The sequence below is a fragment of the Waterburya agarophytonicola KI4 genome (genome assembly GCF_020640915.1).
GTDB lineage: Bacteria > Cyanobacteriota > Cyanobacteriia > Cyanobacteriales > Xenococcaceae > Waterburya > Waterburya agarophytonicola.
This window is the reverse complement of the sequence record NZ_JADWDC010000027.1, coordinates 1-57,130: the sequence shown is the minus strand read 5'-3', so window position 1 is coordinate 57,130 and position 57,130 is coordinate 1. Positions and strand designations below refer to the sequence as shown.

The 57,130-nt window shown below is 38.1% G+C and carries 60 protein-coding genes; 29 read left to right on the top strand and 31 right to left on the bottom strand.

Annotated features, from left to right (window positions below; genetic code table 11):
* Positions 1–160 precede the first annotated feature (160 nt).
* From I4641_RS12180 to I4641_RS12140, 9 genes are all read right to left on the bottom strand, one after another.
* On the bottom strand, positions 161–1,072 hold the full coding sequence (locus I4641_RS12180) for a HEAT repeat domain-containing protein (RefSeq protein ID WP_229640801.1): 912 nt from the start codon (positions 1,070–1,072) through the stop codon (positions 161–163).
* 114 nt (positions 1,073–1,186) lie between these two features.
* A complete protein-coding gene (locus I4641_RS12175; RefSeq protein WP_229640800.1) occupies positions 1,187–1,792 on the bottom strand; it encodes a HEAT repeat domain-containing protein in 606 nt (201 codons plus the stop codon).
* Positions 1,793–1,935: 143 nt separating this feature from the next.
* A complete protein-coding gene (gene cpeA, locus I4641_RS12170) occupies positions 1,936–2,430 on the bottom strand; it encodes a C-phycoerythrin subunit alpha (RefSeq protein WP_229640799.1) in 495 nt (164 codons plus the stop codon).
* A gap of 98 nt (positions 2,431–2,528) precedes the next feature.
* Positions 2,529–3,083 (bottom strand): phycoerythrin subunit beta, encoded by a 555-nt coding sequence (cpeB, locus tag I4641_RS12165; protein WP_229640798.1) that lies wholly within the window; start codon positions 3,081–3,083, stop codon positions 2,529–2,531.
* 306 nt (positions 3,084–3,389) lie between these two features.
* On the bottom strand, positions 3,390–4,346 hold the full coding sequence (locus tag I4641_RS12160) for a FecR domain-containing protein (RefSeq protein ID WP_229640797.1): 957 nt from the start codon (positions 4,344–4,346) through the stop codon (positions 3,390–3,392).
* 68 nt (positions 4,347–4,414) lie between these two features.
* Positions 4,415–4,789, bottom strand: coding sequence for a 4a-hydroxytetrahydrobiopterin dehydratase (locus I4641_RS12155; protein WP_229640796.1), 375 nt, complete (start codon positions 4,787–4,789; stop codon positions 4,415–4,417).
* A 15-nt stretch (positions 4,790–4,804) separates the two neighbouring features.
* Positions 4,805–5,731, bottom strand: coding sequence for an acetyl-CoA carboxylase, carboxyltransferase subunit beta (gene accD / locus I4641_RS12150; RefSeq protein ID WP_229640795.1), 927 nt, complete (start codon positions 5,729–5,731; stop codon positions 4,805–4,807).
* A gap of 35 nt (positions 5,732–5,766) precedes the next feature.
* Positions 5,767–5,985: a hypothetical protein gene (locus I4641_RS12145; RefSeq protein ID WP_229640794.1), complete on the bottom strand. Its 219-nt coding sequence runs from the start codon at positions 5,983–5,985 to the stop codon at positions 5,767–5,769.
* A 105-nt stretch (positions 5,986–6,090) separates the two neighbouring features.
* On the bottom strand, positions 6,091–6,693 hold the full coding sequence (locus I4641_RS12140; RefSeq protein WP_229640793.1) for an SIR2 family protein: 603 nt from the start codon (positions 6,691–6,693) through the stop codon (positions 6,091–6,093).
* 363 nt (positions 6,694–7,056) lie between these two features.
* Between I4641_RS12140 and I4641_RS12135 the strand changes: the two genes are divergently transcribed.
* Positions 7,057–7,365 (top strand): hypothetical protein, encoded by a 309-nt coding sequence (locus I4641_RS12135; RefSeq protein WP_229640792.1) that lies wholly within the window; start codon positions 7,057–7,059, stop codon positions 7,363–7,365.
* A 112-nt stretch (positions 7,366–7,477) separates the two neighbouring features.
* Positions 7,478–9,340 (top strand): precorrin-3B C(17)-methyltransferase, encoded by a 1,863-nt coding sequence (cobJ, locus tag I4641_RS12130; RefSeq protein ID WP_229640791.1) that lies wholly within the window; start codon positions 7,478–7,480, stop codon positions 9,338–9,340.
* A 4-nt stretch (positions 9,341–9,344) separates the two neighbouring features.
* Here cobJ and I4641_RS12125 read toward each other — a convergent pair whose 3' ends face one another.
* Positions 9,345–9,533 (bottom strand): hypothetical protein, encoded by a 189-nt coding sequence (locus I4641_RS12125; RefSeq protein WP_229640790.1) that lies wholly within the window; start codon positions 9,531–9,533, stop codon positions 9,345–9,347.
* 292 nt (positions 9,534–9,825) lie between these two features.
* Here I4641_RS12125 and I4641_RS12120 point away from each other — a divergent pair, with 292 nt between their 5' ends.
* The 8 genes from I4641_RS12120 (at position 9,826) to I4641_RS12085 (ending at position 13,569) form a co-directional block, all read left to right on the top strand.
* On the top strand, positions 9,826–10,362 hold the full coding sequence (locus I4641_RS12120; RefSeq protein ID WP_229640789.1) for a Crp/Fnr family transcriptional regulator: 537 nt from the start codon (positions 9,826–9,828) through the stop codon (positions 10,360–10,362).
* 133 nt (positions 10,363–10,495) lie between these two features.
* Positions 10,496–10,879 carry a rubredoxin gene (locus I4641_RS12115; protein WP_229640788.1) on the top strand — a complete coding sequence of 128 codons (384 nt, stop codon included), beginning with the start codon at positions 10,496–10,498 and terminating at the stop codon, positions 10,877–10,879.
* A 123-nt stretch (positions 10,880–11,002) separates the two neighbouring features.
* Positions 11,003–12,061, top strand: a complete 1,059-nt coding sequence (locus I4641_RS12110; protein ID WP_229640787.1) for a photosynthesis system II assembly factor Ycf48 — start codon at positions 11,003–11,005, stop codon at positions 12,059–12,061.
* 93 nt (positions 12,062–12,154) lie between these two features.
* Positions 12,155–12,400, top strand: a complete 246-nt coding sequence (gene psbE / locus I4641_RS12105) for a cytochrome b559 subunit alpha (RefSeq protein ID WP_229640786.1) — start codon at positions 12,155–12,157, stop codon at positions 12,398–12,400.
* A 30-nt stretch (positions 12,401–12,430) separates the two neighbouring features.
* Positions 12,431–12,565, top strand: a complete 135-nt coding sequence (psbF, locus tag I4641_RS12100; RefSeq protein WP_106240219.1) for a cytochrome b559 subunit beta — start codon at positions 12,431–12,433, stop codon at positions 12,563–12,565.
* A gap of 16 nt (positions 12,566–12,581) precedes the next feature.
* Positions 12,582–12,701, top strand: a complete 120-nt coding sequence (psbL, locus tag I4641_RS12095) for a photosystem II reaction center protein PsbL (protein ID WP_229640785.1) — start codon at positions 12,582–12,584, stop codon at positions 12,699–12,701.
* Between the two features lie 52 nt (positions 12,702–12,753).
* Positions 12,754–12,873, top strand: coding sequence for a photosystem II reaction center protein J (locus I4641_RS12090; protein WP_229640784.1), 120 nt, complete (start codon positions 12,754–12,756; stop codon positions 12,871–12,873).
* A 174-nt stretch (positions 12,874–13,047) separates the two neighbouring features.
* Positions 13,048–13,569 (top strand): sll1618 family protein, encoded by a 522-nt coding sequence (locus I4641_RS12085; protein WP_229640783.1) that lies wholly within the window; start codon positions 13,048–13,050, stop codon positions 13,567–13,569.
* Between the two features lie 58 nt (positions 13,570–13,627).
* Here I4641_RS12085 and I4641_RS12080 read toward each other — a convergent pair whose 3' ends face one another.
* From I4641_RS12080 to I4641_RS12050, 7 genes are all read right to left on the bottom strand, one after another.
* Positions 13,628–14,341 (bottom strand): response regulator, encoded by a 714-nt coding sequence (locus I4641_RS12080; RefSeq protein ID WP_229640782.1) that lies wholly within the window; start codon positions 14,339–14,341, stop codon positions 13,628–13,630.
* Between the two features lie 203 nt (positions 14,342–14,544).
* A complete protein-coding gene (locus I4641_RS12075; protein ID WP_229640781.1) occupies positions 14,545–15,390 on the bottom strand; it encodes a class I SAM-dependent methyltransferase in 846 nt (281 codons plus the stop codon).
* A gap of 332 nt (positions 15,391–15,722) precedes the next feature.
* A complete protein-coding gene (gene pth / locus I4641_RS12070) occupies positions 15,723–16,337 on the bottom strand; it encodes an aminoacyl-tRNA hydrolase (RefSeq protein WP_229640780.1) in 615 nt (204 codons plus the stop codon).
* A gap of 46 nt (positions 16,338–16,383) precedes the next feature.
* A complete protein-coding gene (locus tag I4641_RS12065) occupies positions 16,384–16,605 on the bottom strand; it encodes a DUF2811 domain-containing protein (protein ID WP_229640779.1) in 222 nt (73 codons plus the stop codon).
* 659 nt (positions 16,606–17,264) lie between these two features.
* On the bottom strand, positions 17,265–17,807 hold the full coding sequence (rsmD, locus tag I4641_RS12060; RefSeq protein WP_229640778.1) for a 16S rRNA (guanine(966)-N(2))-methyltransferase RsmD: 543 nt from the start codon (positions 17,805–17,807) through the stop codon (positions 17,265–17,267).
* 34 nt (positions 17,808–17,841) lie between these two features.
* Positions 17,842–19,074, bottom strand: coding sequence for a DHH family phosphoesterase (locus tag I4641_RS12055; protein WP_229640777.1), 1,233 nt, complete (start codon positions 19,072–19,074; stop codon positions 17,842–17,844).
* A gap of 116 nt (positions 19,075–19,190) precedes the next feature.
* Positions 19,191–19,688: an HNH endonuclease gene (locus I4641_RS12050; RefSeq protein ID WP_229640776.1), complete on the bottom strand. Its 498-nt coding sequence runs from the start codon at positions 19,686–19,688 to the stop codon at positions 19,191–19,193.
* A gap of 198 nt (positions 19,689–19,886) precedes the next feature.
* On the opposite strand from I4641_RS12050, the gene alr reads away from it, so the two are divergent.
* A complete protein-coding gene (gene alr / locus I4641_RS12045) occupies positions 19,887–21,071 on the top strand; it encodes an alanine racemase (protein ID WP_263858216.1) in 1,185 nt (394 codons plus the stop codon).
* On the opposite strand, the gene I4641_RS12040 is transcribed toward alr, so the two are convergent.
* The gene (locus tag I4641_RS12040) at positions 21,068–23,275 is read right to left on the bottom strand and encodes a two-component system response regulator (protein ID WP_229640775.1); all 2,208 of its coding nucleotides are present in this window, start codon (positions 23,273–23,275) and stop codon (positions 21,068–21,070) included. The genes alr and I4641_RS12040 overlap by 4 nt on opposite strands.
* The gene (locus I4641_RS12035; protein ID WP_229640774.1) at positions 23,275–25,710 is read right to left on the bottom strand and encodes an ATP-binding protein; all 2,436 of its coding nucleotides are present in this window, start codon (positions 25,708–25,710) and stop codon (positions 23,275–23,277) included. The genes I4641_RS12040 and I4641_RS12035 overlap by 1 nt, the downstream gene beginning before the upstream one ends.
* A gap of 401 nt (positions 25,711–26,111) precedes the next feature.
* Between I4641_RS12035 and I4641_RS12030 the strand changes: the two genes are divergently transcribed.
* Together I4641_RS12030 and I4641_RS12025 are read left to right on the top strand one after the other, a co-directional pair.
* The gene (locus tag I4641_RS12030; protein ID WP_369426777.1) at positions 26,112–26,963 is read left to right on the top strand and encodes a M48 family metallopeptidase; all 852 of its coding nucleotides are present in this window, start codon (positions 26,112–26,114) and stop codon (positions 26,961–26,963) included.
* Positions 26,964–27,016: 53 nt separating this feature from the next.
* The gene (locus I4641_RS12025; protein ID WP_229640772.1) at positions 27,017–27,655 is read left to right on the top strand and encodes a bifunctional 4-hydroxy-2-oxoglutarate aldolase/2-dehydro-3-deoxy-phosphogluconate aldolase; all 639 of its coding nucleotides are present in this window, start codon (positions 27,017–27,019) and stop codon (positions 27,653–27,655) included.
* Between the two features lie 54 nt (positions 27,656–27,709).
* Here I4641_RS12025 and psb30 read toward each other — a convergent pair whose 3' ends face one another.
* Positions 27,710–27,850, bottom strand: a complete 141-nt coding sequence (gene psb30, locus I4641_RS12020) for a photosystem II reaction center protein Ycf12/Psb30 (protein ID WP_229640771.1) — start codon at positions 27,848–27,850, stop codon at positions 27,710–27,712.
* 234 nt (positions 27,851–28,084) lie between these two features.
* On the bottom strand, positions 28,085–28,813 hold the full coding sequence (locus I4641_RS12015) for an ABC transporter ATP-binding protein (protein ID WP_229640770.1): 729 nt from the start codon (positions 28,811–28,813) through the stop codon (positions 28,085–28,087).
* Positions 28,814–29,196: 383 nt separating this feature from the next.
* On the opposite strand from I4641_RS12015, the gene I4641_RS12010 reads away from it, so the two are divergent.
* A complete protein-coding gene (locus tag I4641_RS12010; RefSeq protein WP_229640769.1) occupies positions 29,197–29,748 on the top strand; it encodes a COP23 domain-containing protein in 552 nt (183 codons plus the stop codon).
* Between the two features lie 72 nt (positions 29,749–29,820).
* On the opposite strand, the gene I4641_RS12005 is transcribed toward I4641_RS12010, so the two are convergent.
* Together I4641_RS12005 and I4641_RS12000 are read right to left on the bottom strand one after the other, a co-directional pair.
* On the bottom strand, positions 29,821–31,389 hold the full coding sequence (locus I4641_RS12005; RefSeq protein WP_229640768.1) for a serine/threonine-protein kinase: 1,569 nt from the start codon (positions 31,387–31,389) through the stop codon (positions 29,821–29,823).
* A gap of 220 nt (positions 31,390–31,609) precedes the next feature.
* The gene (locus tag I4641_RS12000) at positions 31,610–33,034 is read right to left on the bottom strand and encodes an NADP-dependent isocitrate dehydrogenase (RefSeq protein WP_229640767.1); all 1,425 of its coding nucleotides are present in this window, start codon (positions 33,032–33,034) and stop codon (positions 31,610–31,612) included.
* Positions 33,035–33,270: 236 nt separating this feature from the next.
* Between I4641_RS12000 and I4641_RS11995 the strand changes: the two genes are divergently transcribed.
* The 5 genes from I4641_RS11995 to crtO all read left to right on the top strand — a co-directional run bounded on the left by I4641_RS11995 (position 33,271) and on the right by crtO (position 40,028).
* The gene (locus tag I4641_RS11995; protein ID WP_229640766.1) at positions 33,271–33,984 is read left to right on the top strand and encodes a response regulator; all 714 of its coding nucleotides are present in this window, start codon (positions 33,271–33,273) and stop codon (positions 33,982–33,984) included.
* 211 nt (positions 33,985–34,195) lie between these two features.
* A complete protein-coding gene (locus tag I4641_RS11990; protein ID WP_229640765.1) occupies positions 34,196–34,885 on the top strand; it encodes a GUN4 domain-containing protein in 690 nt (229 codons plus the stop codon).
* A gap of 355 nt (positions 34,886–35,240) precedes the next feature.
* The gene (locus I4641_RS11985) at positions 35,241–36,779 is read left to right on the top strand and encodes a GAF domain-containing sensor histidine kinase (RefSeq protein ID WP_229640764.1); all 1,539 of its coding nucleotides are present in this window, start codon (positions 35,241–35,243) and stop codon (positions 36,777–36,779) included.
* 75 nt (positions 36,780–36,854) lie between these two features.
* A complete protein-coding gene (locus I4641_RS11980) occupies positions 36,855–38,240 on the top strand; it encodes an IctB family putative bicarbonate transporter (RefSeq protein ID WP_369426775.1) in 1,386 nt (461 codons plus the stop codon).
* Between the two features lie 108 nt (positions 38,241–38,348).
* On the top strand, positions 38,349–40,028 hold the full coding sequence (gene crtO / locus I4641_RS11975) for a beta-carotene ketolase CrtO (protein WP_229640762.1): 1,680 nt from the start codon (positions 38,349–38,351) through the stop codon (positions 40,026–40,028).
* A 12-nt stretch (positions 40,029–40,040) separates the two neighbouring features.
* Here the strand turns inward: crtO and I4641_RS11970 are convergent, their stop codons facing one another.
* Positions 40,041–40,673, bottom strand: a complete 633-nt coding sequence (locus I4641_RS11970) for a M23 family metallopeptidase (RefSeq protein WP_229640761.1) — start codon at positions 40,671–40,673, stop codon at positions 40,041–40,043.
* 335 nt (positions 40,674–41,008) lie between these two features.
* Here I4641_RS11970 and I4641_RS11965 point away from each other — a divergent pair, with 335 nt between their 5' ends.
* Entirely contained in the window at positions 41,009–41,401 is a 393-nt protein-coding gene (locus I4641_RS11965; protein WP_229640760.1) for a hypothetical protein, read from the top strand.
* A gap of 56 nt (positions 41,402–41,457) precedes the next feature.
* On the opposite strand, the gene ndk is transcribed toward I4641_RS11965, so the two are convergent.
* Positions 41,458–41,907: a nucleoside-diphosphate kinase gene (gene ndk, locus I4641_RS11960; protein WP_229640759.1), complete on the bottom strand. Its 450-nt coding sequence runs from the start codon at positions 41,905–41,907 to the stop codon at positions 41,458–41,460.
* Between the two features lie 169 nt (positions 41,908–42,076).
* Entirely contained in the window at positions 42,077–43,090 is a 1,014-nt protein-coding gene (locus I4641_RS11955; protein WP_369426774.1) for a type I glyceraldehyde-3-phosphate dehydrogenase, read from the bottom strand.
* Between the two features lie 420 nt (positions 43,091–43,510).
* On the opposite strand from I4641_RS11955, the gene murC reads away from it, so the two are divergent.
* The 4 genes from murC (at position 43,511) to I4641_RS11935 (ending at position 46,660) form a co-directional block, all read left to right on the top strand.
* Positions 43,511–45,061, top strand: coding sequence for a UDP-N-acetylmuramate--L-alanine ligase (murC, locus tag I4641_RS11950; RefSeq protein ID WP_229640758.1), 1,551 nt, complete (start codon positions 43,511–43,513; stop codon positions 45,059–45,061).
* Between the two features lie 10 nt (positions 45,062–45,071).
* Positions 45,072–45,950, top strand: coding sequence for a UDP-N-acetylmuramate dehydrogenase (gene murB / locus I4641_RS11945; protein WP_229640757.1), 879 nt, complete (start codon positions 45,072–45,074; stop codon positions 45,948–45,950).
* A 70-nt stretch (positions 45,951–46,020) separates the two neighbouring features.
* The gene (locus I4641_RS11940) at positions 46,021–46,359 is read left to right on the top strand and encodes a YbaB/EbfC family nucleoid-associated protein (protein ID WP_229640756.1); all 339 of its coding nucleotides are present in this window, start codon (positions 46,021–46,023) and stop codon (positions 46,357–46,359) included.
* A gap of 91 nt (positions 46,360–46,450) precedes the next feature.
* The gene (locus tag I4641_RS11935; protein WP_229640755.1) at positions 46,451–46,660 is read left to right on the top strand and encodes a hypothetical protein; all 210 of its coding nucleotides are present in this window, start codon (positions 46,451–46,453) and stop codon (positions 46,658–46,660) included.
* Between the two features lie 74 nt (positions 46,661–46,734).
* Here I4641_RS11935 and I4641_RS11930 read toward each other — a convergent pair whose 3' ends face one another.
* Both I4641_RS11930 and I4641_RS11925 read right to left on the bottom strand, forming a co-directional pair.
* Complete coding sequence (locus I4641_RS11930) at positions 46,735–49,530, bottom strand: calcium-binding protein (RefSeq protein WP_229640754.1); 2,796 nt, start codon at positions 49,528–49,530, stop codon at positions 46,735–46,737.
* 264 nt (positions 49,531–49,794) lie between these two features.
* Entirely contained in the window at positions 49,795–50,277 is a 483-nt protein-coding gene (locus I4641_RS11925; protein WP_229640753.1) for a glutathione peroxidase, read from the bottom strand.
* Positions 50,278–50,307: 30 nt separating this feature from the next.
* Here I4641_RS11925 and I4641_RS11920 point away from each other — a divergent pair, with 30 nt between their 5' ends.
* Positions 50,308–51,117, top strand: a complete 810-nt coding sequence (locus I4641_RS11920) for a glucosamine-6-phosphate deaminase (RefSeq protein ID WP_229640752.1) — start codon at positions 50,308–50,310, stop codon at positions 51,115–51,117.
* On the opposite strand, the gene cdf31 is transcribed toward I4641_RS11920, so the two are convergent.
* Positions 51,086–52,021 (bottom strand): CDF family zinc efflux transporter Cdf31, encoded by a 936-nt coding sequence (cdf31, locus tag I4641_RS11915; protein ID WP_229640751.1) that lies wholly within the window; start codon positions 52,019–52,021, stop codon positions 51,086–51,088. The genes I4641_RS11920 and cdf31 overlap by 32 nt on opposite strands.
* Before the next feature lie 233 nt (positions 52,022–52,254).
* On the opposite strand from cdf31, the gene I4641_RS11910 reads away from it, so the two are divergent.
* On the top strand, positions 52,255–52,596 hold the full coding sequence (locus I4641_RS11910) for a hypothetical protein (RefSeq protein WP_229640750.1): 342 nt from the start codon (positions 52,255–52,257) through the stop codon (positions 52,594–52,596).
* A 30-nt stretch (positions 52,597–52,626) separates the two neighbouring features.
* Here the strand turns inward: I4641_RS11910 and I4641_RS11905 are convergent, their stop codons facing one another.
* Positions 52,627–53,496: a Tab2/Atab2 family RNA-binding protein gene (locus tag I4641_RS11905; RefSeq protein ID WP_229640749.1), complete on the bottom strand. Its 870-nt coding sequence runs from the start codon at positions 53,494–53,496 to the stop codon at positions 52,627–52,629.
* A 216-nt stretch (positions 53,497–53,712) separates the two neighbouring features.
* On the opposite strand from I4641_RS11905, the gene I4641_RS11900 reads away from it, so the two are divergent.
* Positions 53,713–54,261, top strand: coding sequence for a chorismate--pyruvate lyase family protein (locus I4641_RS11900; protein WP_229640748.1), 549 nt, complete (start codon positions 53,713–53,715; stop codon positions 54,259–54,261).
* A gap of 40 nt (positions 54,262–54,301) precedes the next feature.
* Positions 54,302–55,582 (top strand): 4-hydroxybenzoate 3-monooxygenase, encoded by a 1,281-nt coding sequence (locus I4641_RS11895; protein ID WP_229640747.1) that lies wholly within the window; start codon positions 54,302–54,304, stop codon positions 55,580–55,582.
* Positions 55,583–55,681: 99 nt separating this feature from the next.
* Here the strand turns inward: I4641_RS11895 and I4641_RS11890 are convergent, their stop codons facing one another.
* Positions 55,682–56,455 (bottom strand): hypothetical protein, encoded by a 774-nt coding sequence (locus tag I4641_RS11890; RefSeq protein WP_229640746.1) that lies wholly within the window; start codon positions 56,453–56,455, stop codon positions 55,682–55,684.
* A gap of 146 nt (positions 56,456–56,601) precedes the next feature.
* On the opposite strand from I4641_RS11890, the gene I4641_RS11885 reads away from it, so the two are divergent.
* On the top strand, positions 56,602–57,130 hold a 529-nt coding region (locus I4641_RS11885; RefSeq protein ID WP_229640745.1), incomplete at its 3' end, for a helix-turn-helix domain-containing protein.

The following is a 57,130-nucleotide window of genomic DNA, read 5'->3' as shown; positions in this document are numbered from 1 at the left end:
TATTGGTTTTGGGTATCTATAATTTTGGTTTTTTCACTTTTAGGCGATCGCCACCTTTTAAAAGATGTTTGAAATAAGGCTACAATCACCTATTTTCGTTGTCAAAATATAGTGATTTTGTACGATGCGTAAGTCCTATATTATTAGAATGTCTCAGCTTTTACCAATCATCTGTTTCGGATTGTCTTTCTAACATTGAAATAGCCAAGATAATAGCTTTCTTGATCTCTTCATCAGCTTCTCGATCTAAAGCTGCTTTTAATGGTTCAATAGAAACGCGATCGCAAATTTTCATTAAGGATAAAGCTGCGGATTTACGAGTTTCTCCCACTTCATGATTGAGTAAATCTGTTAATTTAGGAATTGCTCCCTTGTACTTTAAATTACCTAATACTGCTGCTGCCTCACTCCGAACATTAGCTGAGGAATCTTGTAGGGATTCTAGTAATAAATTCATTGCTTTAGTATCATCCCGATTTTCTTCGGCTACTTTAGAAATTGCACCTACTACTGCTGCACGTACTTCAGGAGAATCAGAATCATAGGCAGTATATAATCTATCTTTTGCCTTTGCACCAATAAACGCTAATGCCCAAGCTGCATGACCTTTATGGCTTTCTGAAGAATTTGATGATGCTAATATTTCTAATAAAGACGAAACTGATGCTTCTCCCGTACGAGCTAATGCTCCAATTGAAGAACCTTGAACTACCGTATCTTCATCATTAAGTAGAGCATAAACTAAATGAGGAACTGCTTGGGGATCTCCAATCAGTGTCAAAGTCTTGGCAGCAGCACGCCTAACAACTACATTAGCATGATGTAATAAAGCATCAATTAGAGGCTCAACGGCAGGTTTGCCTATTTTTCCTAAGGCTTCGGCAAATCCTAAGCGCACCATTCCCCTTGTATCTCCTAAACCTTCAACCATTTGCAAAATAAGTTGTTGATCTTCTTTGTCGAAAGTCCCTTGGCTAATTTGATGATTAACTCTAGCTAATAGTTCGTCTGTTTCTACGTGAGAAAGTAATGTAGTCTCACCATTTTTAGCAGTTTTGGGTATATCTATCATTTAATTCTTTACGGTTAAATTAGCCTGTTGTTCGAGAAGTTGTTGAAGCTTTGAGTCAATTTTAATAAGATTTACCTAAATTTTAAATCTAAAATTTGACTGTCAAGGAAATTATTAACTATTGAATTTAATTACCATCTCTAAACGAGATAAAGCACTAACCGCCGACTCTTGAAGATATGGATCGACTGATTCATCTTGACTAAGCTCAGTTAACACTTTCAATCCCCTAGGATCGCCCATTGAACCTAAAGCATTAATAATTGTTACTCCTACTGCTGGGTTATCAGAAGTCTTGAGAGTGTTGACTAATAAATCGAAGACAGGCGAGCCTATTTCACCCAAAGTCATCACCGCAGGAATATACACTACAGGATTAGGATCGTTTAACGCTTGTTTCAATCCTTGTATGCCTTCCTCTGGCATCGGCATATCAGGATGGTTGACTACAATCTGAGCTAAAGCTTTGGCACAACTAGAACGCACTGTCGGATTATCGCTATTGAGCAAGGAATCAACTACGTAGGGGACAACATCTGCACCAATTACCCCTAATGTTTTGACGGCAGTTCTTCTATAGGTCACATCTTCTTCGTCAAGAATACCCATCAGACGAGGAATAGTGTTTTCATCCCTGGCTTCGGCTAATTCCCACATCGCTTTTCCCCGCAAATTAGGATTGGGATGTTTCAGTTTTTCAAAGATAGCGTCTATAGTCATATAAAGAAAAGAATAAAAAACAACGAGGGCTTTAAGACTGACACTCAAACTAATTAAAAGTCAAAGCAACAGACCTAAAGCCCCCATTCACCAAACAGAAAAACTATCTACTTGGTTATAAAGCTGGATTAACAGCTTTTCTTTTATGAAAGAGAGTTGATTACATAGTCTAGAAGAGCGTTATACTCAACCAAAGCTTGAGCAGACATATCGCGAGGAGCGCAACCACGGTTACGAGCAAAGCTTAGAGCCTCAACGTAAGGAGCAGTAGGCAAGTTTAGAGCGCGATACACTTCACGTTGTCCAGCAATACCCCATTCGTCCAAAGGACCAGTACCACCAACAACCAGGCAGTAGTTAACTAGGCGCATGTAGTGCTTGATGTCGCGAAGACACTTGCTTTTGAAAGTGTCATTGGAGTTAGCTTGACCAGCATCATTTAAGTAGGAATACTTTTTGATGCAAGCATCGTAAGCTTCTTGAGCAACATTATCGATGTTGCTAGCTAGTTTCTCAGCAGCTTCCATACGAGCAGCAGCACGTTGAAGACTACCTTGAACTGACTCTAGGTCAGAAGTAGAAGGAAAGCGTCCTGCAGCGTCAGCAGCAGTAACAACTGTAGTTACAACAGATTTCATAGTTTTGGATATCTCCTGAATTGCTTATTCTAAAAAAGCGAGAATATATTCACTTTTCGCCAATTGTTTGGGATTATTGGCTAAATCACAAGGGGTTTTTAGCTAAGAGCAGAAATTACACGATCAAAGTAGCTTGCTGCTTCAGAAGTTATAGCAGAGCAATCTCCATCGATCATTTCGTTTTTCTTATATCTAGAGCCACCAGCAGCTTCGCTGTTGTTACCGTTGATGTGAGCTAAAGAAGAAGCTTTCATAATACCAACTGCACGACCAGTGGACTGAAGAGGTACACCAAGAGCAGTGTAAGTTTCTTTCAAGCCGTTCAAGCAACGATCTTCTAGAACAGAAGCGTCACCAGAAAGCACAGCATAAGTGATGTAACGTAAAACGATTTCACCATCACGCAAGCAAGCAGCCATACGACGGTTAGGGTAGCAGTTTCCACCAGCTTGAATCAAGCCTTGGTTTTCACAAATCATACCAGCAACAGCGTCAGATACGATGCAGCTAGCGTTACTAGCAATTACGTTTACAGCGTCTAAGCGTTTGTTTCCGTCTGCGATAAATGTTTTTAGAGATTGTAGTTCTTCACCACCGATGCAAGCAGTCTTGCTATCTGCACTTACTACAGCTCTGGAAAAAGCGTCAAGCATTGAGCTCTCCTTAATTTTGACAACAAATTTAGTTTTTATCTAATTTGACAGATGTGTTTTCATTCACCTGTCGAAATTAAACATAAAAGATTAGCCCTACTAAAATCTCTTTTATTAAAAACAAAGTAATAATCTGTAATGTTTAAGTAAATCTTGTTACACTTTTGTCTATTCAAATTGCTTTGCTTTGATCAAATACATTAGTCAAAGCTTTATGTGGCGAAGCAACAGTAATATTGAAATTAAACTTTATTCAAATTAATTTTTCTTAATTTAATGAAAATTATATTATTTTGATCGCAATTATTATTGAGTTGACTTGGTTTTGCAATATTGATTCAACCAAGTTGCGCCAGTTAAAGACCGAAAAGGAATTATTGATAAGTCAGCTTCGGAAACTTGTAGATTTAGTTTGACATCGGAAACACCCATGCCCAAAAGTTGTAGCAAAGAAGATAAATTTTGAGTTTCTAGATCGACTTTGCAAAAACCTTCAAGCCAGGCAATTTGATTTTGTAATGGTTTGATCGCTTCTGCTCTAACCGCTCTAATAGTCGCTCTAACTTCGGGAGATTCTTTGGCAAGCATAGCTTCAATTTCTTCTGGTGTTTCTCCCAATCCTGCTGATAATTCAGCAGTTTCATAAAACATGGGCAAAACAAAATGTTCTACCAAACCAACTACTCCTTGAATAATGGAGACAAACTGACCCGCTTGTAGTTGAATAGTTACATCACCATCAACCCCCGATACTTTGACTAAACCCGCAGGACTATCGGTTAGAACTCCGATCAAAGAGGAATTATTGCCAGGATTGTGCTGTATAAATAAAGCCGTTCCTTGAGAAACTATTTTGGCTTGAGGAGTGCTAATAGTACTCTGCCCTTGTTCGGGACGAATCATAATCAAAGCAGCACCGCTAGTTAATTCAAAACGACGTTTGCCTGGGGGAAAACGGAAAGTAGTTCCCGCACCCGTTCTAACCAAAGTGCCTTCATTAAATAGGATATCAGCGCGAGAATCTGCCCCAGTTCGGACTGAATCCCTGGGAATAATTTTGTCGCCGACTTCAGCCCGATTCCAATTTGGTTTATTTCTGTAATTTACATCTACCTGATTGCGTATTTGATAAATTTCAGCTTCCTTAACCACACTATCGGCAGAGGCTGGATGAATCGAAACAGAAGCTATTGCCAGGCTAGAAACTAATTTGGTAAAGAAGCTAGCAATGATTTTAGAATGTCCATAGAAAAACTGCTGCATAAAAAACAGAAGCGGATATATTGAGACAATAATGTATTTTCAATGACTATATTTGCAGTAACTAGTTTTTACTGTGCTAGCTGGGAAATAGTTTGAGCTAAGTCGAAATCCATTTGGGTTATTCCTCCTGATTCATGGGTAGTCAAGGATATGGTGACTTTATTGTAGGAAATTTCAATATCTGGATGATGTCCCGCTGCTTCGGCTGGTTCAACTAATTGGTTAACAAAAGCGATCGCTTTAACAAAGTTTTTAAACTTAAAAGTACGAGTTAGAGTTCGATCTTTTTGTTGCCATTGAGGAATAGCAGTAATTTTGCTATCGATTTCGGTCTGAGTTAAAGACATGGTATTTGCTCTAAGGTTTAAGGGAAATAAACAAAAACTACCTGCTGCAACCAAAAGCATTATTTTAAATAGTGGCTGCTTGAAAATTGAAAACATAATTGAATTCCTAATTTAAACTTTTTCGCTTACTTCTGAATGATGACCGTTATTTTGTTCTAAAGGAGACATCAGAGTGTAAAAAGGCTGGTGCAGACTAATCAACTGAGTTAGAGTTTTCTTCAATTGAGTCCGAGGCACAATTGAATCGACAAAACCGTGTTCCAAAAGATATTCAGAAGTTTGGAATCCATCGGGTAATTTTTCTCTTAGGGTTTGTTCGATTACTCTTCTTCCAGCAAAACCAATGGTAGCTTTCGGTTCGGCAAGAATAATATCGCCTAACATGGCAAAGCTAGCGGTGACGCCACCCATTGTCGGATGAGCCAGGATCGGAATATAAAGCAGTTTAGCTTCTTGATGACGTTGCAACGCCCCTGAAATTTTCGCCATTTGCATCAGGCTAAACATACCTTCCTGCATTCTAGCTCCACCAGAAGCACAGACAATAACTACAGGAAAACTTTCAGCAGTAGCGTGTTCGATCAGACGACAAAGTTTTTCTCCTACCACAGATCCCATACTACCGCCCATAAAGCGGAAATCCATTACTCCCAAGGCAATAGGTAGACCGTCGATTAAACCCGTACCTGTAGTTACTGCATCGGTTAAACCTGTTTTAGATTGATAGTCTTGCAATCTAGCTTGGTAGTCTTTGCGATCGCGAAACTTAAGAGGATCGATGGGATGTATATTTTCATCCAAAGGCTTCCAAGTACCAGCATCAGTTATTTGCTTAATTCGTTCGTCGCTGTCAACTCGATTGTGATATTTACATTCTGGACAGACTAGTTGATTTGCCTGTAGATCTTTGGTGTAGGCTACCGAATTGCAAGAACTACATTTCGTCCACAATCCATCAGCAATTTCTCTTTCTTGTTGCTTTTGCACCGCAGGTTCAGTTTTTCTAATGTTAGCAAACCAATCAAATAAAGATGACATAGACTTATTTTAAATTTTTTTATAGAGCTTTAGTATTAACTTAGTTCGGGAACATCTTCTGGAGGACTCAAAAGCAGCAAAGCCGTCCAGCGATCTTTAGATCTTACCTGTAGTGCTGCTTGATTTCCTTGTCCGCAATAAATTCCCGCGCCAATATTCAGAACACGAGAGGGAATATCGTAGGCGGTTAATATTTGTTGCATTAACTCTGCCTCCCAACGACCTTTTGTCGTCTTTAGTGTAATCCAAGACACTGATTTATACTATTTTCGAATTTATGGTAGCTGTTTTATCTAAGAAAAATTGGGAATCCGATCTTTTTCTTACTCTGTCATTGTAAAATTTTCTGGGTAGTAAAACTAAAAATTAAATTCTGCAAACTTGTCTCTATCTGCTTGAGAACATTTACTAACAGTTGGTGTATAAACCTGTTGTATTTCTTTTTTAAGAAAAATTCTAAATTTCTTGCCAAATTGAGGGCGGTCGGAATCTAAGTAATCTCCATTCAGCTTGATTAAAGTGCATTTGGCATGGTGAAAAGAACTAAATTTTGCCAAATTATGTTCGTTTTTAATAACTTGGGGAGTAATACCTGCTCTAGCTAATCCCCATTCTATCAAGCGATCTCGATTAGTGGTGACTATTACTTGCCCTGGTTTCATCTCCACTGAACGAGCTAAATTAGCGTGAAAAGTACTGGGAAGTTTGCGTTTGAGCAAGCGATCTTCATCAGTAGGTTCGTAATAGTAGCGCATGAGACTGGTTACGGCCGTAGGAGTTTTTGCCATCAAATGAATCAAATCCCAGATCTGTTGTGGTGGATCTATAGAACCTTCTAAATTTTGCAATTTGACTATTATATGTTCTCTAATATCCTCTAGAGTCGGCACTCCCAACCAAGAAGATTCTTCTGAACCAATTAAATTTAGATATCCTTTAACTATATTTATATTATTAATCATCTAGAAAACAAAATAATCCTTCAAATAGTAAAAAAAGCAGAATTATTATATTTACTTAGATTATATTTTTAAGCAAGATGTAGTTATTAAGCTTTACAGAATCAAAACAAAGGGCTGACAATTACTATATATATATCAACTGTTAGTTTACAAAATAGATAATAATCAGTGAACTTATCGTCAATTTTGCATATCATCGTTCTTTTATTAAAAAACTAGTGATAAATTTGAAATATCAAACAGGACATGAGTGTTGGAAGCAAAAAGTTCAAAACTCGATTGATAAATATATTTGTTTAATTGATTTCCAATGCTTCGGTACTGTTCAAATTAATTGTTAATTATTTAGATAATATTCAAGTCATGAAAAAACTTTTATACAGTAGTTTAATTTTACTATCAGCAGGGATTGCTAATCCTGCAATGGCAGCAGAAGTAACACCTCAAAATTTAGTATCTCAAGGATACCAAGGACGTTTAAAGAGTGAAGGAATTCCTGGCTATGCCACTTTTCGCCAAGCAGTTTTTCTAGGAAAAGTGGATGCAGAAACATTAGTCAAAGGAGCAATTACTCAAGGAAAGCTAAACCCTAGTATGGCTAACGATGAAACTTATCTCAATGAAGTTAAATCTTCTTTATTTTTGCTCAGAGTAAATGGCAGTAGTCGTTAAATTTCTCTCGGCTTTGTCATAAAAAGTATCAATAATTAATTATCTTCCCGTAGCTTTCGGCAAATTGGTATATTAATCATGTTTACCAGTCCATAGTCAGGAGAGCAATATTGTGGAAGATTCTTGTTTCGCTCGGTTTGCTCCCATAGTGGCGATCGCAACTTATTCTCAAGCAGCCCAAGTATTAACCCCCTTAACCCAAGACCCCAATATTCAACTTTGGTTGCCCGATTCATTAGAAAAACAAGGGAATTCCCAACATTACGAAGGCTCTCTCAAGGAACATTTGGCTTCTATTTGGGCGGAAAATCAAGCCTTCATTTTTTGTTTGGCTGCGGGTGCAGTAGTTAGATTGATCGCTCCTTTGTTAAAAAATAAAGCAGAAGATCCTGCGGTAATAGTAATTGATGGGTCAGGAAATTATGTCGTTAGTCTTTGTAGCGGACATCAAGGCAAAGCGGATCTATTATCTCAAATAATCGCCCGTCAGCTAGGAGCAAAAGCAATTGTTACAGGGGGGTCTAGTGCTTTTGGTTTACCCGCAATCGATACTTTTGGGTTCATTTATGGTTGGCACAAAGGAGAAGGAGACTGGACGGGAGTAATGGCAGCGATCGCCAAGAAATCGACAGTACAAGTCATCCAAGAATCTGGTTCGACTCTTTGGCAGAAACATTTACCCCCCAGTCATCCTTTTCATTTTGGGTTTTCTGAATCCTCAGCAGAACTCAATCCTCAGGCTCGTATTTGGATTAGCCCGACCAAACGTAAGATTGCGCCAAAATCTGATTTTCCCAAGGTACAGTGGCATCCTAGAGTCCTCTGGATCGGTATTGGTTGTGAAAGAGGGACATCAGCACAATTAATTGAAACAGCTATTGATGAAACCTGCAAAACCTATCATTATGCTACAGAAGCGATCGCGGGAATTGCCAGTATTGACCTCAAAGCGGACGAAGCAGGAATAATCCAGGTATGCCAGCGACGTAATTTACCTTTTAAAACCTTTACCCCCCAAGCATTAAAAAAAGTTGATGTTCCCACTCCTTCGGAAATAGTACAACAAGAAGTGGGAACTCCCAGTGTTGCCGAAGCTGCTGCTATTTTAGCAGGAGAAAACCTCCAAGTATCTAAACAAATTTTTAAATCGGATACTCAATTAGGAGCAGTAACCGTCGCGATCGCCCAAGCAAATATAGAATATATCGGACATACTGGAAGATTATATTTAGTAGGGATTGGTCCTGGGGACTTAAATCAAATCACTCCCGCAGCCCAAACTGCAATTACAGAAGCTGATATAGTAATTGGTTATACTCTTTATCTCGATTTAATTGAGTCTTTAAAACGTCCCGAACAAGTAATCGAAGCTTCTCCCATTACCCAAGAGCAACAACGAGCGCAGCGAGCAATTAAACTGGCTCAGTGGGGTTTGACTGTAGCAGTAGTATCTTCAGGGGACTGCGGGATCTATGGTATGGCAGGTTTGGTTTTAGAAGAATTGCAGGAGGCAGGTTGGAATGGCAAAAGCCCCCAGGTACGAGTATTTCCTGGTATATCTGCTCTCCAGTCAGCAGCATCGAGAGTAGGTGCGCCTTTGATGCACGATTTTTGTGCCATCAGCTTGAGCGATTTGTTAACTCCCTGGGAGGTAATTCAAAAACGACTCCACGCAGCAGCTAGTGGTGATTTTATCACGGCTCTTTATAATCCGCGATCGCAAAAACGTACCGAACAAATTGTTACGACTCAAGCAATATTTGTGCAACATCGTCAAGAAGATACTCCTGTGGCAATTGTCAGGGGTGCATATCGGCAAGACGAACAAGTAACCATTACTACCCTATCTCAGATGCTAGAACATCCCATAGATATGCTCACTACCGTAATTATTGGCAATACTACCACCCGCAACTATGCCGATTGGATGATTACTCCCAGGGGATATTTGGATAGAACGAGGAACGAGGAATGAAATACTAGAGGATCTCTTGATCCTTTTCAGACTGAGCTAGATTTGATTGGAGAATCTCCCATAGTTCGAGTTCTGTCGTTTTAACATCTTCGATAATTTTGCTTAGTTCCAGGTCAGATTGCTCTTTTCTAACCAATTTTTTAGCAAAAATATGTAACTTGTTTTGCTGAACCCACTCATCAATTTCTACCATATTCATAAAAAAAGAGAATATATAAACAAATTTATAATAATAGTAAGTATATGTTATACATACTTACTATTTTCTTAAATTCCTAAAAATCACTTGTGATGATTTTAGAAAAGTAGCAGACTATCGTGTCAGGGATTTATAGAGCAAGGGAACTATACGAAAATAAGTTCAATGAGTTAATTTTATTGTATAAATTTTAACATTTTCGATAAAACTCCCGATAAAACCATGTGTTGAGAAATTCTTTCCCAAAAATTATCTTCTGATTGATTTAAGGTCATCTAAATTTTTAATGAACAGACACATAACGAGATTTTTTCAACAGGGAGATGTATTACCCGAAGAATCAAATCATTTATGGTTAATTATTGATGGCGTTATCAAAAGTTATACAGTCGATCAACAGGGAAAAACTATCATCTTGGGATTTTGGGGTACACAAGAAGTCGTAGGTAAACCTTTATCTAATATGGAACCGCACTTCCTTCAATGTATGAAAGATGTTCAAGCGATCGCTATCCCTACTATTCAATGGCATACCCTATCGGGTAATCTACTAAATAGAATTAAACAAATACAAGAGCTATCAGATATCATTCGCAATCCTCAAACAAGCGATCGTCTCTGGCTATTTTTACAATGGTTAGGAATCAAGTTCGGTAGAGATATTCCTGAAGGACGATTAATTGACTTTAAAATAACTGAGCTGATTCTAGCTCATGCCTTAGGCATGAATGAAATTACTGTGGGTGAAATTTTAGATCAATTTGAGCGAGAAAATTTGATTCTACAACCAGAAAATCAACATATTATTTTGCTGCAAAATTAAAAATCAGATCTGCTAATGTTGCTTCAATAAAAATCTCTTCAAACCTCCTCCTATCATTGCTAACTCATACCAGTAGTTTTTATGCGATAATTCATAAAAGAAAAATATTTTAATATTTGCTTAACATAAAGCAATGAATGAGCCAGCCAAAGAAGAACAACCAGTCCAAGAGGGAACTCTATCTAAAGAGAAAACTCTAGCCGAACAAGCCCCGTCGAGTTACGAATGTCGCTCTTGTGGATATGTATACGTGCCATCAAAGGGAGATAATCAAGGAAATATCCCTGCTGGTACGCTGTTTACCGAATTATCTAATGATTGGCGATGTCCTGTCTGTGGAGTTCGCAAAACTCAGTTTGTCGATATTGGCGCACAGGGCGCACCTTCTGGTTTTGCTGAAAATTTAGATTACGGCTTAGGAATAAATCGTCTAACTCCTTCCCAGAAAAACATTTTAATTTTTGGAGCGTTAGGTCTAGGTTTTTTGTTTTTCCTTAGCTTATACGGCTTGAACTAGAAACCGTCTTCGACCTGCAAGAGGAAAAAATACAATAATTATTTTATTCTGCCTAATCCAAATGTATGTTTGTGCTTTGCCAGACATTGCTTTTATATGCCTTAACCAGTCACCAAAACGTTTATGAATTCATTGATTCAACAACGCGATGGGATCTGCGCTGTCAAAACACGCATTCCCTTCGTTCAAAAAATAAAACAAGTAGTTGTCTTATTAGCAGTTTGTATATTTTGTATTAGCTGTAGTAAAGTTCCCTCCACTATTACTAATCCCTGGAAAGTACTTTCTTTACCCTCAGAAGCGATCTTTTCCGATCTTGCTTTTACCAGTAATTTGGATCGCGGTTGGTTAGTGGGAACTCAAGCCAATTTGTTTGAAACCACTGATGGTGGAGAAACTTGGTCGCAAAAAGAAATCGATCTCGGAGATGAAAAAGTATCATTAGAAGCAATTAGCTTTGATGGAGACGAAGGTTGGATTGTCGGTCAGCCTTCAATACTGCTTCATACGGTTGATGGTGGTACTAACTGGTCGCGCATTCCTCTCAGCAGCAAATTACCTGGTTCTCCTCTAGGCATTATTGCTCTCGATCGCTCCACTGCCGAAATGGTAACTAACTTAGGTGCTATTTATAAAACTAGTGATAGTGGCAAAAATTGGAAAGCTTTAGTGGAAGGTTCTGTAGGGGTTGCCAGAAGTATCAAGCGTTCTAATGACGGTAGATATGTAGCAGTTTCTGCTAAAGGTAATTTCTATTCTACTTGGGAACCAGGATCGACTGAGTGGGTTCCTCACCAGCGAACTTCTTCCCGTCGCTTACAAAATATGGGCTTTAGTGAAGATGGTAGGCTGTGGTTACTTGCTCGTGGCGGTCAAATTCAATTTAGCGAATCGGCTAATGATTATGAAGCCTGGGGAGAACCAATTTATCCCGAATTTTCCGCTAGTTGGGGATTTTTAGATGTGGCATATCGTACCCCTCAAGAAATGTGGTTGTCAGGTGGTAGTGCTAATCTATTAGTTAGTAGTGATGGTGGAGAAACCTGGTCAAAAGACCGCGATGTGGAAGACGCACCATCCAATTTTTACAAAGTAGTGTTTGTTTCTCCCGAAAAAGGCTTTATTTTGGGCGAACGAGGCACAATACTTAAATATGTACCCGAAGCTGGTACTGCCACTTAGAAGTTTTTGGAAACTTTTATGGTTGTAGGCAGATACCTTTGTTTCGTATTATGTAGAAAGCTTTAAAACTTTTAATAAGGAGAAATAGAAATTATGGCAGGAGATACTGGAGAACGTCCATTTTCCGATATTATTACGAGCATTCGTTATTGGGTAATCCATAGCGTTACTATTCCCATGTTGTTTGTTGCAGGATGGTTATTTGTTAGCACTGGACTTGCTTACGATGCTTTTGGCACTCCCCGTCCTAATGAGTACTTTACTCAGGATCGAATCGAGTTACCCGTAATTAGCGATCGCTATGACGCAAAAGAGCAAATCAAAGAATTTAATCAATAAAATTTGTTGACAAAATAATAGGAAAAAAATATGACAGGCAATAGTCCTAATCAACCCATTTCTTACCCCATCTTTACCGTTAGATGGTTGGCAATCCACACTCTTGCAGTACCCACTGTATTCTTTTTAGGGGCGATCGCCTCTATGCAATTCATCCAACGATAGGAGCATCACACAAACCATGGATAAGCAAACAAATCCTAATAGACAGCCAGTAGAGCTAAATCGTACTTCCCTTTATCTGGGTTTACTTTTGATTGCTGTTCTTGGCATTCTTTTCTCTAGTTACTTCTTTAACTAGAACGACACTCTGACCGATTTAATTATTAATAGCAAGTAGGAGATTTATAACAATGTTTGCAGATGGAAGAATTCCTTTGTGGATTGTGGCAACAGTTGCTGGCATGGGTGTCATCGCAGTTGTTGGTGTCTTTTTCTACGGTGCTTATGCTGGTGTTGGCTCTGGAATGTAGAGTTTAATACCGTCTAATTACACCTTTAAAAGTAGAACCAATAGGTATTAAAAACCGCCCAGTATTTTGCTAGGCGGTTTTTTGGTATTGTTCTCGCATATTAATTATTAATTTTATCTTGAATAACATATTTCTTAATATATTATTAGTAGTAAATTATCCTACTTTGAACCCATGACAATCAATAAATCCCTCTCATTTCCTCAAGCTATCGAAGCGACTCAATCATTAATGAATAAAATAAATGCTGGCAAATTAGACGAAACCAACATAGAAAAAGAAGTTTCCTCTATAGTAAGTACCAAAAATGGCGGAAGAGGATTTTTTGTAACTTACTTAACCAGTGACATGTTATTGGCAGATAGACCTTCTCTAGGTACGATTAATGGCTTAAAATCTTCGATAGAAATAGTGAGTGAATTATTAGTTAAAAATTTAGCTATGTCCTCTGCCATGGCGATCGCTCATGCTCGTAATGGAGACCTAGATAATGTCCGAGGTTCGCAAAAAGTTTATCGACGTACTAGCAATTTAATTCAGCAAATCAAACTAGATCAAATCGATCAAGAACTCGAAAAACTAAAAACCACAATCTCTACTGGAAAAGGTTATTATGATGATTTTATAGAGCGTTGGGGCTATGATGTCGAACAGCAAGAAGCAATTCAAAAAGCAATTGTAGATACTTTGGTTTAATAAAATTAAAATGAGGTTAGTTGATCCGATCTAGATCTAATGTTATTCCAATAAAATATTAAATTGTACTCGATACACTATCAACTTCAAATTTATAGCCAACACCCCGAACAGTCTGAATAAAACAAGGTTCGGCACAATCTATCTCAATTTTTTTCCTGATTTGACCGATATGGACATCCACAACTCTTTGATCCCCTACATAGTCATAATCCCAAACATTTTGAATTAGCTCGTCTCTTCGCCATACTCTTCCAGGTCTGGTGGCTAAAAAATGCAGTAGATCGAATTCTAATGCTGTTAATGGAATTAATTCCTCATTGATTTTCACTTCTCTACGTACGGGATCTATGATCAGATTGCTAAATACTAAAGGTTGTTTCTCTGATGTTGTAACTGTTCTTTGTCGTTTTAAAATAGCTTTGACACGATATTCCAATTCTTGGAGATCGAAAGGTTTGGTTAAATAGTCATCTGCGCCTTTTAAAAATCCTTCTTTTTTGTCAGCTGCATCAGAACGGCTGGTTAGCATCAGAATAAATACATCAGTATTGCTCTGCATTTCTTGACAAAGATTGTAGCCCAGAGCATCGGGAAGATTAACGTCAAGTATTACTAAATCTGGGTTGAACTGTTCAAAAATTTTTAATGCAGTTTGCCCGTTTTCGGCTGACTCCAGCAAATAGTTTTTTTGACTGAGAAAACGATATATTAAATTACGAATTGCAGGATCGTCATCTACGACTAAGATTTTTGCAGAAGCTGTATGCATAATTTTAAGCAGTAAACTAAGAATTTAGAAAAGAATAATTTACAGACTGACAGGGGAAACTTGTAGTTTTACATTCAGCCTTTTAGATAATTATCGGTGCATAATTATTTAATGCCAACAACATAGATCACTTTTATAGTTATGTCTATCTTTTACTTTTATGATTTGGGACGATTTTGTCTTCTGCGGTCGAGATCTAGAAATTAGTAAAGTGATTTGGAAGCAATCTGAAACATAGAAAGATAAAACAATTCCAAGCGATCGCCATAACTCGATCCCAATACTTGTTTTAACTCTGCTAACAAAGTATTTCTTGAGGATGATTCTAATCTGATAAACGAAGAAAGAGTAGTCAATAAAGTTAAATATTCATCGACTGTATAACTGACCTGACAAATGATTTGTTCCCTGACTAAGTCTTGATAGTAGCCCGAATCGATTATTTCTCGACCAAACTTACCGATATTTTTCTGATGATTTTGCAGATCTTCCTGTGGTGCTAATTCTGGTGCATGGGTCTGATAAATTGGAGTTAATTCTTGAGCTACTTCATAACTAGGTTGGGGCGGAGTATTCCACAATAAAACTAAATAACCATCATCTTTTAAAGCGGATGCGGTTTTTTTCATCCTCACTTCTGGTGTTACCCAATGAAAAGAAGTTGTAGCAATTATGGCATCAAATTTTTGCTCCTCCAAACCCCACTCTTCAAAAGTACTGTTGACAAACTTTACCTGGGGATAATCGATACATTTTTGTTTGGCTAATTGGCAAGCGGATAAATTCGGCTCGACTGCAACTATATTCAATCCTAATTTAGCTAACTCAATAGTAGCAATACCAGGCCCCGAACCAATTTCCAAGACTTCTTTCCCTGGCTTGAGTTGTGCTATATTTTGCATTTTGTCGAGCAATATAGCGGGATATCTGGGTCTAGTGCGATCATAAGCATCTATTACACTGCCATACCAACTACTTTTATCTGCACAACGATAAATATTGTTTAATAGGCTCGATACATCTCCATGCCAAGCTTGGGAGTTGGTCATTTTGAGTTTATCTCCTGCTAAAAATTAAAAAAAGTTACATAAATTAACAAATATCTGCTATATTTAGAAACATAAGTTAACAAAGGTAGTTAATAGATAAATAGAAATCATTTAGATAGCATTAATTCGGAGTTTAAATTAACTCAGGGCAATACTTCTAAGTGTATTCAACGTTTTATATTTATATATTTAGTTTTTTATCTACAAGTTACTCAGTTAAATTTATTGGCAACAGAGTGCGAAAGCAAGTCAACAATCTTCTCAAAATCAACTTCTCCTGATAAACTCCAGTCTGGTAGCTGGGGTTTTTTATTTGTTCGTCAAAATTTGTATTATTCGATATTGACCGAAAAGCTGTTGTAGCGACTCATTGATTTTTCTATCCCTTCTTTTAAACTAAATTCGATCGCTTTAACACAAACATACAAAACTTCTTCAATTATTTTGTTCTCAGCAGAAGCAAATTTACCCAAAACGTGGGTCACTGTTTGTTTTCCATCAGCCGATTTACCGATACCAATTCTCAGGCGAGGAAAGTCTTTTCCTCCTAAATGAGAAATAATCGACTTCATTCCATTATGCCCTCCTGCCGAGCCTGTGAGGCGCATTCTTAACCTCCCCACAGGCAAATCCATATCATCATAAATAACTAAGACGGATTGAGGCTTGAGCTTATACCAGTCTGTGACTGCTCTGACTGATTGTCCCGAACGATTCATGTAAGTAAGAGGCTTCAACAGACGAATTTTCTTACCTCCTGGAGCGACACCTTCAGCAAATAAACCTTGAAAACGCTTATGTTCTTTGGGATCGAGTTGCCAAATTTTAGCTAGTTCATCAACCGCGCTAAAACCAATGTTGTGTCTAGTATTGTCATATTTTGATTCGGGATTACCCAAGCCAACAATCAATTCAGGAATTATCAACGCAGTAGAATCAGTACTCACAGCCAATTAACAAACAGTAAAGATAGGCAATAAAGTATTTTACTACCTAATTAGATTGGAATAGGGTTTCTAAATAAACTCTGGCACAAGCTCGATAATTCTGGGACGCCTCGCTATTTTGTCCGTTGTTGTTTTGTAACAGAAACAAAGATAGAGCCGCAGCAAAAACCCGATCTTGATCCCAATGTGGATGGGTTTCTAAATAGTTTTTTAATGATAAATGAAGTTCTTCGGGGATTTCTGCCAGGATGCTTACATTAGAGTTCATGGTTGGTTAAATGCTCCAATTAATATGATTTTTGGGTTTTTATGAGACACAAAACAATGCTTTCTGTTTAAGAATGCAAAACCAATGTGCTTTTAACTGCTTTTCAAGGTCAACGTCAAGCACCGTCTGAAAAAGGCAGCGAACCTTTGATGGTTCAGAAAATCTTCTATCTAAGGTGAGAAGTTTTAAAAATGGCTTTACAGATTGCCTTGCTCAATTACTAAAAACAAAGCCTTAGGCGATCGCGACCAAACTATAGTTTTTGAGTGCTTGCTAAATTGCTTACCGATTCATTGTCGTCTGAAATGGGGGGCATTTGTCAATATTACGAAATATTAACACAAGTCGGTAAAAATTTATTGGTTTACGCAATGTATGGGGTTAGCACCCTTTTTTTGTTACATTTATTCGCATTTCATGGTTAATAAATGATTAATAATTGGTAAATTATAAAATCCACGGTTCAATACTCAACAGTATATTGCTGCGTCATGCCCTGTGGAAAAACCTGGGTAAAATGTGGAAAATATTGCAACCATTTGTGGAAATAGGGAGGAATCTATGGGGTAAAATAGTCGCTTAAAATAAGAAATAATAACTTTTCTTTGCTTGATCAAAAAAAATACTAAAGTACTAGTCTTTAAGCTTATAAACGGAATTTACCGAACATTTACTGCATAAAAACTTAAGCTTGTATTACCATAGGTTGTGGTACGATACATCTCCAATTCAGGTACTTGTTTGGCTTGCCAGATTTTAGGGTTATATTCCACCGCGATCGCTCCTTCTGGGGTCACTAGCTGTAGAGCAGAAATCGCTTTTAAAACTGGCAAATAGAGATAACTATCATAGGGCGGATCGAAATAAATCCAATCAAATTGCTGCCCTTCTAATGCTTTGATTTTGACTAATACGTCACCTTTAATTACCTGAAAAGACTGTTCTGGTCGGGCTATTGTCTGCCAATTTTGTTCTATTATGCTACAAGCTTTGCTATATTTTTCGATACCAACTACTTTGCTAGCACCGCGACATAAAGCTTCTGCACCCATCGAACCATTTCCCGCACATAAGTCTAACCAACGACAATCAGCAATGCGATCGCGCCAGATATTAAACAGTGCTTCTCTCACCCTTGCAGCAGTAGGGCGAGTTTTTTGTCCTGGTAAAGTTTTTAGCTGTCTATTACCGTAAATTCTCATATCCTATGGTTTGGAGAATGACCAATGACCAAGTTTAATCAGTTGAAATTACGTTATCTTCAGGCTCAACCAAACGCATTAACTTCTGCTTAATTTGAGTATCAAAAACTTCCCACTTGAGCTTAGTATATTCTGAATTATCATTAAAACCATTCAAGAAACCGACAGGGATTTCAAATCCACCAGCCATATATCGACCGCCACCAAAGAATCTTCCTTGAGTATCTTGACCCAAAGTTTCCTTAATAAATTCATCGGGGTCTAAAGTTAATTTAGTCGTTCTTAACGAACCAATAACTAATTCTTTATCGTTGTCTTCATTATGAACAATGCCATAAACTACTGCGGTGTGAATATCTTCTTCTGTTACCAAAAAATCTGCTGCTTGGGGAATAGCATCCCGGTCGTCATAACGTAAATAACCAACCCCTGAAATAGAAAAATTCTTTTTAATAATGCGATTTCTTAAAGCTCGTTCGATTACGTCCATAACTCGACGCGATCGCGCTGATTGTAGGACGGCATTTAACAATTGAGAATCATAAAAACGACTCAAATAAGCAGCAGCAATAAAGTCTTCTTCCTTGGCTTGCATCAAACGATTAGTATCCGATCTCAAGCCATGCATCAAAGCAGTAGCACATTTGACATGGATCTCGTTGCTACTATCAAAATCTAACATTCCCGATTGAATATACTGAGTTAGGATGGTTGCGGTTGCTCTGGTTTGAGGACGAAGATCGATAAATTCAGCGTCTAGATCTTTTTGTTTGCTATGGTGATCTATGGCTACAATCAAAGGTATACCTGCATCTTCTACCACAGAATAAAGCTGACTGTTTGTACCTTGGCTATCAATCAAGACAGATCCTTGATATGCCGACCAATCTTTTTCTTTTAACCCAGTACTAACAATTCTTTGAGCAGGTAGACCAGTAAGCCTAACTAAAGCAATATTTTCTTGGTGGGATAAAGTACCACCATAAACAATGTCACAACTAATTTGATAGTTAGCAGCAATTAGCTGATAAGTCCAAGCACTAGATAAAGCATCAGGATCGGGAAAGTCCTGAATCACAACAATTTGCTTCTCTCCCCGATGCTTCTCTAAAGTTTGACTTAGTTTTTCGACTGTTTTACTTAAGTCATTAGTTTTTTTAGTTTCTGAATTAAACTGGCTACTATCTACCGCTTCTAACTGCTTTTTAGTAACTTCTTTTTTGTTAGCCAGACGACGTTCCAGAGAAGTGTTGAGGTTTGAGGACATATGTTGAGTGTTATTGGCAACTATAAGATTACCAAGTATAGGATAACTATATATTTTTATTTATCTAGAGCTTAGAGTGTACCACCAACCAATATAATAAGCGACTGCCATTAGAATTAAATCCCGATCGCGTATTTTTTCCATTCCTGATTAGAATTACCTCTGGTGTGCTTGACTAGTTCAAAGTGCAAACTGCTATAGGGACGACGAGGCTTAGTCAGGAGCATCATATCTGCTTCTTTGGGAGTTCGACTACCTTTTTTGACATTACACCGAACACAAGCTGCGACGAGATTTTCCCAAGTATCTCCTCCTCCACGGGATCTCGGAACTACATGGTCGATGGTTAGTTGATCTCCTTTTGCCGTGCAGTATTGACAAGTGTTAGCATCTCTCTCTAGAATGTTACGGCGAGTGAGAGGAATTTCTTTATAAGGAACTCTGACGTAATAACGGAGGCGAATTACCGTCGGTAGGGGAAAATCAGCATAAACGATTTGTCCCTTATGCTCTAGTTGCTCTGCTTTACCCTTGAGGAGTAATACCACTGCTCTACGCCAGCTAGTGATATTTAAGGGTTCGTAGGAAGCATTCAATACTAAAACCTTACCCATAACAAAGATTTTATATTAATTTTATTTATCAGAGATGGTAACACAGTTGAACTAATTACTGTGGTTCGGTAACTATTACTTAAGGCTTTTTAAGATTATGATTTGCTGACTTTATTAAGAGAAACTTGACCTTATCTTTTTCTGGACTAATATTTGTGAATAATACCAGCAGCAAAAAGTCACAAAATTAATTTTAATATGGCGATTGGGCAACAGGATCGACAAATTAATAAGACACACCAACAAAACACTTTATCTTTCTTGGTAAACCGTCAACGCGCCTGGGTGGAAATCGATTTAACAGCACTAGCCCATAACGTTAAAACTCTCAAGAATTTTATTCAGCCACAAACAAAATTAATGGCTGTAGTCAAAGCAGATGCCTACGGACACGGTGCTGTTGCTGTTGCTCAAACAGCTTTAACTAATGGTGCAGATTGTCTGGCAATTGCTACCCTCCCAGAAGGGGTAGAATTACGCCAGGCAGGAATAAATGCACCGATCTTGATTTTGGGGGCAATAAATGCGGTCGAAGATATTCAAGCTATAGCTGCGTGGCAATTAGAGCCTACTATTTGCAATTTAGAACAAGCATTAGTTTTCGATCGCACGTTGGCTTCTTTAGGAAAGTCTTTACCCGTCCATCTTAAGCTGGATACGGGAATGTCTCGCTTGGGAACAAACTGGCAAGATGCTAATTCTTTTGTGTCCCTGGTTAAATCTTTATCTAACTTAAAAATAGCCAGTATTTATTCTCATTTTTCGACGGCGGATGAAAGCGATCGTACGACGATGAATTTACAACATCAACGCTTTCAAAATGCTATTACTCAATTGAAGGATGGGGGATATATTCCGCCTCAGATACATTTAGCCAATTCTGCTGCCACTTTATGCGATCGCTCCTGTCACTACGATATCGTGCGGGTGGGACTAGCCCTTTACGGATTATATCCCGCACCCCATTTACGTAATTCCATCGAGCTTAAACCAGTTTTACAAGTTAAAGCCAAAATTGCTCAAGTTAAAATTATTCCTTCAGGGGAAGGAGTTAGCTATGGTCGTAAATTTATTACCAAAAAAGACACTAAAATTGCTGTAGTCGGGATTGGTTATGCCGATGGTATTCCCCGCAATTTATCCAATCATTTACAAGCAATTGTAGGAGGAAAGCTGGTCGATCAAATTGGTTCTATTACGATGGATCAACTAATGTTAGATGTCGATCATATTCCCGATTTGCGATCGGGGGATATTGTTACTTTGATCGGGCAACAAAACGATTTAAGCATTTCCGCCGAAGACTGGGCAAATACCCTTAATACTATTTCGTGGGAAATTCTTTGTAGTTTCAAGCATAGATTGCCCAGAATATATATTTAATATTTATTAATCAGTAAAGTAGCAGATTCACAGTCTACTGCTTCAGAGAAAAGATATCCTTGACCAAATTTGCAGTTGAGTTTTTTCAAAACTTTGAGTTGTTTGATATTTTCTATCCCTTCAGCTACCACATCTATTTTTAAAGTTCTAGCTAAAGTAACTATTGTCTTAATAATTTCAAAATTTTCCTTTTCTTGTAACATCCCTTCCGTAAAAGATCGATCTATTTTCAGAGTGCTAATGGGAAAACGGTTCAAATATTGTAGAGAAGAATAACCAGTCCCAAAATCATCAATATTAATTTTAATACCCCTATGTCTAATTTTATTGAAAAGACTAATAGTTTCTGGCTCGTAGTCCATTAAAGTACTTTCAGTGATTTCTAAATGGAGAGCCTTTCCCGATAATCCAGTTTGCTCCAAAGTTCTGTCTAAAATACTCAAAAACTGCGAGTCTTTCATCTGTTGACTGGCAACATTGACACCTACTTTCAGGTTTGCTGCACCAGGATATTGAACCTGCCAAATACGTAGTTGACGACAAGCCGTTTCTAACGCCCAACGACCAATAGACTCGATCAATCCCGTTTCTTCGGCAACATGAATAAATTTATCGGGATAAATCATCCCTTTTTTTTGATGATTCCATCGTAGTAATGCTTCAAAACCATACAAGGTATCGTTTTCTAAAGATACTATGGGCTGATAGTAAAGAACAAATTCTTTGTGTAGAACTGCATTACGTAAATCGTTTTCAATTTCTAATAACTCTTTAGTTTCGGCATACATTTGTGCGTCAAATACTTCATGTCGCGCCTTACCATCAGACTTGGCACGATACATAGCGATATCAGCATCGCGCAATATTTCCGAACTATCTTGATATTTGTTATTACCTAAAACTATACCAATACTAGCACTAGTAAAAACAGTATGACCTTCCAAAGAAAGAGGAGTTTTGAGCTTAGCTTGAATTCGTTCGGCAATATTATGACAGTCTTCTAGACTTTCAACATTACTGAGGAGAATTGTAAATTCATCTCCTCCCAAGCGAGCTACAAAATCTCCGAAACGAGAACAGTCAGTTAAAATTTCGGCTATGGATATTAATAGTTTATCCCCGACTAAATGACCCAAACTATCGTTGACAATTTTAAAACGGTCTAGGTCGATAAACAAAACCGCAAATAAATAATCTGGATTTTTGTGACAACATTTCAAAGTTTGCTCTACTTGTTCGATAAAAGCGGATCGATTGGGTAGATTAGTTAAAGAGTCATGTCTGGCTTCGTAGCTTAATTCCTCTTCAATTTTTTTTCGTTCGGTAATATCACAAATAATGCCATCTCTACGATTTAAACTGCCATCATCATCATAAATTATACGACTGCGTTCCCATACCCAGCGAATTTTCCCATTAGGTTGAACGATGCGATATTCTAGCTCGTTGTTGTGATTGAGAAAACTAGCTAAAGACAATTCTACGCGATCGCGGTCGTCAGGATGAATTGACTCCAAACGTAGGTCAGGATTTTTTAATAATTCTTCTACAGAACGACCGTAAACTTTAGTAGCAGCGGGATTGAGAAATAATAAATTGCTGGTGGCGACCTCTGCCGACCAAACTACTTCTTCTAAAGAATTAAGAATGCTTTCTAGTTTTTCTTCGCTTTGTCGCAGTAATCTAGTAACTTGTTCTCGTTCTTTGATTTCATACTTCAATTCTTGATTGGCTGCTTCAAGTTGTGCTGTACGCTCTTGAATACGCCGTTCTAATTCGGTATTTAATTTAGAGATTTCTTGTCGGGCAGCTTTGAGTTGTAATTGATTTTTAATCCGTAGCAGAACTTCATTAATCTGAAAAGGTTTGTTGATGTAGTCTACTGCACCAACCCTCAATGCTTTAATGCGATCAATAGAGTCGTTATTGGCACTTAAGAAAATAATAGGAATATCTTTGGTTTTCTCATCGGCTTTCAGTTTTTCACATACTTGGTAACCATTTAAGTCAGGCATCATTACATCTAACAAAATCAAATCTGGTGTCACTGAATTGGCTACCATCAAAGCCATTTCACCATTGATTACGCATTTGACTTCGTATTTTTCGTGGCTTAAAGCATTAGACAAAAGACGAAGATTTTCTGGCTTGTCATCGACAACTAATATTTTTAGTTTTGTTTGCTCCAAAGTAAGTACGCTCATTAGTTAACTGATTTGGTCAAGTCAATAATTTTGTCACAGCGAAAATGCTCGACTAAATTTTCTAGTCCTTGAGCCAGAGATTCATACTCTTGAGGAATATCAGACAATAATTGTAAAATTTCTTGATTGTCGACTCTTGCTGCCGCATCGTATAATTGCGATCGCCATTCTGAGGACATTACCGCCAAACTTTCTTGACTTAACTCCTCTAGTAACGCGAGTTCATTCGATACTACGTCAATGGTTTCTTCGTAGAGATAATCGATATTAAGGTATTTGCCAATTTTTTCTAACAACTCGGCTTCATGAAAAGGTTTACGCATAAAATCATCGCAACCAGCAGACAAAATAACTACTCTTTCCTCTTCAAAAGCACTAGCTGTTAGCGCAATAATAATCGTATCTTTTCCTTTTGGCAGAGATTTGATCTGTCTTGTCGCTTCATAGCCATCTATGATGGGCATTCTCATATCCATTAAAATTAGATCGGGATTCCAGCTTGAATAAAGTTCTATTGCTTGTTGACCGTCCCCTGCTTCTTCTACGGCAAAACCAACTTCTGTAAGTATTTTTCTGAGCAAAAGACGGCTAGCTGACACATCATCTACCGCCAGAATACGGTATTGAGGTCGATCGCCCGCTATTCCCACAACTCTTTGAGTTTCATCAATTTCCCGACTATTGAATATTTGAGAAATATCTGTATTTTCTACCTTGAGTAAAATCTCAAAAAAGAAAATACTTCCCTCTCCCACAACACTTTCAACTTCTAATTTACCTCCCATCAACTCGACAAACTTTTGACAGATAGACAAACCTAAACCCGTTCCTTCATTAGAAACCCGACCGACTTTAGTCTGCTCGAAAGGAGAAAATAGCTGCTCCATTTCTTCGGTTGGAATACCAGGTCCAGTATCTTGCACAGAAAAATAAAGACCATAAGTATCGGAAAATAAAAAATCAAGATTATTATTTTCTACTTGAGTATTTTCTTGAAGTTTGACTGTCAAAACAATTGCACCTTTGGTAGTGAACTTAAGAGCATTTCCTAATAAATTAATAATAATTTGGCGTAATTTTCCTTCATCTGTATAAATATATTGAGGAATATTACTAGCTAGATCGAAAGTTAAAATTATATTGTTAGACTCTGCTTTTAAGCGGAGCATATCTTCAATGCTTTTGAGCATTATATGCAAGTCAAATTTAGTTTCGTTGAGGGTTATTTGACCTACTTCAATTTTAGACATCTCTAAGATATCATTAATTAACTTTAATAAATGCTCTCCACTACGATTAATAATTTGAACATTTTCTCGATGTTCGTTGCTAATAGAACCATCTCGACACATCAACTGTGTGAAACCCAAAATAGCATTGAGGGGAGTCCGTAATTCATGACTCATATTAGCTAAAAATCTACTCTTAGCTTTGTTAGCATTTTGTGCCTGGGCTAAAGCAGCTTCTGTATTTTGAATACTTTCTTCTAACTGGGCAGTTCTTTGCTCTACTTTTTTTTCTAGTTCTTCAGTAAAGCCTTCTAGTATTTTGACTATACTACGATTAGTTTTAATCAAATTATTGATAATTTGCTGTGCTATAAAAATAATAATTATTAGCAAAAATAGATAGGTAAACAATCTATATATTTTAATACTTTTTTCGATGTCATCTATATTCTGGAGATAACTTTTCTCAAAATCATTTAATTTATGTTCGAGATTAGATATTTTTAGTTGGCGACTTATATCTTCAATTTTTTCCTGAAGATCTATAACTTTGTTGGCATGCTCTATTGATTCGTTTACTAAAATTTGTTCTCGAACAAAATAATTTTCTTTAGTTAAGGATTTGATCTTACTAATTTGACTTTTGATAGTCAAATTAGCAACTCTATCTTTTTGGTAACATTGTAAAATAAGGTTGCTTAATAGATCTTTGATCGTCAATGCTAAATCTTGATTAAAGCTTAGATTTTTATAGTTGAAATCGTTTCTAAGTTTAGGAATATATTGGCAAGACTGATTCAAATTAAATTTATTTTCTTGAAACTCCCGAATTAGATTTGCTTGAGAAGTAAAAAAAAGCTCCTGAGTTTTTAATTTACTATTTAAAATATTTTGCTCTATTTCATTTAAAAAAATAGGTGTATTTTTTAATTTATCGATAGATTGTCGAGTATCATCTAGCTCGATTTCTAGCTCTTTATAGGTACGGCCTGTAGAATATATTGATTTTAAAATATCTTTTTCTAAAGAAGATATCTTTTGTTTTGCCAATTGAATATCTTGGTGATATTCTTTCATTTTTTGCCCATCTAACGGCAAACTTTGTCGAACTAAAAATAACATCAATAGACTACCAAGACCACCAAGAATCATATAAATGTATATTTTGGGCGATCTATAAGTATTTTCTTGAGCAAATAAACTCACAGTGTTTTCCTCAGCTTGTGGCTAAAACATAATGCTATTTTGTCTTTTTGCTTGAAATTTAACAATTTTTATATCTTTAAAAATAAAAATAAGCCGAATTAAAACTTCAGTTAAAATACTTATTTTTTATAGATTGATTGAGTAATAAATATAAATTTAAAAATCTGCAAAAGTAGCATAATGCTTTTTAAAAAAGCTAAATCAGCAAATCGATCTCCAAAATAACTCTTGATATTAAATACTGTAAATCCGAAAAAATCCTTAGATGAATTTAAGCGGTATCAACAAATTTGTCTTCTATACTCTATATTCACGTCACATTTTTTGGGACAATGATCGATCGAGGCAACCTAATCAAAGAAATTACCGTCTTTTGTATAATTATTGTTATTTGTTTCAAGATGTTTCAGAGATTTTTCAGCTTTGGTTCTCGTCACTATCGCCGTATGTTATATGGTTTTATGACTTTTGTCATTACCATTAGTATTAGTGTTAGTAATATTCACCCCAGTTACGCTCTCTCTTGGGTGGAGTTGATGATTCGCGGGATACAAATAGTCCAACTATCTAATATTTCTAATACCCAAGAGCTAGAACTGGGAAAAGGAATTAACCAAGAGATAATTAGCTCTGGTAGAGCAAAAATATCTAATAACTCTTTAATTAATCGTTATATTAATCAAATTGGACAGCGACTGGCTAAGACTAGCGATCGCTCCGATCTCCCTTATACTTTTCAAGTAGTTGACGATGATAGTATCAATGCTTTTGCTACTATGGGAGGCTATGTATATATCAACCAAGGTTTGATTGCAGCAGCAGACAATGAAGCAGAATTAGCCAGCGTCATTGGACATGAAATAGGTCATATTGTAGGTCGCCATGCCATTGAGCAAATGAGAAATAGAGCTTTGTCTCAAGGTTTGCTTTCGGCAGCGGGACTAGACCGTAATAATGCAATTCAAATTGGTGTAGAATTGGCTATTAGTCGCCCTAATAGTCGCTCTGATGAGTTAGAAGCCGATCGCTTTGGCTTGGAGAATATGATTAAAGCGGGCTATGCCCCAGCAGGAATATTAGGCTTTATGCAAAAGCTCCTACAACAGGGAGGGTCTCCTCCTAGTGTTTTGAGTACTCATCCTGCAACCTCCGAGCGCATTAGAATTCTACAAAGTATGATTAATCCTCAAACAGTTAATCGGGGTAGTGGTTTGGATCGTAGAGCCTACAAAAATCGTATTCGATCTTTATGAAAACCATGGGCTATTAGCGATCGCTAAATACTATTTTAGGAAAATTAATGGGAATGACCACAGATGAGTGGTTGCAGATTTTGCAGCAACATAAAGCGATCGCCGTGATTCGTTGTGCCGATCTAGATTGCGGGTATAAAATGGCTCGTGCTGTGGCAGCGGGAGGAATGAGCCTCATTGAAATTGCTTGGAATAGCGATCGCCCTGAAGAGTTAGTAACCCGACTTAGAGCAGATTTACCCCACTGTATTATTGGTGCGGGGACTATTCTAAATTTAGATCCCTTACAAGAAGCAGTTTCGGCAGGATCTCAATTTGCCTTCGCACCCAACTTCAACCCAAATTTGCTAGATGCTGCGACCAATCATCATCAAATACCTTTTGTCCCAGGAGTCTTTTCTCCTACGGAAATAGTCAACGCTTGGCAGCACGGAGCAAAAGTAGTCAAAGTTTTCCCCATCGAATTATTAGGAGGTGCAGAATATATTCAATGCTTGCAAGCCCCCTTGGGTCATATTCCTCTGATTCCCACTGGTGGCATTACGATCGACAACGCCAGGATGGCGATCGATGCTGGAGCAATTGCCGTAGGAATTTCTAGTAACTTGTTTCCCGCAAAAGCGATCGCCAAAAAAGACTGGTCCACTATAACTGCTAGAGCTTATTACCTACTCGAACAATTATCTAAATAATAAATCTGCTCCCCTAAAAATAGAAGAGCAGCTATTCAAAAATATCAAGTTTTCTTAAAGGTCGCCACCGCGTAAAGCCAGTAAAAATATTACGACAGGACCAGAAATCATAATTAATGCCACACACAGTAGTTGAAAAATTACTGTAAAGTTAATATTGCCAAAAACACTAAAAAGGTTTGTTACAAAATCCATATTTTCTCCTAAAATTTACCAAAATTAGATCTATAAAAATGTGGCTAAATTCTATATGCCATCATCTATAATACCTGGGAACTATCCGCTATCCTGACGCAACTATATAAAACTATATAAACTTTTATTACGCCATACTGATAATTTTAAATTAAAGTAACCACAAACTCAATCACTAATATCTTTGGTAAGAATGGGGTACTTTTTCAAGAATTAGTTACCTTGCGATCGAGATTAATCTGATTTGTAAGCTGCTCCGAGATACAATTCTCCCACTTTGGGATCGTTTAATAAATCTGCCCCTGTTCCTTCAAAACGATCTTTCCCATTTTCTAATACATACCCTCGATCTGCCATCGCCAAGGCTTTCTTGGCATTTTGTTCTACTAAAACAATTGCTGTTCCTGTTTGATTGATGGCTTTTACTTGTTCAAATACAGAATTGACTAATATAGGTGAAAGAGCAGCAGAAGGCTCGTCTAAAAGCAGCAAGTCTGGTTCTAACATCAATGCCTTACCCATAGCCAACATTTGTCTTTCTCCTCCCGATAATGTTCCTGCTTTTTGACGGCGACGAGAACCCAATTTAGGAAACATGTTATAGATAGTATCTTTGAGCGATCTGAGAGAACCAGTGCGAATAAAAGCTCCCATTTCCAAATTTTCATCTACGGAAAGAGAAGCAAAAACATTAGTTATTTGAGGGACATAACACATTCCTCGTTTAACAATTTTGTCGGATTTTAACCCTCTAATATTTTTTCCTTGAAAGATAATTTCACCCTGATTGGGGGAAAGCAAGCCAAAGATAGTTTTTGCCAAGGTGGATTTTCCCGCACCATTAGGACCAATGACTGCAACTAATTCCCCAGGCGCGATGTGAAAATTAATTCCCTGTAATATATTAAGATCTTTGATATATCCCGCATAGACATTTTTTACTTCTAAAATATTTGTTGTCATACTCTTTTGTTGGGAAAACCATTAACATAACATCTCGATTTTCTCTAAAAGTCTTTTTGATAACAGTTCTTTAAGTACATTTGACTCGAATGCGCCGATAAATGTGAAACTTGTGTGAAGTTTATACTTTAATCTCATAAAGATTTGCTATGGGAAAGTATATTTCTTATACTACTAAGAGTAAACCTTAAAGCCCACAAGCCTTGCTACAAGCTGAGTATATATCTTAATCAAATGTAACTAATTTTAATTAACTAAAATATTGGCTTAATAAAAATAATGTTGCATATAAATTAGGATTAGTACGTATATATGTTTATATTACATATCAGCATTTACAACGTTGCTGGTGGATTTTAAACTTCGGGAGGCCTATTCACACCATGAAAACCAAACTTTTTTCTACATTATTAGTAACAGGAGCTATTTCTTTAGGGGCTGCTCCTGCGATCGCGGAATCTACCGAAGCACCTCAATTCAATTTTGCTTGTCAGATGAGTGAAGGTGTTCCGACTACTGTGGCACAAAATGCTGAAGGGGAAACCAGAGCAGTTTTTAATTGGAAAGAAGAAACATTAGCATACAGAACGCCTTCAACTCCTAAAGAACTGTGCGACAACGTATCTAGAGATTTGCAAGAATATTCTAATAATGGATACGATCTTTCTCAAATTACTTTTGTAGGTACAGAACAAGCTGGCTTACCAACTATTTGTGCTACTACTGCTGGAAACAAGTGCAGCAAAGTATTGTTTACTTTAACCAGAGACGAACAGGCTGCAAATGTTGCTAACGATGTAGTAACAGCAATTCTCAATCCAGAACTACAAGGAAAAGTAGTAGCAAGCTATAACGATCGCGGAGTTCAGTCCACCTCTTACGAAGTCAACTTTTGGGATTTATTTAGTTTTGCTCCCAAAGGATTATTCAAGTAAACAATGGGATTGATACTAATCGATTTTAAGTGATACTGCGAAGATAGATATCAAAATAGCTAGTAGATCGAACTAACTATTTGATTGTTCCAATCTCTGCTCTACTTTTTCTAAGAGAGTTTGAGTTGGTGGATAGTCTGGATTTAACTTCAGAGATTCTTCGCAGTGCGCCTTTGCATCCTGATATTGTTCGAGATCGTATAAAGCCCGACATAATTGAGTCCATGCTAAATAAAAGTCAGGCTTTACTTTTAATACTTGTCTAGTCGCGTCGATCGCTTCTCTAGGACGACCTAATTTTAGTAATACCTCTCCCTTATTTAACCAACCATTATAGTAATCAGGCTCTACTGCGATCGCCTGATTGTATTCTTGTAATGCCCGTTCGTACTGCTTGAGATCGTATCTTGCCAATCCTCGACAATTCCACGCCCCAGAGAAGTCGGGATCGACATCAGTGGCTTGAACGCAAGAAGAAAACTTCTCTAGATGACTGCCTAATTTGCCTTGGGCATAGCCTTTATTTGTCCATGCTTGAGCAAAATTACTGCGATTAGCGATCGCTTTATCAAAGCTATCGATTGCCTGTTCGTATTCGCCATCTTTGATTAAAGCATTCCCTTCGTTATAATATTTGAGAGCTTGTAAAGACTTCCAGATTTTAGGGGCAAGAAATAATAGTCCCATACTCAAAGGCAACACGACAAACAATAGCAGTCTTTTAGTTCCCGAACTCTTAGGAGGTATGGGCGGTGTAGGAGGAAAAGGTGTAGGAGGTACGGGGGGTGTAGGAGGAAAAGGTGTAGGTTTGGGGATGCGAATATCTTCTAAAGCTTCGTTAGCATTTTTATATCGCTGCAAAAAATCATTGCGCACCATTTTATCCAGAATACGGGCTAGTTCCTCACTACATTCTGGAGCGCGATCGCGCCATTTGATTTCTCCTGTATCGCGATCGCGGGGCAGTTGATCGGGATGAAACCCCGTAATAGCCTGAACAGCAGTAACCCCCAAAGCATAGACATCACTATTAAACCTGGGATCTCCCCTCTGTTGTTCGCTCGCCATATAGCCAGGAGTACCAATAGCCACTGTCAAGACGTTTCCTTGTCCTTCTGTAAGGGTCATATTGGTGATTTCCTTAACCGCACCAAAGTCGATTAAAAAGATCTTGCCATCAGAATCTCGACGCATCAAGTTGGAAGGCTTAATATCGCGGTGAATGACATTGTTTTGATGCACAAATGCCAAAATTTCCAATACTTCAATCAGAAATTCTCGTACCTGAGATTCATGCCAGCGTTTCCCTGGTACGATTTCTGCATGACTTAAATCTTTACCCTCAATATATTCTTGAACCAAATAAAATTCTTCCTCAACCTCCAAGTGAGCTAATAGACGAGGAATTTGTGGATGATCGTTTAATTTATAAAGAACTTTGGCTTCATTATCAAACAGTCTTCTGGCAGTATCCAGAACAAAATCTTCATTGGATTGAGGTTGTAGTTTTTTGACCACACAGAGTGGATGGTCGGGATTTTTGGGAAGATGAGTATCCCATGCTACATAAGTTTCGCAAAAGCCTGTGGTTCTCAGACATTCTTTAACTCGGTAGCGTCCTCCTATTAGCTCATCAGACATAAGGTTCGAGAATTGAATAAAATAAACAGAGCAAAAATATGGAAAATTATCAACTATTCAAACAAGTAATTGATAACATTGTTAATAATCGATATACAAGACTATATCAAAGGATTTTTAATAAAACACCCCCTGGGCTAAGTCTGTAAGCTTAAAGCAAAATTGCTCTGTAATCAATACAACAACATTCTAGCTACTAAACGATGTTATTACTTACTAATTAGGCAAAGTATTTAATAATTGCCTGGGCAAACTCAGAACATTTTAGGGGAGGATCTACAGGAGGATTCATTAACCGAGCCAGATCGTAGGTAACTTCGCCATTAGCGATCGCCTTTGCCAAGCCAGTTTGAATTAAATCCGCAGCTTCTTGCCACCCCATAAACTCTAACATCATTACCCCAGAAAGGATAACCGATCCAGGATTGATTCGATCTAGCCCTGCGTGTTTGGGTGCCGTACCGTGAGTTGCTTCAAAAATAGCGCAGTTGTCTCCAATATTCGCTCCAGGACTCATCCCTAGACCACCTACAATGGCAGCAGCAGCATCAGAAAGATAATCACCATTAAGATTCATGGTAGCAAGAATCGAATATTCATCGGGGCGAGTTTGAATTTGTTGAAAAATACTATCGGCAATGCGATCGTTGACCATAATTTTAGTCTTCCATTTTTCATCGCCGTGGGTATCCCAAATATTGTCTAAGACATTTTTAACTTCTTGACAGATTTTCTCTTGCTTTTCAGGAGTCAGAGAATCGTAGCCAGGATCGATTTGGCGAGCATTATCTTCTACGGTCAGTTCGCCATTTGCTTCTTTATTACTCAAGATCCAAGATTCTCGCTCGGTAATACACTCACCGCGAAATTCTGTAGTAGCTAATTCATAGCCCCAATCGCGGAAAGCCCCCTCGGTATACTTCATAATATTGCCTTTATGTACCAAAGTAACCTGTTGTTTGGCGGGAGGAAGTGTCAAGGCGTGTTGGATCGCTTTTCTGACCAAACGTTGCGAACCAGTTTTACTAATCGGCTTAATGCCAATGCCCGAATCTAGGGGAATTTGTTTGTTGCCATGTTCGGGAGTATTGGGGATCAAGTCTTGATTGAGCAGATCGATTAACTTTCTCCCAATTTCATCTCCTTGCTTCCATTCAATCCCCAGATAAATATCTTCTGTATTTTCGCGATAGACAATAACATCGAGTTTTTCAGGGTATCTATGGGGAGAAGGAGTACCTTGGTAATAACGACAAGGACGAACACAGGCATAAAGCTGAAACAATTGACGCAGAGCAACGTTCAGCGAGCGAATTCCGCCCCCTACTGGGGTAGTTAAAGGCCCTTTGATGGCGACTCCATATTCCTCGATTGCATCGAGGGTATCTTGAGGTAGGTATTGATAAGTACCATATTCATCGCAGGCTTCATCCCCTGCATAAACTTTGAACCAGTTAATCTTGCGCTTTCCGCTATAGGCGGTTTTTACTGCAGCATCAATGACAGTTTCGGTAGCTGGCCAAATATCTACTCCAGTACCGTCTCCACGAATAAAAGGGATAATCGGATCGTCAGGAACATTTGGCTTTCCATCTTGAAACACAATTTTTGAGCCAATAGTAGGAGGAGTCAATTTTTCGTACATAAAACTTTGTTCGAGAAAAACTAAATATAGCTACAGTACAATTAAATGGCGTTGACTTGGCAGTAACAAAATTATCTATTTTGTTTTCTTTGATGAATAACTTTAAAATACAGAAGTTATCTTAAAGGGCGATCGGAATTTAGATGAGAGACTAGAGTATAAAGAAAATAACTAGTTAATAATTGACCACAATATTTAATATATTTTTGTCGCTTTTAATAATATCAAAAGAAAAAATGAAAAAAATATTAATAGTCGATGACGATCCTCTATTACGTAAAGTTTTGCAAAATTCTCTGGAGCAAAAAGGATATCAAGTAGTTTCTGTCGGCTCGGCTAAATCTGCTTTAATTCAGTTTAATCAAGACGTGCCAGATATTATTGTGTCTGATGTGTCCATGCCAGAAATGGATGGTTTTGAATTTTGTCGCCAATTGCGATCGCAGCCATCGGGAAAATTAATTCCGTTTATTTTTCTCTCTGCCAAAAATGATTTAAACGATCGCATTCAAGGACACACTATAGGTGCAGATAGTTACCTATCTAAACCTTTTGAAATGAAAGAATTACTGGCAAATATCGAAGCTTTGATCGAACGTTCTCGTCGAGTACATGCAGAAATCGTACATTTAATCGAACAGTTAGTCAGTTCTCAACCTCCGAATGTTTTAGCAAATATTCATCATAATTCAAGCTCCAAGCAAATTATTGCACCACCCCAAACAGAAAAAAATGAGTCTTCCCCCAAACCACTTCCTTTGACCCCCGCAGAAGAAAGAGTTTTTTGGGAAACTATTCAAGGATTCACTAACAAACAAATTAGCGAGCGTTTATTTATCAGTCCTCGTACCGTTCAGACTCATCTCAGTAATATTTTAAATAAACTCAACTTAAACAATCGTACCCAGCTAGTACGCTTTGCTTACCAACAAGGATATGAAAAAGTTTGAATTACGATTTAGTCCGCCGTAACTTTATAGATAGAGATGGATATTTTTGCAGTAACTTTAACTTAGATCTCAACCAAACCATGATAATATTTGCTTAAGTAAGGACTGAGTACATACACTCATAAAATAGTCAGGCAATTGTTACTAAGCATGGTCTACATTCCTTCAGTTTCTAATAGCGGTAGGCTAATCGTGGTCAGAAAAAATTTGTATGAAAAACACTAGCGGTTTAAAGCACCAAATATATTCAGAGCCAGAAAAAAAACAGTTAGAGTCTGTTTCTCAGTTGTTAAAAGAAGGTGAAACTGGTCTAGATGTTCTGATGGATTGGATGGTTTCGGTAGATAAAGAATCTAGCAATTTAGCTTTGGGAAAAGCATATCAAGCCTTATATGCAAATAAAGCTCCTCAAGTCGAGAACTTTTTGCAGCATAATTTCCCCGATGGTATAGTACCTTTAAAATCAGATCGCGGTATTGACTACAGCCCCCTACAGAAGTTATTAGCGCAGTCAGATTTTCAGAGTGCTGACGTAATGACTTTACAGAAATTGTGCGAATTGGCTGGTACAGCGGCAGTAGAAAGAAACTGGGTTTATTTTACCGAAATAGAGAGTTTTCCTGTTGCAGATTTGCGTACTCTAGATAAATTATGGTTAATGTACTCGGAGGGAAAATTTGGATTTTCGATTCAAAGAAAAATTTGGCTCTCTGTTGGCAAAGATTTTGCGAAATTGTGGTCAAAAATAAACTGGAAATCTGGTAACACCTGGACTCGCTATCCGAAAGAATTTACTTGGGATACCAGCGCACCTGAAGGTCATTTACCTTTATCCAACCAACTCCGCGGTGTTAGAACTATTGACGCAATTTTTGCCCATCCTGCTTGGAAGAAAGACTAAGAATTGCTTGGGGAAGTAATTTTCTGCGCTCGCAGAAAAATTTTACTTTACTTAGACTCTTTCCTGTTTAATAAAGGTTATTTTGTGGCTTAAACATCGTTATTTTGTGAATCTCTGCTTAAAATGTTCGTTCGTAGAGCTTTTGGGGAACTTTAGAACTAGCTCGCCAACAAATATCCAAATTTTTGGCTAGTTAATTAGAAAAAATTTTCTGACAAATTTTTGGCTGAATCCTTGGTTTAACTCTCGATTGAGTTGTTAAAACAGGATATTTATTCCAGCCCCATACAATAACTCTTATTAAAATCCAGTGATACCAGTGCAAGCAGTAAATTTAGGGTCACAAGTCACCAATATGACTAAACCAAAAAACCAACTTTTCTGCCGTTTAGACAATCTAACTTCTTCTGCTAGAGAGCAGTTGAAACTAGAAACTCTCAGTAAATTAGGTTTGCTAGTGTCTGAAGCCGTGCCAATTTTTGAGGAAGCAACGCAAAAAGCTGCAACTTTTTCTGGCGCGCCAATTTGTATTTTAGGTCTAGTGGTGGAACAAGAACTTTGGTTTAAGTCAACTGTTGGTCTGTCAACAACGGGTTTGATGAATCAAATAGCTGCTCAAAGAAAAATATCTCTGAGGGAATCTTTTAGCACTTATGTTGTCGATAGTCAGCAACCTCTAGTAATAGATAATACTTTAAGCAATGCTGTTTTTGCCAATAGCATTTTGACTCAACATTGTGGCATCAAAGCTTATTTAGGAGTTCCTCTGATTGCTTCTAATGGTCTTTGTATTGGTACTTTGGAAGTGATGGATTGGAAGGAAAGAAATTTTAGCGAGAGAGATACGGAGTATTTGGCTTTGTTAGCTCGTTGGTGTTTGGGAGAGTTTGAACGAGATCGTTTGATTAAAACCAAACAAGATGTATCTCAAGTGGAGTTAGATCGACCTCAATGGAAAAAAGTACATGACTCGCTGCTTAATTTAGACGATCGCGTTTCTTCTAGCAATCAATTAGCTACTGAAACTATGACTACTGAAGCGAAGGATCGATCTAGTCCGATTAAAATCAAATTACTATCCCAGTTGACCCAAGAATTAAGAACTCCCCTAACTTCGGTCATTGGTATGGCCAGCGTCTTGCATCGAGAAGTTTATGGCCCTTTAACCATCAAACAAAGAGAATACCTCGAAATTATTCACGATAGCGGTCAAAACTTGATTTCTTTGGTGGATGAGATTGTTAATTTAGGCATTTTGAACGAGCAGAATTCGGAAATTAATGCAGGTACAGTAGATATTGAAATGCTGTGTCAGCAGGTAATTAATAGTTTACTCGAAGGTGCAAAACAAAAGCAGCAAGAATTGAACCTTTCTGTCGAACCAGGAAATCGTATTTGGTCTTTAGATAAAGAAAAAGTACGACAAGCTCTTTATTATTTAATGACTAGCATCATAGAAGTGTCGGAACCTGGAGGAGAAGTTAAAGTTCATGTTTCCCGCAGACATAAAGCTTTAAATATTGCGGTGGGAATCTCTCATCCTTGGTTGGGAGAAGGTTTTGGGGAAGCGAATGCCCAATCTAAAGCGATCGCCAAAGCTTTGAAAAAATACTCTATTCCACCTTTAGAAAGCAATGGCTTCAATGCTGGAATGAGCGATATTGCGCTCGACAATCATCAGATTCTCACTTCTTCAGCTTTGATGATGACCATCAATGATGAATATACTATCGACAAAAATGCCAACAAAGTTCCCCGCGATCTTTTAGGCTTATTGTTCTGTTGTCATCTAACTGAATTGCACCAAGGTCAAGTAGTAGTGCAAGGATCTATTAATTCTAGTTACCGCTATGTATTGCAATTTTCTAAAGCGCAAATAGAGCATGAAAGTTAATAATTAATGATTCGCGATCGATAAATAATTAGTTTAGGATAAGGATGTTTAATTCAGCATCTACTCGTCCTATTAATGAAAACCGCTTGGTCAACTATTATGCTCTCAAAGCCACAAATACTTCAGTGGCAAAAGGGTAGTTATCTTTATCGTTTGGTTGGTTGGTTATCGAATTGGCGACAGGGAAGTTGGCTATTACAATGGTCTGAGGCGATCGCCGCTTGTTTGATTAGTTTGGTTTTTTTACTCGCCCCCTTTGTCTCGACTTCTTTGATTGGTGTTTTGTTAATTGCTGTTGCTGCATTCTGGATTCTGAACAATGTTTCCACTGCGGAAAAAGCAGTCATTACACCAGTTCATATTTTGATTTTTTTGTATTGGTGCGTAGCGACTGTTGCTACTGCTTTTTCTCCCGTCAAATCAGCAGCTTTAAATGGTTGGGTAACTTTAACTTTATATTTAATTTTATTTGCCTTAGCTGCTCAAATATTGCGGTCGCCCAGGCTCTGTAACTGGATTATTACCAGCTTTTTATTAACTGCTTTAGTTGTCAGTGCTTATGGGGTACGTCAAGAGTTTTTTGGGGTACAGCAACTTGCTACCTGGAACGATCCCAATTCGCCTTTAGCCAACGATACGAGGGTTTATAGCTATTTGGGCAATCCTAATTTATTGGGAGGATATCTTTTACCTGCGATCGCTTTAAGCTTTGCAGCGATATTTATCTGGCGCGGTTGGATTCAAAAAACCCTAGCAGCAGTTATGGTGATGATGAATTCTGCTTGCTTGTATTTTACCGATAGTCGCGGTGCCTGGTTGGCGATGGCAGTATTAATCGGAGTATTGCTATTACTCTGTTATTTCTGGTGGCAAAAATATTTACCTCGTTTTTGGCAGATATGGTTGTTACCTTTAGTGTTTGGTAGTTTGGGCGGATTATTTATTGTCGCCTTTATTTCAGTCGAACCTCTGCGGATTAGGCTATTAAGCATTTTTGCAGGAAGAGAAGACAGCAGCAATAACTTTCGCATCAACGTCTGGGAAGCCTGTTTTAAAATTATTGAGGACTATCCCTTAATTGGAATTGGACCAGGAAACGATGCTTTTAATCAAATCTATCCCCGCTATATGAATTCGCGCTATCCTGCTTTAAGTGCCTATTCTGTCTATCTAGAACACATTGTCGAGATGGGATACATTGGCTTTGGCTGTTTTTTATGGTTGATTGCCGTCACTATCAATCATGGAGTCAGACAACTTACCCGCTTGCGTCAAAGTCGAAACAAAAGAGGGTTTTATTTAATTGCTGCGATCGCAGCAACTGCAAGTTTGGGTTTTCATGGCTTTGTCGATACTGTGTGGTATCGTCCCCAAATTAATACTATTTGGTGGTTAATGCTGGCAATTGTCGCTAGCTTTTATGACAATATTAAACTCGATCGCAACTCCAATTATTATTAAACAACTGGTCGTAACAGCAGGTAAATTTCAAGTAAATTTACTTAGGGAGCGAATTTTTGGGATAATTATCCAGATAGCTCAAATTTTAAAGAAGGAATCATCAATTTAATGGAAGCGTATGATGCGATCGTCATTGGTGCTGGTCATAATGGATTAGTCTGTGCTGCATATCTACTTAATGCTGGCTATAGCGTTTTATTATTGGAAAAACGCCCCGTTCCTGGGGGTGCAGCTACCACAGAAGAAGCTATCCCAGAAGAAGCCCCAGGCTTCAAATTTAACCTTTGTGCGATCGACCATGAATTTATTTTCTTGGGCCCGATTATTGAAGAGCTGCAACTACAAAAATACGGTTTAGAATATCTGGCTTGCGATCCTCATACTTTTTGTCCTCATCCCGATGGTAAATACTTTTTAGCTCACAAATCTTTAGAAAAAACCCACAATGCGATCGCCCGTTATAGCGCAAGAGATGCCGACAAGTACGTCGAGTTTATTGGCTATTGGTCAAAACTAATGAGCGCGATCGCGCCTTTTTTCAACGCTCCTCCTCAATCGGTGTTGGGTATTGCCCAAGGATATAAAAAAGATAATATCTTAGATGCTCTGGCGATCGCAGGTTCTAAAGATAAAGCATTAAACTTTATCCGCACAATGATTACTGCCCCAGAAGACTTGCTCAACGAGTATTTTGATACGGAACTAGTTAAAGCACCTTTAGCCAGGTTAGCAGCAGAAATTGGCGCGCCTCCATCCCAAAAAGGCATTACCGCAGGATTGATGATGTTAGCCATGCGCCATCATCCTGGAATGGCTCGTCCGAAAGGAGGTACGGGGGCGTTAACCCAAGCACTAGTCAAATTAGTGACTGCCAAAGGAGGCAAAATTTTAACCGAACAAATGGTTAAAGAAGTAATTGTGGAAGACAATCGCGCCGTTGGGGTAAAAGTGGCAGGAGGGGCAGAATATCGAGCCAATCGAGCCGTTATTTCTAATATTGATGTCCGCAGGTTATTTTTGCAATTAGTAGCTGAAGATGCGATAAATCCTAACTTGCGAGAAAAGGTAGATCGTCGTATTACTAACAACAACGAAACAATTCTAAAAATTGATTGTGCCTTATCTGAAGCACCCCGTTTTACAGCTTACGATCGCGACGATGAAGAAAATTTAATCGGTACAGTGTTAATCGCCGATTCTACCGCCCATGTAGAACAAGCCCACTCTTTAGCAACAATGGGGCAAATTCCCGATGCTAATCCTTCGATATATCTCGATATTCCCTCCGTACTCGATCCTACCCTCGCACCAGAAGGAAAACATACTCTTTGGATTGAATTCTTTGCACCCTATCAAATCGCAGGAAAAGAAGGAACGGGTTTATACGGCACTGGTTGGACTGACGAACTTAAAAACCAGGTTGCTGATAATGTGATGAATAAATTAGCCGACTACGCACCTAACATCAAAGATTCAGTCATCGCTCGTCGTGTAGAAAGTCCCGCTGAATTAGGGGAAAGATTGGGTTCTTATAAAGGTAATTACTACCATCTAGATATGACTTTAGATCAAATGATCTTTTTACGTCCTCTTCCTGAAATAGCAAATTACACTACCCCGATTAAAAACCTCTACCTGACTGGTGCGGGGACTCATCCTGGGGGTTCGATATCGGGAATGCCTGGGCGAAATTGCGCCCGTGTTTTCTTAAACAAACAACAACCATTAGCTAAAGCACAAGAGTCAGTTAGTGCTATATTGCGATCGCTTTTAGATCTAGAAAAGTAACCTAAATCACTATTAAGAAGCAGAAGAAACAGTTTGACCCTTAAACATTTCTCTAAGTACTGAGGCAGGATCTATATAGCTTCCGTTATACTTGAGAACCCAGTGTAAATGAGGCCCTGTCGTGCGTCCAGTCATGCCAATACGTCCTATTCTCGCTCCTGCTGGAATATCTTGTCCTAAAGCTATTTGAATTCCTGCATCGCGATCGAGCAAAAATCTACCGTTGGGATTATTCTCAACATAGCCTTCCATATGACAATAACTATGAGTCCAAGCACCAGATTGAACAGTGATAGATGTTCCACAGGCAGTATCGTCGGATAAGTCAGTTATTTTACCGCCCCACCAGTTACGGATGTAGCTACCCCGAGGAGCAGCTAAATCTAGTCCATTATGAAACTGGCGTTGTCCATTGACAGGAGAAGCCCGATAACCAAAGGGAGACGTGTAGGATTGAAAATTTTCTACTGGAAAAGAACCTTTTTGCCAAACTGCGGAAACATCTTGAGCAAGTAAAATTTGTTCGGGAATATCTGATGCGATGGACTGAGGATTCCTCCAACTATGAAATCCTAAAGATATTAAAACGGTGGCGATCGCAATAGTTAGCCAGCGATTCCATCTAATTATAGGTCTGTAACTCATTTATTTAGGTTCAATCAATATAGGAATTTACGCTTGTCAGCCCTAATTTATGCTTGTTAGCGGGTTAGATGGAAATTCGGCTGTAAAAAATTTTCCATCCTAATTTCTAGCAGAAAATAGCTAATTTTTGAGTAATTACTGGCAGACCAAGTTCAATAAAATCAAAAATACTTTTGTAAATTTAAACAGTCCTTTCCAAATATACTGTTTAATTTTTTGACTAGCAATATTACACTAAGTACTTATACCGAGCTTTATCATAACTTTTCATTGGAAATACACTTAATTTAAAGTTTCGTTGAAGTAATTCAAAATAATATAGTTATAAACAAAACATGATCGTAGACCTAATTGCCTTTTCTTTTGAGTTAGATACAGTCGATTTAGCGGGTGGATGTATTTGGTCCCTGGCACTATATATAGGATTGGATTCAAGCAAAACTTGGATTAGCAATCAATTGGAAAGATGGTTTAACTTTGCTGAAGGATTGCTCTATACTTCCGTCGAGGAATTTGAAGAGACTCGTCCAGCCAGAGAGTCCCAAAATGCCTTTTATGCCTCTGTATTTAGTATTATTCCTTTTTTAATTGCAGGAGTATTTACTAATTGGGCGATCGATATTAGCTTTGGGGGGAGTAGCTGGGCGATCGCATTAGGCTTGATGACCTGCGCTATCTGTAGTTTGTTTGCTTTAGCAAATCAAGATTATGACAGCCATGAGGATTGAGCAAACATAATTTAATATTTTATAAAAATGTATCTTCTCAATCCTCTCAAAGAAACTTATTCGTAGAGCCAAGATTGTCTGACAGGCTTCCAATCTACTAACTCGTCTTCGACAAACCACAGAGCTATTTCTGTTTGAGCGGTCTCGATGGCATCAGAGCCATGAATTAGGTTGCGTCCAATGCTAACACCAAAGTCTCCGCGAATTGAACCAGGATCGGCAGTTGTGGGGTTAGTTTGACCAATTAGGTTTCTAGCTGCACTAACTACATTCTCTCCTTCCCATACCATCGCAATGACAGGAGCAGAAGTAATAAAATCAACTAAACCTTTAAAAAAAGGTCTTTCTTGATGAACGCTATAATGAGTTTCTGCTAATTCACGAGAAACCTGCATCATTTTTAGTCCGACTAGAGTAAAACCTTTGCGCTCGAAGCGATGAATGATTTCTCCAGTTAGATGACGTTGCACGCCATCAGGTTTGATCATAATAAAAGTGCGTTCCATGTTTTCTTCAAAAGTTGATTATGAATTGTCACAAATTTTAGAGTAACCTAGATTCGTCTTTTTTGAACGGATTACTAGTACTTGAGATGCTGGACGAACAAAAGCACTCCGCCTATGATGTGAGGGGAGTGCTTTTAAGATTTGACTGTGCTAATTAAGTCAATTAATTCTACATTCCAGCAGCAACTAACTGGGCTAGGTCAACAACACGCTGAGAATAACCCCACTCGTTGTCGTACCAAGCAACGACTTTAACCATGTCACCATCCAATACTAAAGTTAGTTGACTATCAATAGTAGAAGAAACGTCAGTACCTTTAAAGTCAGAAGACACTAAAGGCAAATCAGTATATCCCAAAATACCTTTCATTTGACCTTCAGCAGCCTTTTTCAAAGCATCGTTCACTTCTTCGGCGATAGTTTTCTTTTCAACTTGGGCAACCAAGTCAACTACAGAAACATTAGGAGTAGGTACGCGCAATGCAATACCATTTAGTTTTCCTTTCACTTCAGGATAGACAAGTGCTACTGCTTTGGCTGCACCAGTTGAAGTAGGTACGATGTTGGCTGCTGCGGCTCTAGCTCTTCTTAGGTCGCGGTGACTAGCATCTAAAATACGTTGGTCGCCAGTATAACTGTGAGTAGTAGTCATAGCACCTTTAATGATACCAAACTGCTCGTTAATAACTTTAACAATAGGAGCCAAACAGTTAGTAGTACAACTTGCATTACTAACGATATCAAATTCACCAGGAGTATATTTCTCGTGGTTTACACCCATGACATAAGTACCAATGTCAGGACCACTACCAGGAGCAGTAATAACTACTTTTTTAGCTCCAGCTTGGAGGTGTTTGCCCGCCCCAGGAGCATCGCGGAAAACGCCAGTAGATTCAATAACAATATCAATATCCCATTCTTTCCAAGGCAAGTTTAAAGGATTGCGATCGGAGACGCATTTAATTGTTTTGCCATTGACGATTAGAGAATTGGTATCATAGCCAATGTCTGCATCTAAAGTACCTAGCATGGTGTCATATTTCAATAGATGAGAATTAGTTTTAGGATCGGAAGTATCGTTGATCCCTACCAACTCTAGATTAGTGTCTGTTCCTCTACTTAATAGGCACCTGACAAAATTACGCCCAATACGTCCAAAACCGTTAATTGCTACTCTAACCACTATATTTTTGCCCTCTATTTTATTGTGTTAATAGTTAAAACATTCTTAATAAGACTCATCATATCGTAAAGTAAGCACATTTCAAGACCCTATCTATAATCAATTTTGGGAGCATATCATTAACAAAAAACTCGGCAAAATAGTTTGCTTGATCGCGAAATTGATCGAGATAACTCTTAAATATTGTCTCTAACGTCATGGAACTGTCGATTTCTTGGTTGATTGTGCTAAGTGTATGTAGAAAATCAATAATTCAATCTTTAACTAGTTAAGATTGATACCCAACTCCAAAAAGATACCTAACTCCAAAAAAATCTTGTTATCATATGCCGTATTGTTTAGAACAATCATAAGTTATGGAATACTTTAACTTTAGTTATAAGAGAGTATTCTGTAACCGTTGAGCAGAGTAATCGTGTTATGGCAGGAGATAAAAGAGTGGCAAAAGTAGATTTGAACGGGAAACCATTTCACTTTATTGGTATTGGCGGAATTGGGATGTCGGCTTTAGCCTATATTGTTGCTCAACGTCAACTGCCAGTGTCGGGTTCCGATCTTCGTTCTAGCCATATTACCGATCGCCTTGAGACTTTGGGAGTTAAATTTTTTCCCAGTCAGTTAGCTAGCAACCTAGATTTTTTTAATAATGTTTCGGTAGAGAAACCCCAACCATTACCAGTTAGTGCAGGAGTTCAACCAGAGATAGCCGAATCAATATCTAATATTAATCAAGTGGATAATTTACCCCAGGTAGTTTGCTCCACAGCGATCGCCAAAACTAATCCAGAATATCAAGCAGCAATTAAATTGGGTTGTCCTATTTTTCACCGTTCCGATCTTTTGGCTGCGCTGATCGAGCAGTATCAAAGCATTGCTGTTTCGGGAACCCACGGGAAAACAACTACGAGTAGCTTGATTGGTTATATGCTTTTTGCATGCGATCTCGACCCTACTATTATAGTTGGTGGTGAAGTCGATGCTTGGGATGGTAACGCTCGCAGCGGACAAGGACAATACTTAGTAGCCGAGGCAGACGAATCTGATGGCTCTTTGGTCAAGCATCATCCTAGTATTGGAGTAATTACTAATATTGAACTCGATCATCCCGATCGCTATCAGGATATTCAAGAAGTAATTGGTATTTTTCAAACCTTTGCCTCTCAATGTAATACTCTGATCGGCTGTATTGACGATCCCATAATTCGCGAGGAGTTAGCATTAACTATTAGTTATAGTCTCGATCCAGATTTGGGAGCAGATTACACCGCTCAAAATGTTAGCTATCATTCCCAGGGAAGCAACGCCGAAATTTGGTCAAGAGGAGTCTGTTTGGGAGAGTTAGAATTACCCATGCTAGGAGAACATAATCTTAGTAATGCCCTTGCTGCGATCGCCGTAGGCAGACAAGCAGGATTAAAATTTAATACTATTGCCCAATCTCTAACTACTTTTGGCGGTACAAAAAGAAGATTCGAGCATCGGGGAGAAGTTAATAACATCATCTTTATTGATGACTACGCCCATCATCCCAGCGAGATTGAAGTTACTTTGGCTGCGGGAAAACTTAGAGTCGCAGGTAACAATTCTCTACAAAGAGTAGTGGCAATTTTTCAACCCCACCGTTATAGTCGTACTCACACCTTTTTAACTGAATTTGCCGAAGCTTTTCAAACTGCCGATGTTGTTGTCATTACCGATATCTACAGCGCAGGAGAAAAAAATATTTATGGTATCAGTGGAGGAGATTTAGTTAAAGAAATTGCGAGACAGTCCGCTGGCGGGGTTCCCCCGCTTGAAGGAACTGTCGAGGGTGCTCTCAAACACAAGAATGTTCATTACCATGCCTCAGTAGATTCTATTGCGGACTTTCTTCAACAACAAATATTGCAGCCAGGAGACTTGGCAATGTTCTTGGGAGCAGGAAACCTTAATCAATCCATTCCCAAAACCATCGCTCTATATCAACATTAGTAATCATGAAATGGAAAATTTAATCCAAGAAAGTATATCCCTAGCAAATCAAACCTCTTATAAAGTAGGGGGAGATGCTCAATGGTATGCTGCACCAAGAAATTGGGATGAACTTGAGGCTAGTTTTGAATGGTATCAACATCAAGATGTACCTTTAACTCTCCTGGGTGCTGGTTCAAATTTACTGATTAGCGATCGCGGGATTTCTGGATTGGTACTTTCTACGCGATATTTTCGTAGTTATGAGTTCGATCCCGAAACTGGGTTACTAACTGCTGATGCGGGGGAGGCGATCGCTAAATTAGCCTGGAAGGCAGCTAAAAGGGGCTTAAAAGGGCTGGAATGGGCGGTGGGTATACCAGGTACGGTAGGGGGAGGAGTGGTGATGAATGCGGGCGCACACACCTCCTGTATGGCAGATATATTGGTTAGTGCAACTGTTTTGTCCCCTGACGGCACAATTAAAGAAATGAAGCCAGAAGATTTAGCCTATAGCTATCGTAATTCTAATTTACAGGGAGGCAATAATATGGTGGTCAAAGCGACAATGCAACTTGAGCCTGGCTATAGCAAAACTGAAATTATGGAACTTTCCAATCAAAATTGGACGCAACGCAAAACATCTCAACCCTATCATCTTCCCAGTTGCGGTAGCGTTTTCCGTAATCCTCAACCTCACGCCGCAGCCAGACTCATCGAACAGCTTGGATTAAAAGGTTATAAGATTGGTGATGCTCAAATAGCTCATCGTCATGCCAACTTTATTCTTAACTGTGGTACGGCTACCGCTAAAGATATATTTGAATTAATTCGCTATGCTCAAGAAAAAGTAGAATATCATTGTTCAATATCTTTAGAGCCAGAAGTTAAGCTAATCGGAGAATTCTAGATTGCTTGCTTGACAGTTGAGATAAACTTTCGTAGTCACTAAATAAATAAGCTAAAAATTAATAATAGATATGGCAGGAAAAGGATTTGGTCCACTAGGAAAAATGAAAGAACTTGCTGATGCTTTCAAAAAAGCGCAGGAAGTTCAAGCAGGAGCGCAACAACTCCAAAATGAATTGGAACAAATGGAGATTGAAGGAACTAGTGAAGATGGACTAGTCAAAGTTGTGATGAGTGGTAATCAAGAGCCTCGTCGTGTAGAAATTTCCCCTGATGCGATGTCTCAGGGTGCAGAAGCTCTTTCTGTATCTGTAACCGCAGCAATGACTTCTGCTTACGAACAGTCTACCGAACTAATGCGCGGACGTATGGAAGAACTAACTAGCGGTTTAAATCTTCCTGGGATGTAGATTGTTTTCCAGATTTTGATTTTAAGGATCGACGGGGGTTTGTTTAATCATCCTCCCGTTTTTTTTTAGATATTTTTGATTTACTTAAAATATGATGAATTCTGACAAGAAATTTGCTTTTTTAGTTTTAGGAATACCTTTAGTTGGTCTAGTATATTGTGGTTTGGGCATTACAGCGATGGCTTCTAGCATGACGATCAGAACCCATCCCATTGTTTCGGGAGCAATTTTTATCTTAATCCCCTTGGGTATTGCTGCTTTTACTTGGATTAGAGCTTCAGCCAAAGCTTATAAAAAATAGAAAAGCGATCGCTCTATTCATAGGCGATCGCAATTATTGACTATCAATTCAATCAATCTTCAGTCGCGATCGAGTTAGAGATTAACAAAGTCGGCACTAGTTATATCCGCAGGATCTACTCCCGAAACATAAGCCAATATTTCATTACCATTACTGGCATCTTTAATTACGCTGCTAGTACCAGAAGAAGTACTAACAATAGTCAAATCGCCAAAGGTTAATCCGTTGCTTAAGCCAATCATGTCGATATTATCAGCAAAGTCTTTAATAACATCGTATTGGGAATAAGACTGTAAAGCGAAAATATCCATTCCTCCATCGCCAAACAGATTATCTTTACCATCTCCTCCGAAGAGAAGATCTTCCCCATCTCCACCTCTGATAAAGTCGTTACCCGCGCCACCATTCATGGTGTCATTACCAGCATTACCCGAGATTGAGTCTTTGTCGTCATCACCATAAATCAGGTCGTTGCCACCATCGCCATAAATCGTGTCTGTACCATCACCACCAGTAATTTCGTCATTATTGTTTCCACCATTGATTTTATCTGCACCATCGCCACCGCTTATGGTGTCGTTGCCACCATCGCCAAACAAGCGATCTGCGCCATTACTACCTTCAATTAGATCGTCGCCATTACCGCCACGAATGGTATCATCGCCATAGTAGCCATCAAGATAGTCATCACCGTCACTACCTATAAGGGAATCATTACCATTACCACCATTAAGAGTACTGTTACTATTGCCCACTGCAATTAAAACATCATCATTATCCGAACCAAAGACATTGATTATTTCAATGTTGCTAAATTCAACCATACCTTCGTCGGTAGAGTAGAGAACATTTCCACTATTAGTAACGCTAGCAGTCACTCCATTGTTATAAAGAGACGAATAATCCAGATTGACAACATCAAAACCACTTCCACCATCAACAAAACTATTACCTCTTGGAGTATCAATGCCAAATAAAATCGAGTCATCTCCAGCACCTGTGTCGACAACATGACTGGTATAGCCAAGTTCTACAACATCATTACCTTTACCAGTTGTCAGATTGATTTTCTCAATATCAAAGTGCTGAATATCTTTGAAGTTTCCAGTGTCAAGAACGCTAATCGATAAGTTGCTACCATTGGAATATACACTTAAATCGCTGCGAATTTCAGAGTAATCAACCACCAATTCGTCAATTCCTTCGCCTCCATTAATCATGGGCAAGAAGTATAGATCGCTACTATTACTGGTACTTATAGGTGCAACTAATACATCATCATAAGCCGATCCATAAATGCTTACTGCTTCAATATTGCTAAACTCTACCGAATCATCATCAGTGATATATTCACCGCTGTTGCGATCGCTCAGACTGGAAGTTACACCACTTAAGGCAGTACTAAAGTCTAAATTCAGAACGTCGTATCCACGACCTCCATCAACTACATCATTTCCTCGTCCCGCAGAAATAAAGTCATCTCCTGCACCCGCATCAATAGTTTCGTCGGAATACATAAATTGATCGAGGTTGATATCATCATCACCGCGACCAGTAGTAATGTCGAAGCTTTCAATACTATAAACATCGAGGTAATTGCTGTGGTTGGGAGAATTGATATTTAAACCTGAATAGTTTTCAATCTGTAGGTTATCATTGCGATCGCTTAGATCTATAATCAATTCATCGAAACCTTCGCCACCATCAATATAAGGAATAAATTCAGTGGTGTTACTATTACCAATAGGTGCAGCTAATACATCATCGTAGGATGAACCATAAACATTAACTCCTTCAATGTTGCTAAATTCAACTACACTTTCATCGCTGGTATATTCTCCACTATTACTATCATTAAGACTAGAAGTTACCCCACTGTAGTTACTACTAAAGTCTAAGTTGAGAATATCAAATCCAGTACCACCATCGACAACATCGTAGCCTTTACCTGTAGAGATATAATCATCTCCCGCACCAGCATTAATAGTTTCATCGGAGTAGTTGTTATAACCTAAATCAATGTTGTCGTTACCGCGACCAGTAGTAATATTAAACCTTTCAATATCGTTATATTGAAGATTATTAAAATAGTTACCTGTAGACATCGAATAAGCATCTATACTGCCAGAAGAACTCCCCGTAGAAGTAATCTGTAAGTCGCTATTATTGTCAGAATAGTCTACTACTAATTCATCGATTCCACTACCACCATCAATGTAGGGAAAAATGACGGGTGCAGGATTGTTACTATTACCAATAGGTGCAGCTAATACATCATCGTAGGATGAACCATAAACATTAACTCCTTCAATGTTGCTAAATTCAACTACACTTTCATCGCTGGTATATTCTCCACTATTACTATCATTAAGACTAGAAGTTACCCCACTGTAGTTACTACTAAAGTCTAAGTTGAGAATATCAAATCCAGTACCACCATCGACAACATCGTAGCCTTTACCTGTAGAGATATAATCATCTCCTGCACCACCTTCTATGGTTTCATCGGAGACAATGCCATTATTTGAATAAGAACCAAGAGTATCGTTGCCGTCACCACCAAGTAATTTCAGCTTTTCAATGCTGTAAAAATTAATGTTGTTAGTAAAATAATTGGGACTGTAACTTTCTACATATACCGAACCATCTCCAGTAGAACTATCGTAACTAGAAAGATTAATATTTAGATCCCCATTGTGATCGCCATAATTAAAAGTTAATGTATCCCTTCCCGTATCGCCATAAATAATATCGCTACCTTCAGTAGTTTCGATCTCGTCATTTCCACCAAAGGCAAATATTTCATCTTCTAAAGCAGTATCTAATAATAAGTCATTATTTTCTGTTCCAAATATTTGATTTTCAGCCATGTTTGTATTCCTATAAAAGAGATGTTGAGCTATATGGTTTGTTGGACTAATATTTATTTCTAAAAACTAATCCAAGCCATCACATTTTCTATTTATAGCTTTTGTAGTATTAATCCACATCGATAGAAAGCGCAGTGTTTTCGATCGCATTACCAATTGATTTCATTCACTACTTAAGTAATCTTACACAGCAAAAAAGGCGATCGCCTTAATCAAAAAGCGATCGCCTTAAAAATCAATTTTAAATTATTAGTTATTTATGAGTTATTTAGCCAATTCTGTTTCAATTGCGCCAACTAATTCCGAGGAAGTTGGAGTAACTCCGCTTTTATATCTAGCAACAACATTTCCTTGTTTATCAATTAGAAATTTCTCGAAGTTCCAAGCAACATCTCCTTGGGGTTCGACAGAAGAAGTCAGGGTTTTATATAAAGGATGTTGTTCTGCACCTTTGGCATGAACCTTATCGAATAAATCGAAGTTTACGCCGTAGCTAGTTTCGCAAAATTTAGCAATTTCTTCGTTCGATCCTGGTTCTTGCGCGCCAAAATCATTACAGGGGAAACCCATTACTTTTAATCCTTTGTCCCCGTAGTCTTGGTTTAACTGTTCTAGTCCTTTATATTGAGGAGTATAACCGCAATAGGAAGCGACATTAACGATCAACAATACGTTTCCCTGATAGTCGGCAAATTTTTGTTCTTTGCCATCGATGGTTTTTACACTTATATCCGATATATTACTCATTATTCTGTCTTAGAATTAAATTTGCCAGCTATGTTAGATCCTACATTAATATCCCCTCCAGATACTCAGGTAGTTCAAGTTGACGAACTGACGGTGAGAATTACTAATTCAACAGCAGAATTAACTCAAGATGCCAGTGCCTTGGCAATAGAATATTTACAATCTTTGTTAACCCAACAGGAAACCGCTAGTATTATTTTGGCTACGGGGAACTCTCAATTACAGTTTTTAGATGCGATCGCACGAAATAAAGATCTTGATTGGTCGAGGATTATTGTATTCCATTTAGACGAATATCTAGGTATCAAAGCAGATCATTCTGGCAGCTTTCGCTACTATCTACACCATAAAGTCGAAAAAAGAGTCAAACCCCGCATTTTTCACTATATTAATGGGGATGCAGCTGAGCCTCTTCAAGAATGCGATCGCTATAGTAAACTCTTACAGCAACAGGCGATCGATCTCTGTTTGTTGGGTATTGGCGATAACGGACACCTTGCTTTCAACGAACCCAATCTGGCAAATTTTAAAGATAAAGAAGTAGTCAAATTAATTAAGCTGGAAACCAAAACCCGCCAACAACAGGTCAATGGTGGCTATTTTCCCCATCTAGAAGCCGTACCCAATTACGCCTACACCTTAACCATTCCGACAATTTGCGCTGCCAACAAGATTTTCTGCTTGGCGGGGGGCAAACATAAAGCAGAAATAACCAAAAAGACTCTAGAAAATGCGATCGCACCCAATTTCCCCGCAACTATTTTACGCCAACAACCCCAAGCAACCCTATTCTGCACGGGGAAGAATCCTATTGAATTGGCTCGGTATTACCAAAACTGATCTCATTTTCTTCATATTCGGGTGGTTCGACGTGAATCAAAACCCTTACATTACCAAAACGCTTTTCTAACAAATCTTCAATTTGTTCGGTGATTTGGTGGGCAATAAATATATCATCAGTATCGACGATGAGGTGCATTTCAATAAATACTTGTCTGCCCAACATTCCCCGAGAAGCAATATCATGACAGTTAATTACTCCTGGCACTGTCATCACCAGATCGTTAATCGCTTCTGGTGCGATCGCCATTTCATCCACTAGCCAAGGTAAATTGTCGCTAATTACTTCCCAACCGCTATAAAACACCAACAACGCCACAGGAAAGGCTAAAGCTACATCTAGCCATCTTAGTTGGGGAATATTGAGATTATTTGCTTGCCATACCCCTACCAAACCAGCAATCACAATCATAGTAACCCAGATATCGCTCATAGTATGTTTGGCATCGGCAATCAAGATAGGACTATGAACCTTTCTACCCACACTACGTTCATAAAATGCCACAAAAATATTAATTCCTAAAACTAGCAGCAATAGCCATAATTCAGCAGGAGATACTTTAACCGTATTTATATCTCCCGTAGAAACAAAAATCTTTTCTACGGCTACTTTCAAAATTTCAAAGCAAGCAATCCCCAAAAAGGCTGCAATCCCTAACGCACCAACAGCTTCAAATTTTTGATGTCCGTAAGGATGTTCTCGATCTGGTTTGGGAGAAGAAAAGCGATTAGTAACTAAACCCAGTACGTTATTGGCACTATCAGTTACGCTATGTAAAGCATCTGCTTGAAGGCTGAGAGAACCAGTGGCAATGCCTAAAGAGAACTTGAGTGCCATCACAAATAGATTTAAAAGTAAAGTCAGCCACAAAACTCGGCGAACTTGAGAGCGATTATCTTGCATGGTTGACAATAAAAAAGCAAGCAGATTCTAGTTCTACAATGATAATCCGAAAAATGTGGGAGATCTCCATTGAATAGTATTTATCGGTATATTTAGTTATGAAAAAAAAAGTAACTTATTGAGATATTTTTTGACAGTTAGATTTTCAAGTATCCTCTAATTGATAAATTGAGAATTGGGATTGAATCTCAATTTTTATTTAATTTAATTTAATTTAACTTTAACTTTAACTAATGACTCGATTAACTCTCAATTTAGTTCAAGGTGCGGTTAGCTTCAATTTTTCAGAAGAAGCAGCCAGACAACTACAGACAGAAATATCTGCTTTGATGCAGAGTCTTAAAACTATTGCTAGCCTTACTCCTGGTGCGGGTAGTCGCCCGACTCCTCAAAAATCGATGGAATATCGCCATACAGGAGACATCTTTCTCGAAATATTCTGCAACCCCAATATTTATCCCAGTCCCTTTGCTGCCAAGATTTTAGTTACCCTGAGAGACGATCGCATTCGTTTGACTAGCGAAGCCGAACTAACTCAACTGATTGAAGATATCAATATCTATTTAGAAAGTTAAATTGTTAAATTGTTTCAACCAAGATTTTGGTTATTCTTTTAATAGCCAGAATCCTGCAAAAGATTCCGAATCAGGTTCGGTTTGTACGGCGACAAAGTGTACTCCGTTAGCTTTTTCCTTAGCTGTTTCAAAGCTTTCCGCCTCTTTGACCATTTCTTTGTTGGTTAGATTGACCAAAGTCCAGCTATCGCTTAATCCCGTTTCTAATCTTAATTGAGAGCGTGCGGACTTTTCTAACTGAAGATAACCCATTTCTAACCCCGACATCCACGCTGCTAGGGGAGTTGCGCGGGGAGAATAGACGATCAAACCAGGAATTATAGTATCGGGAGTAGTATTGACCAAAGAAAGAGAAAAAGAATCTTCAAAAGCAATATCCCATTCTTTCATTTCATCAAATGCTGATGCGGGTAAACTAACCAAAGTCCATTTGTCTCCGCGATCGCCTTTAACCGCATCGGGTAAAGCAATAGGGTTTAAAGGCGGATATTGTACGGAGGGGGTTTGGGCTGTTTTGAGATCGTATCCCTCCTCATGGGGATAAACATCATCAATTCTAGTTTCAATCCATTGATTTAAAGCATAGGTGCGACGACTGGGTAGAGGAGTAATTCCTATATCTTCACAAGCTTTGACGATCATGTTGTTCATTTGACGGCGAAAGAAGCGAATTTTCTTGGGAGATGTTCCTGCTTCGGCGATCGCTCTTTCGATGGCTTCTCTCAACCACAAAGAGTTAACGCTAGTGCTAGAACAATATTCAGCATACTTAAATAAAGTATCAGGCGATCGTTCTATATCGTTGGGACTTTCACAAATCAAAACTTCCCATTGCTTTTTGCCATTTTCGTCTAAAACTGGACGTGAATAAAAATCTAATTCCCAAACTATATTACTCATATCCACTCTATATTTGTTTGTTATCTCAAGTCGGCTAACAGCCGTTAGTTTTTATAAAATCATGCGATCGGGCATATCTATATAGTTTACCGATAGGAGTGCCAATTGAGGAACGAGGAATCAGGAATTAGCGGAGTCATCAATAGCTGCATAAATTATTCTTCAAAAACATATTGAGTAAGTGTCAGAAACAACCATTAATTGAGGAGTAGGAATATGGTTATCGCAGCACCCACTTTAAACTTTAAACCCAAACAAGCTACCTTACCCGTCAAAAGCTTTTTACAACGCTTGATGTTAGTTACCGATGGCAGAATTACCGATATCATTCAAGCATATTCAGGAGAAACAGTAGAAGCAGTTAAACTACACCAAAAACTAGTTAAGTGCGACTCTCAACTTTCATCCCTTCAACTAGAGTCAAAACAACAAGTCATCGAACGTTCGATTGTGCTTCAGGGAACAACCAGCAAAACCAACTATCTATACGCTGATTCCTATCTAGTATTAGAACGTCTCGATCCAGAAATTCGTAATAAATTAATTTTTAGCCGTCAACCCATTGGTAAGCTACTTCGAGAAAACAAAATCGAAACCTATCGCGAAATTATTGATTGTGGAATCGAACCTGCGGGTAAATTAGCTAAATATTTTAAGATCGAAGCCAATGCAGAGATTATTTATCGCACCTATCTAGTCTTAATGAATGGCTTACCCGCAATGCAAATTACGGAAAAATTTCCCACCAGCCACTTTGTTGATTAAATTTCCGTCATTCACATTTAACTATCGAGGAGAAGTAATTATGTCTATTAATCAAATCGCTACTAAAGTTTGTATCATTGGTGCGGGTCCTGCTGGACTACTAATCGCTAATATTCTACGCCAAAATCACATTCCTTGCATTGTGATTGAGAAATACTCCCAAGCAGAAATATATGCTCGTTCTCGTGCTGGTTTAGTAGATAATCAGACAGTTACAATTCTCAAGGAACACGGCTTGAGCGATCGCCTTTTTGCCGAAGGTATACCCCACGGTAAATGTGAATTCCGCACTCCAGAAAAAAGCTTTATTTTAGATTACGCTAGAAAATGTCAGGGACAAACTCACTACACCTATCCCCAACAGGAAATATTAGTCGATCTAATTGAGAAATTTGAGCAAGCAGCAGGGGAAATTTTATTCAATACTCAAGGTATTAAAATTACCAATAATAGTCACGGTGCTTGGATTAAGTGTCAGCAAAACGGAAAAACCCTCCTAATTAAATGTGACTTTATCGCAGGATGTGATGGTTTTCATGGTGTTTCCCGCGCTTCTATTCCCGAAACCATTACTAAACCCTACGGCAAAGATTTTGACTATGCTTGGTTGGCAATTACCGCCGAAGCACCGCCTTCCACCGAGCATATCATTTATGGCTTGCATCCCAACGGCTTTGCAGGACATATGTTACGCAATGAAAAAATCTCCCGCTATTATTTACAAATTCCTTTAGAAGATAAGGTTGTTGATTGGTCAGACAGTCGCATTTGGTCGGAACTTCATTTAAGATTGGCAAAAGATGGCTGGAAGCTAACTGAGGGTAAAATTATTGGCAAGCAAATATTAAAGATGCGTAGTTTTGCCACCCAAACCATGCAACACTGTCGTCTATTCCTAGCTGGAGACTCTGCCCATATTATGACTCCAGCAGGAGGAAAAGGCATGAATCTTGCCATCCAAGATGCAGATGTATTGGGCAAATCTTTTGTTAGTTACTATCGCTATCACGACAATCTTCCCCTGAAAAAATATTCCCAAAATCGTATCCCTGCAATCAGACAAACACAACAGTTTTCTGAATCTTTATTGCATATGATTAATGTCCAGGATAATACGATTGAAGGAAAATCTCAGCAAAGAGTTCAACAATTCAAGCGATCGCAATTAATGAATTCGGAAATTTATGCTCTTGATTTTGCTCGTAAATATGTAGGCTATCTTCCAGGCGATCGCTCTGCAAGCAAATCAATTACTGCTAAAAAAACAACTCAAGTAATCAAATTAAATCCTGCTGAATTACCTCCTTTGAGAGTAGGGTAAATCCATAAGTAATAAGTAATAAGCGTAGCTTAATCTGATTTAGAGATCAAGCTACGCTTTTTTATAATCAACCATTGACTTGTTAAACATCAACAAATTTTAAATATTCCAAAACTTAGTTAACTTCTTGCGTCGTTGAAAATTAACTGCTACTAAAGAATCATGGCTAAAGGAATACTCCGAACCTTCTTTGTGAATCTTATCTACTATTTGAACAATAACTTCATCAATTTGAGTTTGATATTCATTAATGTAAGTTGTTTTTAGTTGATTGTATTCTTCTTCTGAAGTTGCATATAAAGAAGTGACAACATCATGATTGAGTACCAAAGCACAAACATCAGATAAATTTATGCGTCTAACTGCATTGGGATATTTACTATTAACGCATTTAACAGCATCTTTGATAACCTGAAATTCGGCTACATTAGCTAAATTGATAGTCGCTAAAATTTCTAATAAATTTTCATCGTCTAATGGTGAAGCACTTCTAGAAGTATTGATAGCCATTGCCAAATCTTGAGTTAAACTTTGAGGCAATCCCGATCTAATTATCTTGTCCAATGCCCAAGGAACTAGCTTTTCTCTGATTTTGAAACCATTAATACCAAATTTATTTTGAAATTCTAATACTTGATTATTATGACCTCTAAAAGAAGTCGCATATAAATTTGGTATATCGTCACGATTGAGAATTAAAGCAGCTACTTTTGCTGGCGAAATCATTGACTTATGTTCTTGATAGTGAGTATCAATAAAACTCACGACTTCTTGAATAATTTTAATTTCGGTGACATTAATCAATCTAATATCTGCTAAAACATCAATTAAATCAATGTGACCCGTTGGTACTTCTCCCAGAAAATCATGCATATATTTCTCTATCCTAACCAGTTACTTCAACTCGATTCTAGCCTAGGTAATCGATCATGGCTAGAATCGAGTTGAAGTAATAAGTAGCGATGCAAAATTAATTACCTATATGTAGAATAAGATGAAACCGCTAAAATAGTGTCTTCATGAGATATATTCGAGATCTAAACCCAGAAAATATCAAGCTACTACAGCGAATCAGTAAAGAAAGCAAATATTATCAAGTTAGAAATAGAGCCAAATGCTTGATACTTAGTTATCAAGGATTACCAATCAAGCAGCTAATGGTTATATTTGGTGTAGGTCGTAAAACCATATATAACTGGTTTACTAAGTGGGAAGATGAAAAAATAGTTGGGTTATATAATAATCCAGGCAGAGGAAGAAAACCCAAACTAAACCAGTCCCAGAAAGAACAAGTAAAGGCTTGGGCAAAGAAAGAACCCAAGACCCTATTAAGGGTAGTAGAAAAAGCGCAAAAAGAATGGGGAATAACCCTTAGCAAAGATACCGTCAAGAGAATTATAAAAAAGCTGGAGATGAGATGGAAAAGAATGAAAAGAGGATTAAGCAAAGAACCTGATGAGTGGGAGCTTGAAGTAAAGATACCAGTACTTACAAAATTAATAGAGCAAGAGAGAAACGGAGAAATAGACCTGAGATATCTCGACCAAA

What these genes read in the sequence shown, in the direction of transcription:
- I4641_RS12180 (WP_229640801.1), bottom strand. Translation starts at nt 1,072, where the DNA reads ATGATAGATATACCCAAAACTGCTAAAAATGGTGAGACTACATTACTT.
- I4641_RS12175 (WP_229640800.1), bottom strand. Translation starts at nt 1,792, where the DNA reads ATGACTATAGACGCTATCTTTGAAAAACTGAAACATCCCAATCCTAAT.
- cpeA (WP_229640799.1), bottom strand. Translation starts at nt 2,430, where the DNA reads ATGAAATCTGTTGTAACTACAGTTGTTACTGCTGCTGACGCTGCAGGA.
- cpeB (WP_229640798.1), bottom strand. Translation starts at nt 3,083, where the DNA reads ATGCTTGACGCTTTTTCCAGAGCTGTAGTAAGTGCAGATAGCAAGACT.
- I4641_RS12160 (WP_229640797.1), bottom strand. Translation starts at nt 4,346, where the DNA reads ATGCAGCAGTTTTTCTATGGACATTCTAAAATCATTGCTAGCTTCTTT.
- I4641_RS12155 (WP_229640796.1), bottom strand. Translation starts at nt 4,789, where the DNA reads ATGTTTTCAATTTTCAAGCAGCCACTATTTAAAATAATGCTTTTGGTT.
- accD (WP_229640795.1), bottom strand. Translation starts at nt 5,731, where the DNA reads ATGTCATCTTTATTTGATTGGTTTGCTAACATTAGAAAAACTGAACCT.
- I4641_RS12140 (WP_229640793.1), bottom strand. Translation starts at nt 6,693, where the DNA reads ATGATTAATAATATAAATATAGTTAAAGGATATCTAAATTTAATTGGT.
- I4641_RS12135 (WP_229640792.1), top strand. Translation starts at nt 7,057, where the DNA reads ATGAAAAAACTTTTATACAGTAGTTTAATTTTACTATCAGCAGGGATT.
- I4641_RS12125 (WP_229640790.1), bottom strand. Translation starts at nt 9,533, where the DNA reads ATGGTAGAAATTGATGAGTGGGTTCAGCAAAACAAGTTACATATTTTT.
- I4641_RS12120 (WP_229640789.1), top strand. Translation starts at nt 9,826, where the DNA reads ATGAACAGACACATAACGAGATTTTTTCAACAGGGAGATGTATTACCC.
- I4641_RS12115 (WP_229640788.1), top strand. Translation starts at nt 10,496, where the DNA reads ATGAATGAGCCAGCCAAAGAAGAACAACCAGTCCAAGAGGGAACTCTA.
- I4641_RS12110 (WP_229640787.1), top strand. Translation starts at nt 11,003, where the DNA reads ATGAATTCATTGATTCAACAACGCGATGGGATCTGCGCTGTCAAAACA.
- psbE (WP_229640786.1), top strand. Translation starts at nt 12,155, where the DNA reads ATGGCAGGAGATACTGGAGAACGTCCATTTTCCGATATTATTACGAGC.
- psbF (WP_106240219.1), top strand. Translation starts at nt 12,431, where the DNA reads ATGACAGGCAATAGTCCTAATCAACCCATTTCTTACCCCATCTTTACC.
- psbL (WP_229640785.1), top strand. Translation starts at nt 12,582, where the DNA reads ATGGATAAGCAAACAAATCCTAATAGACAGCCAGTAGAGCTAAATCGT.
- I4641_RS12090 (WP_229640784.1), top strand. Translation starts at nt 12,754, where the DNA reads ATGTTTGCAGATGGAAGAATTCCTTTGTGGATTGTGGCAACAGTTGCT.
- I4641_RS12085 (WP_229640783.1), top strand. Translation starts at nt 13,048, where the DNA reads ATGACAATCAATAAATCCCTCTCATTTCCTCAAGCTATCGAAGCGACT.
- I4641_RS12080 (WP_229640782.1), bottom strand. Translation starts at nt 14,341, where the DNA reads ATGCATACAGCTTCTGCAAAAATCTTAGTCGTAGATGACGATCCTGCA.
- I4641_RS12075 (WP_229640781.1), bottom strand. Translation starts at nt 15,390, where the DNA reads ATGACCAACTCCCAAGCTTGGCATGGAGATGTATCGAGCCTATTAAAC.
- I4641_RS12065 (WP_229640779.1), bottom strand. Translation starts at nt 16,605, where the DNA reads ATGAACTCTAATGTAAGCATCCTGGCAGAAATCCCCGAAGAACTTCAT.
- rsmD (WP_229640778.1), bottom strand. Translation starts at nt 17,807, where the DNA reads ATGAGAATTTACGGTAATAGACAGCTAAAAACTTTACCAGGACAAAAA.
- I4641_RS12055 (WP_229640777.1), bottom strand. Translation starts at nt 19,074, where the DNA reads ATGTCCTCAAACCTCAACACTTCTCTGGAACGTCGTCTGGCTAACAAA.
- I4641_RS12050 (WP_229640776.1), bottom strand. Translation starts at nt 19,688, where the DNA reads ATGGGTAAGGTTTTAGTATTGAATGCTTCCTACGAACCCTTAAATATC.
- alr (WP_263858216.1), top strand. Translation starts at nt 19,887, where the DNA reads ATGGCGATTGGGCAACAGGATCGACAAATTAATAAGACACACCAACAA.
- I4641_RS12040 (WP_229640775.1), bottom strand. Translation starts at nt 23,275, where the DNA reads ATGAGCGTACTTACTTTGGAGCAAACAAAACTAAAAATATTAGTTGTC.
- I4641_RS12030 (WP_369426777.1), top strand. Translation starts at nt 26,112, where the DNA reads ATGTTTCAGAGATTTTTCAGCTTTGGTTCTCGTCACTATCGCCGTATG.
- I4641_RS12025 (WP_229640772.1), top strand. Translation starts at nt 27,017, where the DNA reads ATGACCACAGATGAGTGGTTGCAGATTTTGCAGCAACATAAAGCGATC.
- psb30 (WP_229640771.1), bottom strand. Translation starts at nt 27,850, where the DNA reads ATGGATTTTGTAACAAACCTTTTTAGTGTTTTTGGCAATATTAACTTT.
- I4641_RS12015 (WP_229640770.1), bottom strand. Translation starts at nt 28,813, where the DNA reads ATGACAACAAATATTTTAGAAGTAAAAAATGTCTATGCGGGATATATC.
- I4641_RS12010 (WP_229640769.1), top strand. Translation starts at nt 29,197, where the DNA reads ATGAAAACCAAACTTTTTTCTACATTATTAGTAACAGGAGCTATTTCT.
- I4641_RS12005 (WP_229640768.1), bottom strand. Translation starts at nt 31,389, where the DNA reads ATGTCTGATGAGCTAATAGGAGGACGCTACCGAGTTAAAGAATGTCTG.
- I4641_RS12000 (WP_229640767.1), bottom strand. Translation starts at nt 33,034, where the DNA reads ATGTACGAAAAATTGACTCCTCCTACTATTGGCTCAAAAATTGTGTTT.
- I4641_RS11995 (WP_229640766.1), top strand. Translation starts at nt 33,271, where the DNA reads ATGAAAAAAATATTAATAGTCGATGACGATCCTCTATTACGTAAAGTT.
- I4641_RS11990 (WP_229640765.1), top strand. Translation starts at nt 34,196, where the DNA reads ATGAAAAACACTAGCGGTTTAAAGCACCAAATATATTCAGAGCCAGAA.
- I4641_RS11985 (WP_229640764.1), top strand. Translation starts at nt 35,241, where the DNA reads ATGACTAAACCAAAAAACCAACTTTTCTGCCGTTTAGACAATCTAACT.
- I4641_RS11980 (WP_369426775.1), top strand. Translation starts at nt 36,855, where the DNA reads ATGAAAACCGCTTGGTCAACTATTATGCTCTCAAAGCCACAAATACTT.
- crtO (WP_229640762.1), top strand. Translation starts at nt 38,349, where the DNA reads ATGGAAGCGTATGATGCGATCGTCATTGGTGCTGGTCATAATGGATTA.
- I4641_RS11970 (WP_229640761.1), bottom strand. Translation starts at nt 40,673, where the DNA reads ATGAGTTACAGACCTATAATTAGATGGAATCGCTGGCTAACTATTGCG.
- I4641_RS11965 (WP_229640760.1), top strand. Translation starts at nt 41,009, where the DNA reads ATGATCGTAGACCTAATTGCCTTTTCTTTTGAGTTAGATACAGTCGAT.
- ndk (WP_229640759.1), bottom strand. Translation starts at nt 41,907, where the DNA reads ATGGAACGCACTTTTATTATGATCAAACCTGATGGCGTGCAACGTCAT.
- murC (WP_229640758.1), top strand. Translation starts at nt 43,511, where the DNA reads ATGGCAGGAGATAAAAGAGTGGCAAAAGTAGATTTGAACGGGAAACCA.
- murB (WP_229640757.1), top strand. Translation starts at nt 45,072, where the DNA reads ATGGAAAATTTAATCCAAGAAAGTATATCCCTAGCAAATCAAACCTCT.
- I4641_RS11940 (WP_229640756.1), top strand. Translation starts at nt 46,021, where the DNA reads ATGGCAGGAAAAGGATTTGGTCCACTAGGAAAAATGAAAGAACTTGCT.
- I4641_RS11935 (WP_229640755.1), top strand. Translation starts at nt 46,451, where the DNA reads ATGATGAATTCTGACAAGAAATTTGCTTTTTTAGTTTTAGGAATACCT.
- I4641_RS11930 (WP_229640754.1), bottom strand. Translation starts at nt 49,530, where the DNA reads ATGGCTGAAAATCAAATATTTGGAACAGAAAATAATGACTTATTATTA.
- I4641_RS11925 (WP_229640753.1), bottom strand. Translation starts at nt 50,277, where the DNA reads ATGAGTAATATATCGGATATAAGTGTAAAAACCATCGATGGCAAAGAA.
- I4641_RS11920 (WP_229640752.1), top strand. Translation starts at nt 50,308, where the DNA reads ATGTTAGATCCTACATTAATATCCCCTCCAGATACTCAGGTAGTTCAA.
- cdf31 (WP_229640751.1), bottom strand. Translation starts at nt 52,021, where the DNA reads ATGCAAGATAATCGCTCTCAAGTTCGCCGAGTTTTGTGGCTGACTTTA.
- I4641_RS11910 (WP_229640750.1), top strand. Translation starts at nt 52,255, where the DNA reads ATGACTCGATTAACTCTCAATTTAGTTCAAGGTGCGGTTAGCTTCAAT.
- I4641_RS11905 (WP_229640749.1), bottom strand. Translation starts at nt 53,496, where the DNA reads ATGAGTAATATAGTTTGGGAATTAGATTTTTATTCACGTCCAGTTTTA.
- I4641_RS11900 (WP_229640748.1), top strand. Translation starts at nt 53,713, where the DNA reads ATGGTTATCGCAGCACCCACTTTAAACTTTAAACCCAAACAAGCTACC.
- I4641_RS11895 (WP_229640747.1), top strand. Translation starts at nt 54,302, where the DNA reads ATGTCTATTAATCAAATCGCTACTAAAGTTTGTATCATTGGTGCGGGT.
- I4641_RS11890 (WP_229640746.1), bottom strand. Translation starts at nt 56,455, where the DNA reads ATGCATGATTTTCTGGGAGAAGTACCAACGGGTCACATTGATTTAATT.